Raw genomic sequence first — 56,025 nt, forward strand, 5'->3', positions numbered from 1 at the left:
ATTCTTCTCCACCTTCGCAAGTGCCGGCGGAACTGATTCGCTGGCGTGAACGTTGCGAAAGCACGTTCGTCTTGAGCGAGATCATCATGTCCGCAGCGAGAGACATGGAAGTGGAGAGCTTCAGCATCGGGCGTCTGGATCGCCCGGGCGTTACCGTGTCCGCCACCGATCCGGAGGTGCTGGCCCGCGCCGTGCGCGCGCACAAGATCGGCGATGCGCTGGCGCAGGCCGCCCTCACCTTCGCCCTCATGCTGGCCATCGGCGCCGTGGCCTTCGTGCTCAGCGCCGAGCATGCGGCCGCCGCCAGCCTCCTCATCGTCAACGGCGTCATCGACAATTCGGCCGTTCTCATCGGCCTCGCCGGTGCCGGCACGGCGCTCCTTCTCGCCCGCCGGGCGGCGCTGCGCCTTTCCCGGGCTCACGTCCGTGCCCCAGCCCGTGCCGACGCGCCGCGCCGGCCCCGCTGAGCCGGCGGCGCGGGCTCGCCCCCACCCCCTGAACCGGGTGCTGCCGCCCGAGGTCGCCAGCGACCGCTGGCGGCGCGTCCATCGCGGCGATGCCATGGCGCGTCCACGGCTTGCGGGCTTCCGCCCGGCGCTGCTGGCGGGGCTCTCCCTCGTCCTTCTGCTCCTCGGCATCGTCTTCGCCTTCGCGGCGGAGGAGGCGCGGCGCTTCGGCGGAGAGAGCGTGCGCGTCGTGCCGTTCGCCTCCGGCCTCGACCATCCCTGGGGCATGGCCTTCCTGCCCGATGGCCGGCTCCTGGTGACGGAACGCCCGGGGCGCCTGCGGGTGGTGGACGCCACCGGCCGCCTCGGCCCGCCCATCGAGGGCGTACCCCAGGTGGCGGCGCGGGGGCAGGGCGGCCTCCTCGACGTGGCGCTGGACCCGGCCTTCGCCACCAACCGCCTGATCTATCTCACCTATGCCGAGCCGCGGCCGGACGGCGCCGCAACCGCGGCGGCCCGGGCGCGCCTCTCGGACGATGCCACGCGGCTCACCGATCTTCAGGTGATCTTCCGCCAGCAGCCGGCCTATAGCGGTGGCAACCATTTCGGCTCGCGCCTCGTGTTCGCGCCCGACGGCACCCTGTTCGTCACGCTCGGCGAGCGGTTCGACCTCATGGACAAGGCGCAGGACCTCTCCACGACGCTGGGCAAGGTGGTGCGCATCCGCCCCGACGGCTCCATTCCGGACGACAATCCCTTCCGCAGCACGCCGGGCGCGCGGCCGGAGATCTACAGCTACGGCCACCGCAACGTGCAGGCTGGGGCCATCGAGCCGGGAACCGGGCGCCTGTGGACCGTGGAGCACGGCCCGCGCGGCGGCGACGAGGTGAACCGGCCGGAGGCGGGGAAGAACTACGGCTGGCCGGTCATCGGCTACGGCCGGCATTATTCCGGCGCGCAGATCGGGGTGGGCACCCACAAGGAGGGCATGGAACAGCCGCTCTTCTATTGGGATCCGTCCATCGCCCCCTCCGGGTCGGCCTTCTATACGGCGGACCTCCTGCCCGCCTTCAGGGGGCAGTTGTTCGTCGGCGCGCTCGCCGGGCAGGCGCTGGTGGAGGTGAAGGTGCGCGATGGCCGCGTCATCGGCGAGGAGCGGCTGCCGCTGGGCAAGCGCATCCGTGACGTGCGGCAGGGGCCGGACGGTGCGCTGTGGCTCGCCACTGACGACACGGGCGAGATCCTGCGCGTGGTGCCGGCGCCGGCGAAATAGGCCTCCGCCCGCGTTTCCCTCTGTCGTGCAGCACACGGATGCCGAAGGCCCGAGCGCGCGCCGCGCAGGCCAAGCCCGCGCGGGCTTGAGCGAAAATCCACCCGGCACCGGTCGAACACCGGAGCCGATGGTATAAGATCGCCGGTGAAGCCCCAGGCCGCACCGGAGACTCCATGCCCGCAACGCTGCTCGCGAAGAACGCCCTCGTGCTTGTCACCATGGACGGCGAGCGCCGGGAAATCCCCGGGGGCGGCCTTTATGCCGAGGACGGGCGCATCGTGGCGGTGGGCCGCGCGGGAGAGCTTCCCGCATCGGCGGACGAGGTGATCGACCTTGCCGGCCATGTGGTCATCCCCGGCATGGTCAACACCCACCACCACATGGTGCAGAGCCTGACCCGCGCCGTGCCGCGGGCGCAGGATGGCGAGCTGTTCACCTGGCTCACCTCGCTCTATCCCATCTGGGCGGGGCTGACGCCGCAGATGGTGGAGACGGCGACCCTTACCGCCATGGCCGAGCTGATCCTCTCCGGCTGCACCACCTCGTCCGACCATCTCTACATCTACCCCAACGGGGTGCGGCTCGATGATTCCATCCGCGCGGCACGGCGGATCGGCATGCGCTTCCACGCCGCCCGCGGCTCCATGAGCGTCGGCGAGAGCAAGGGCGGCCTGCCGCCGGACCGGGTGGTGGAGGACGAGGGCTTCATCATGGAGGATGCCGAGCGCCTCATCGCCGCCTATCACGACCCCGCCCGGTTCTCCATGCTGCGGATCGTGCTGGCGCCCTGCTCGCCCTTCACCGTGAGCCACGACCTGATGCGCGAGACGGCGCGCCTCGCCCGCGCGAACGGGCTGACGCTGCACACCCACCTGGCCGAGAACGATTCGGACATCGCCTTCTCGCACAAGACCTTCGGCATGAGCCCCACCGAATATGTGCGGGAGCTCGGCTGGGTGGGGCGAGACGTCTGGCATGCCCACTGCGTGAAGCTGGACGAGGCCGGCATCGTCCTGTTCGCCCGCACCGGCACCGGCATCGCCCACTGCCCCTGCTCCAACATGCGCCTCGCCTCGGGCATCGCGCCGGTGAAGCGGTTCCGCGCGGAGGGCATTCCTGTGGGACTCGGGGTGGACGGCTCCGCCTCCAACGACAGCGGCCACATGCTGGCGGAGGCGCGGCAGGCCATGCTGCTCCAGCGCGTCACCTACGGGCCGGACGCCATGAGCGCGCGCACCGCGCTGGAGATGGCGACGCTGGGCGGCGCCCGCGTGCTGGGGCGGGACGACATCGGCGCCCTCGCCCCGGACATGGCGGCGGACTTCGTGGCCTACGACATGTCGGCGCTGGCCTATGCGGGCGCGCTGCACGATCCGGTGGCGGCGCTGCTGTTCTGCCAGCCGCAGGATGTGGCGCTGAGCGTCATCAATGGCCGTGTGGTGGTGCGCGAGGGCAAGCTCGGCACCATCGACCTTGCCGCGACGGCAGCGCGGCACAACGCCATGGCGGCCGAACTGGCGCGCCTCGCCGCCGCTTGCTAAGACGACGCCGCACCGCGGGCGGCGGGAGTGTTCCGGCGCCTGCCGCAGGGGCCGTGGGGGCCGAACGGAGCATCAAATGGGCAAACGCATCGTCGCGGTGCGCTACAGTCCCGACTGGCTTGGCCTGACCGACGACGACACCCGGACGTTCCTGAGGCGCCACGGCATCGACGAGAACCTGCTGGTGGACTTCATGGCGCTGTGGGACGGCGCGCTGAAGGTGGACTATCGCAGCTTCCGGCACGAACTGGCCGGCGTCTCCCGCGCCAGCTTCGCCGCCGTGCGCGGCGCCGAGGTGATTCCCCACGAGGTGTTGCGCGAGACGAAGCGGGCGGCGGACGACCTCATCGTCTTCGTGGACGACGACGACTGGCTCTCCCCGGGCCTGTTCGAGGCGCTGGAGACGGCCTGCCCGCACCCGCTCAACGGCATCTGGTGGGGCTCCATTCTGGTGGGGCCGCAGTTCGAGAGCTACGAGGCGGCGCTGCGCGAGCCCATCGTCGCCCTGCGCCCGCTCAAGCGGATCATCTACACCAACAATTACGCGGTCACCGGCCGGGCGCTGAACTGGCACGGCTACGGCCGGCTGTTCGAGCACTACCACGCCGACCGGCGGTTCCGAAAATTCCTGCTGCCGCCCAAGAAGGTGCCGCTCTATCTCTCGGCGGCCTCCAAGCACCCGTGCTCCACGGTCGCCGTCCAGTTCCTGATGGCGCAGCCGCAGTTCCGCGCCGACATCCGCGCCTATGTGGCGCGCTTCGCCGACCAACTGGAGGAAGCCGACATCCCCGCCGAATACGCCTGGCTCAGGGAGCCGGTGCGGCAGGTGGAGGCGCTGGTGCGCCGCGCGCTGGGCTAGAGCCGGATCTGCCCCTGTCGAATGGCCGGGGCGATCCGATAGGGGCCGTTAATCCGCCTTTATGCAATGAGCTGGAGCACGCGGCGCCGGCGCGTCAGAACTTGTGGAAGATGAAGAAGGCGCCCGCCGAGATGAAGGCGAACCCCACCAGGTGGTTCCAGCCCAGGGGCTCCTTCAGGTACAGGACCGAGAAGCCGGCGAAGACGAGGAGGGTGATGACCTCCTGCATGGTCTTGAGCTGGGCCGTGGAATAGACTTCCGAGCCGAAGCGGTTGGCGGGCACGGCCAGACAATATTCAAAGAAGGCGATGCCCCAGCTCGCCACGATGGCGATGAGGAGCGGCGACGACTTGTGCTTCAGGTGGCCGTACCAGGCGAAGGTCATGAACACGTTCGAGGCCGTGAGCATGACGATGGGCAGCACCTGCGGCGGCAGAAGGGCGGTGAAGGAGGGCATGAGGCAGCAATTCCAAGGGTGCTGGGCCTCATACCATGCCATGTCACTTCAGCAGCAGCCGTCGTGTCGCCACGGGCGCATGACCGGGGAAGGCGAGATCGAAGACGATCTCCTCCGGCAAGTCGTTCATCCGCAGGGTAATCTCCTCATGGCCGCCCGCGCCGGCCGCGCCGGATGCGGCGGCGACGCGCCGGTGCGCCAGCGCGCTGACCGCGGGTGACGGCCGCACCGTCCAGCGATGCGGCGTCAGGCCCTCGTAGGGCAGGGCGACGACAAGCTCGTCACCCGGCTCGGGGCGCGGCTGCGCGCTTGCGCTTTCCGTGGCGAGCCAGAAGACCCGCGGTGGCAGGCTCGGCGGCGGTGAATGCTGCGGTGACATAAGGGTCCCAGAAGACGTATTCGCTGTCGATGCCACAATTATTGTAGGCGATGTAGCCGAAGCCGTCCTCACCCCACTCGCGGCCCCAGCTGTTCTTGATGATCCAGGCGCCTAGATCGTCGTCATAGCCCACGACCGCGACACAGTGCAGGCCCACGAACTCCCCTGCCGCATATTTGTAGATGCCGCTGCCGTAGCGCAGGAAGTCCTCATAGACCCTCAGCACCGCCACCACCGGACCGCGATAGGCGATGGCCTTGCGGCGGTGGGACGAGGTTGCCGCATTTTCCCATCCCGTGACCCACGCCAGCGGCTTCACGTCTTTTCCCGGGGCATCGTGGCCGGGATAGGGGAAGTCGCTTTCGCGGCCGATGCCCCTGGTGCGTGCGTAGCCCAGGGCCGCTTCCGGCCACCACCCCTGGGCGCAGGTGCGGCCCGCGCCGAAGAACAGCGCCGCCTCCGACAGGTCATGGTCGGGATCGGCTTCGTCCCGCTCTATGGCGAGACGGCTTTCCACCACCGCCACCGTGCCGAAGGCGACGCAGGCGCCGCACACGCCTTGGTTGCGGATGGGCGTGACGAAATTCACGCCGCTGCGTGCCTTGCGCCAGTCGATGCTGGTGGGCGCCGGCGGCAGCGCCACGAAGGCCGCGGACTCCACGCTCCGCGCGACGGTGAGCTGCGCGGATGCCAACTGCGGGTCCACCGAGATCCCGAGATAGGCCTGAGTGCCGCCACCGGGTTCGGTGACGGTGAAGATTGACTTCTCCGCGGGCTTCCAGCCGAGATTCCGGGCCGCGATTTCCGCTTTCAGTTCGGCGAGGTCGAGCATGTCTCAACCCCCCTTGCAGGTTTCAGCGAAAATCTGGTCCCCGATCTTGATGAGGCCCGTGAGGACGGGCCCCGCGATGGTTCCCGCGCCGGGAATGAAGACCAGCACGGTGGAGGCCACCTCCAGCAGCGGCTTGGCTTTGGGCCAGAGACTGCAGAAGTCCTTGCCCACCGTGGCGCCGGCGGCGGCTCCCGCGGCTTCTTCGCGTGCGACTGCGGCTGCAGCGACCGCATCGGTGATGATCCTGGCGCCTTCCTGCGCGGTAACGGCCATGGCCCCCTCCCCAGAGTTGAACGAATGCAACTTTAGAGAGTGTCTTAAGGTAATACAATCAAAAATACGCATTCCGGGGTCCGTGCATCCTTATGGTGTGCACTTCCGGATCGAGCCTGCGTGCCCCATATTCCCCCCATGGCCAAAGCATCCCGTCCCGGAAAGCTCGGTGAGCGCTCCCAGCGCCATTTCGAGCCGGCGCCCCAGCAGGCGCTCGACCCCCAGCTCGCGCAGTCCCTCGGGCTCAATCCCTCGGACCTTAGCGTCGGTTTTGAATCCGCCGGCGCTTCCGCAACGGTGCAGGCCCTGGCGCATCTGATCGAGAAAGGGCGGCCCGAGGTCACCGGACAGACCTGGGTGCCGCATCGTCCGCCGCGGCCGGAGAAGTCCGAGGGCGGCGTCGAATTCGTGATGAAGAGCGAGTTCAAGCCCTCCGGCGACCAGCCCCAGGCCATCAAGGAACTGTGCGCGCAGGCTGAGGCGGGGGAACGCGACCAGGTGCTGCTGGGCGTGACCGGCTCGGGCAAGACCTTCACCATGGCCAAGGTGATCGAGCAGTTGCAGCGCCCGGCCATCGTGCTCGCCCCCAACAAGACGCTGGCGGCGCAGCTCTACGGCGAGTTCAAGAGCTTCTTCCCCGACAATGCGGTGGAATACTTCGTCTCATACTACGATTACTACCAGCCGGAAGCCTATGTGCCCCGGACGGATACCTATATCGAGAAGGAATCCTCCATCAACGAGCAGATCGACCGCATGCGCCATGCGGCGACCCGCGCTTTGCTGGAGCGGGACGACGTGATCATCGTCGCCTCGGTGTCGTGCATCTACGGCATCGGCTCGGTCGAGACCTATTCGGCCATGACCTTCGACATCAAGGTGGGCGAGCGCGTCGACCAGCGCGGCCTCATCGCCGACCTCGTGGCCCTGCAGTACAAGCGCATCCAGTCGGATTTCGCCCGCGGCACCTTCCGCGTGCGCGGCGACAGCATCGAGATCTTCCCCGCCCACTATGAGGACCGCGCCTGGCGCGTCAGCCTGTTCGGCGACGAGGTGGAGAGCATCGCCGAGTTCGACCCGCTCACCGGCCACAAGAGCGGCGACATGAAGAGCGTGCGCGTCTACGCCGCCTCCCATTACGTCACCCCGCGCCCGACCCTCATCCAGGCGATCTCCGGCATCAAGGCCGAGCTGAAGATGCGGCTCGACGAGCTCTACAGGATGGGCCGCCTGCTGGAAGCCCAGCGGCTGGAGCAGCGCACCCGCTACGACCTGGAGATGATGGAGGCGACGGGCAGCTGCGCCGGCATCGAGAATTATTCGCGCTGGCTCACCGGCCGCAAGCCCGGCGAGCCGCCGCCGACCCTGTTCGAATATGTGCCGGACAATTCCCTCGTCTTCATCGACGAGAGCCATGTGACCGTGCCGCAGATCGGCGCCATGTATCGCGGCGACTTCCGCCGCAAGGCGACGCTGGCGGAATACGGCTTCCGCCTGCCGAGCTGCATGGACAATCGCCCGTTGCGGTTCGAGGAGTGGGAGGCCATGCGGCCGCAGACCGTCCACGTCTCCGCCACCCCCGGCTCGTGGGAGCTGGACCAGACCGGGGGCGTGTTCGTGGAGCAGGTGATCCGCCCCACCGGCCTCATCGACCCACCGGTGGAGGTGCGCCCCGCGCGCACCCAGGTGGACGACCTGCTCGGCGAGGTGCGCGCCGTGGCGGCGAAGGGCTACCGGACGCTTGTCACCGTGCTCACCAAGCGCATGGCCGAGGACCTCACCGAATATCTGCACGAGCACGGCATCCGCGTGCGCTACATGCATTCGGACATCGACACCATCGAGCGCATCGAGATCATCCGCGACCTGCGGCTCGGGGCGTTCGACGTGCTCATCGGCATCAACCTGCTGCGCGAGGGCCTCGACATTCCCGAATGCGGCCTCGTCGCCATCCTCGACGCGGACAAGGAAGGCTTCCTGCGCTCCGAGACCTCGCTGGTGCAGACCATCGGCCGCGCCGCGCGCAACGTGGACGGGCGGGTGATCCTCTATGCGGACCACATCACCGGCTCCATGGAGCGGGCCATGGCGGAGACCACCCGCCGCCGCGAGAAGCAGATGGCCTACAACACCGAGCACGGCATCACGCCGGAGAGCGTGAAGAAGGCCATCGGCGACATCCTCAATTCCGTCTACGAGCGTGACCACGTGCAGGTGGATGCCGGCCTCGCGGAGGAGGGGGCGGCCTTCGGGCACAATCTCAAGGTGGTCATCGCGGACCTCGAAAAGCGCATGCGCGCCGCCGCCGCCGACCTCGACTTCGAGACTGCCGCGCGCCTGCGTGACGAGATCCGCCGGCTGGAGGCCACCGAGCTCGCCGTCTCCGACGACCCGCTGGCGCGGCAGGAGGCGGTGGACGACCGCACTGGCGGCTTCAAGGGCGCGCGCAAATACGGCAATGCGGCCAATTTGCCGCCGAAGGCGGAGGCCCGGGAGGGAGCCAAGGCGCTGCTGCCGCGCGGCCGCGGGGCAAAGGCCGCTCCGGCGAAGGGCAAGCCCCGCGCTGGCGATGACGACGGCATGGGCGAGGAGCAGGCCTCCTACACCCCGCCCGGCGCAGCGACCCCGAAGGCCGCGCGCACCCCGGCCGAGACGCCATTGGCGCCGCCTCTGGCCACGCGCGCCCACAAGCCGTCCCTCGACGACATGGGCCCCGGCTCCGACCGCGCCGTGCCCATGGGCGAGGACACCTTCCGCCCCGGCCCGCGTCCGGACCCGGGCACGAAGGGATATCGCAAGGGCGGCCGGCGGAAGGGGTGAGCCGGCCCGCGGTCACGCCGCGCGGGTTGGCTTGTCGGTCCAGGCTGACGCCGGTCGCGGCGTTCGCGGAATGCCGGGCTACCGGCGCCGGCGGTGGATGATCTCGCCCACCACCAGCTCGTCGATCTCCAGCCGCTTGATGCGCGCCCGGCCCACCGCGAGGCGGCCGATGGCGACGGCGCCGATCGCCAGGGCCCCGACCGCAAGCGCGCCGATGGCCAGCGCCCCCACCGAGCCGAGGCCCATCGCCCCAAGCCCCGCCGCCGCCCGGGGCGTCGCCGCGCCGCGGGTTGAATTTGCCGGGCGCGAGGCGGCGCGGATTTCGTCCTGCGGCTGATGGTGTTCGGTCATGGCCTGTCCCCGGTTTCTCGGGTTGATCTGCGGCGGCATGGGGCTATGAAGCCGCCTGCCGTGTGGACCCGTCGTGCGCGAACATGATGTCCCCCGACAGGCGATGGTTCAAAACAGCCGGTGCAGGCCCTCGCCGGCGCCCACCGCCGGGACCGCCCGCGCGCCCTACTTCAGCAGAGCGGCGGCCCGGTCCAGCGCCGGGCCGAAGCCCTTCAGCGAGATGGTGAAGGGCTGCACCTGGCCGGTGTCGGTGGCGGCGTTCACGCGCAAGGCGTCGGCCTTCCTCAGCTGGGCGAGGGCCCGCGCGTCGAAGGAGAGGGGCACCACGCAGCCCTGCGGCAGGCAGGTGGAAAAACGCAGCGCGGCGAGGTCCGCCTCGCCCAGCTTCAGCGCCACGCCCTTTTCGAGGAACAGGCCGAAGGGCAGGAACAGCACGCCCTCCACCTTCTCGCCCCTGGGCTGAAGCTCCACGGCGAGCACGCGCTGGCGGCTGCGGCTGTCGAGCTGCTGCTGGGAAATGACGCAGCGCTTCGTGCCCTGGGGCAGGGTGCAGGCCACCTGCCAGTCCTGGAACGCCTCGCTCACCGATTGCGCGCCGCCGGGAAAGGACGGCGCCGGCTGCGCCACCGCAGCGCCCGTTGCCAGCGCGAGGGCGGCCAGGGCGCCCGCCGCGCGGCGCATTCCCGCCGGAGATCCCGGATTGCCCGGTCCCGAGCGCCGTCGGATCGTCCCCATGCCCCGTCCTCCTCGCCGCCCCTCTGAGCGCGATCCGATCAAATGGCGACGCAAGCCCATCGGCGCGCGCTCCGGCCGGGCGCTTCGGGCGCCGGCGCATCACCCCTCTCGTAGCGGACGTGGCCCCGCTTGGGAATTGCAGCGCAGCGCGGACTCCCCGCCACCCGGCGGCGAAGGTAACGCCTTGTTTGGGATAACGAAGAATTAAGCGCGCTTACCCATAGTTTTTGCAGTGCGACGAACGGCTTTCGAGCAGAGGACATCCCTTGCCCCCCATGGCGCCCCAGAGGCCTCCTGAATGGATGAAGGTGGCGCCGGCCGTCTGGCGGCCGCCTGCGAGGCGCTGAGATGACGCGCTGCATCCGGGCGGCAGCAGCGCACGCCATCTCCACCGGTTCCCGATCTCCTGTTTTCCTCTGGCCGGCGGTCCTCCCGCGCGGCGGCGGCCATGGCCTGCGCCGCGCGCTGATGGGCTCGACGGTGCTTGCCGCCGCCCTCGGCGCGGGCCTGCCGGCGCTGCGGTCCGGGCCGGCGCAGGCGGCGCTCCTCTACATCGACACGTCCCAGGCGAGCTACAGCCAGAACGACGCGGCCGCCCAGCAGGACCCCATGATCTTCGATGGCGGAACGCTGAAGCCCGTGGCGCCGCCGCCCGACGCGAATTTCGTCTACCCGGTGCTGGTGCTGGCCACCGGCGGCTATGTGGACACAAGCCTCACCGACACCACCTTCGCCGGGGCGATCACCGCGGACGGGCCCCTCACCAAGCAGGGCGGCAACACCCTCACCTTCGAGGGTGGCGGCAGCTTTCAGGCGCTGTCCGTCACCGGCGGCGCCGTCACGCTCTCGGGTGCGGCGGATTATTCGGCCTCTTCCCTCACCACCTCGGCGGGGACGACCTTCACTCTCGCGTCCGACGTGACCTTCACCGTCGATACCATCGCGAACTACGGCACGCTCCATGTGCAGCAGGGCACGGTGAGTGCCACGAGCCTCACCAACGGCCTCGGCGGCGCGGTGACGGTGGAGGCGGGCGCGGCGCTGTCGGGCACCCTCGACAACAATGGCACCTTCACCAACCTCGGCTCCACGAACGCCACCGTGAACACCAACGCCGGTACCCTCACCAACGAGGGGACGTGGTCCGGCGCGGTGGTCTCCAATGCGGGCACCCTCACGAACCAGCAAAGCGGCAGCTGGACCGGCGCGGTGCAGGGCAATGGCGGCACCATCCGGAACCTCTCCGGCGCCAGCTGGACCGGAGCGGTGGAAGCCAACGGCAACACCATCCTCAATGACGGCGCCGGCACCACGTGGACCGGCGCCGTTCTCGGCAATCTGGGGGGCGTCACCAATTCCGGCGGCGCCCTCTGGACCGGGGACGTGGCGGCGAACGTCGCCACCATCGAGAACACCAGTGGCGCGAGCTGGTCTGGCGCGGTGACCTCCAACCAGGGCACCATCACCAACGACGGGGCAGGCACCAGCTGGACCGGGACGGCCAGCAACGCCGGCGCTCTCGACAACCGGAACGGCGCCAGCTGGAGCGGGGCGCTCGCCAGCAACTCGGGCTTCGTGACCAACGAGACGGGCGCCAGCTGGACGGGCGCGGTCACGTCCAACACGGGCAGCCTCTCCAACCTGTCCGGTGCCACCTGGACCGGCGCGGTAGAGGCCAATTCCGGCACGATCACCAATGCGGGGACAGGCACCCGCTGGATCGGCGACGTCCACAACGCGCTTTCGGTGCAAAACCTGAACGGGGCGAGCTGGACCGGCGACGCCATCGACAATTCCGGCGTCATCCGCAACAGCGGGGCGGGCACCAGCTGGACCGGCGCGCTGAAGGGCAACACTTTCTACGTCTACAATGACGGGGCAAGCTGGAGCGGCACGGTCGCGGACAATTCCGGCGTGGTGAGCAGCACCAACTCCGCCAGCTGGAGCGGCGCCGTCACCGGCAACACCGGCTATGTCTACAACTCCGGCGGGTCCACCTGGACCGGCGCGGTCACCGGCAATGCCGCCACCATCCAGAACAGCGCCGGCGGCATCTGGACGGATGGCGACATCACCGGCAACGGCGGCACCATCACCAACACCGGCTCCGGCACCTCCTGGACCGGGAAGGTGGTGAGCAATTCCGGGGTCATCATCAATGATGCGGGGGCGACGTGGACCGGCGCCGTGGCCGCGAACGCCAGCGGGGCCGCCATCGTCAGTTCCAACGGGTCGGGCTGGTCGGGCGACGTGGGCAACAGCGGGACGATCCAGAACGTCTTCGGCTCGACCTGGACCGGCAAGGTCGTGTCCAACGCCGCCGGCGGCAGCATCACCAACGATGCCTCCACCTGGACCGGCGCCGTGGTCACCAATGCCGGCACCGTCTGGAACCAGGGCGGCGCCATCTGGACCGGCGCGGTCACCTCCAACGGGGGCACCATCACCAACACCGGCGGGGGCACTTGGTCCGGCGACATCCTCGACAACGCCGCCGGCGCGACCATCCTCAACACCGGCACGGGCACCGGCTGGGCGGGCACGGTCAGCGGCAATGCCGGCACCATCCAGAACCAGCTGTCGGCGACATGGTACGGTGTGGTGGCGGGTAATACGGGGGCCATCGTCAACACCGGCGCCGGCACGTCCTGGTCCGGCGACGTGGTGGCCAATGCCGGCACCATCTCCAATCTCTCCGGCGCCACCTGGACGGGCGATGTGCTGGGCAACGCCGGCACCATCGTCAACACCGGGACCTGGGTCGGCTCGGCCAGCAACACCGATGGCACGCTCGCCACCTACGGCGTCTGGGACGGGAGCATCGTCAACGGGAGGACGCTGGCCGCGGCAGGAGAGATCACCGGCGGCGTCAGCAATGCGGCGGGCGCCACCTTCTATGTGGACGGGGTGACGAGCCCGGCGCTGCCGAACCTGCTGGTGGGCGGCAGCGTGGCCAATGCCGGGACGGTGCAGGTCCTCGGCGCGGCCAGCCTGAAGGTGGGCGGGGACTTCGCCAATGCGGGCACGGTGAGCCTGTCGCAGGGCACCGCGACCTACAACACACTCACGGTGGCCGGCACCTATGCGGGCACGGCCGGCGCGGTGGTGGTGATGGACATCGACCTGTCCTCCACCCGGGCCGACACCACCCGCGCCGACCTTCTGGACGCGCAGGCGGTGAGCGGCGCCACCGCGCTGGAGCTGCGCAACGTGGGCGCGAACAGCGGCCTCTTCGCTAACGACATCGTGGTGGTGAAGGGGGAGGGGGCGGACGATGCGTTCACCGCCACCGGGCTCGGGTCCCGCGGCCTCATCGACTACAGCCTCGTGCACGCGGGCGACGAATGGGCGGTGCGCTCCACTCTCAATCCGTCCGCCGGCAGCCTGGCGGCGAGCGTGGCGGCGACCCTCACCGCCTTCACCACCGGCTTCCTCGAAAGCATGAGCATGGTGGTGTCGGGGCCGGCCGATCCGGTGCGGGATCAGGTGTCCTATGGCCTGTGGGCGCGGCTGAAGGGCGGCAGCTACGACATGGACAGCGTGAGCACCACCCGCGTGGCGGGCGCCACCGCGAGCGTGGCGGCGGCCTCCACCTTCACCTCCAGCTTCGGCGGCTTCCAGGTAGGTGCCGACATTTCCCGCTCCGACATCGCCGGCTCGGGCTTCACCGCGCACGTGGGCCTCACGGCGGGGGATGTCCAGCTGGACAACACCCTTGCGAACGGCGGCGGGGTGTCCACCAGCGTGGATGCGCCGTTCTATGGCGCCTATGCCGTGCTTCGGGGGCACGGGCTCTACGCGGACGTGCAGGTGCTGCGTACCACCTACGGCATGGACCTGACCAACGCCGCGGCGCGGCTCTCCGGTGCGGCGACGGGCGCGGACGGCTGGGCGGTGACGGCCCATGCCGGCGGCGTGGCGCCCCTCGGGGGCAGCTGGTTCGCGGAGCCCTCCGCCGGCTTCGACTATGCCACCGCCCGGGTGGACGAGGTGCTGCTGCCGGGCGGCCTCGGCATCCTGTCCACCGATCCGGTCGAGAGCCTGATCGGCAGCCTCAGGTTGAAGGTGGGCACGCGCATCGCCGCGGGGCAGGGCCTCGTGCTGCGGCCCTCGGTGGAGGTGAGCGTGTGGCACGAGTTCGCCGGCACCGGCGCCGGAACCTTTGCGGACGGCTTCGGCGGGGCGGCGCTGTTCGGCGTCACCGGCCTCGGCACCTTCGGGCAGGTGGGCGTGGGCCTTGCGGGCGAGGCGCCAGCGCTCGGCGTGCTCGGCTTCCTCCAGGCGGACTACCGCTTCGGCGACAACATCTCCGGGGGCGCCTTCTCCGGCGGCATGCGCCGCGTGTTCTGACCCGGGGCCAGCGGGGGGGCTGCTACGGCACGAGGCTGTGGGCGGCCCAGTCCTGGCGTGGCACCTCGCTGCCCAGCTCGAAGCCGAAGTCCACCACGTCCATGCCGTCGGGGCTGGTGCGGCAATGGTAGGAGAGGCGATACCAGTGCCCGCGGCTGCGCACCGCCGCGCCCGGCGCGGTGACGGAGGCGGGGCCGGGCTTCGGGTCGCCGAAGGCGTAGGCCACCACCTCCTCGGGACGCATGTCGGCGTGCTGCCGGCTCACCTCGCCCATGGCGCGGGCGTTGCAGCGCTGCTCGATGCGGGTGGGCAGGTCCACATGGAGCATCGTCCGGTCGCGCTTGGGCTCCTCGTGCTTCCCCCGGTCGTGCCGGGCGGCGCCGGCGAATGCCGCCGCGGGCACGAGGCAGAAGGCGAGGGCGGTCAAGGCGAGACGTTTCACGGGATGGCGCATCCAAGGCTGACAGGATCGAATCAGCACGCTTAATATGCGCTTGTGGCGGGGATGGGACGGCGCCGCCGCCATTGAGGCCATTGATCGGCCGCATGATGTGTTATGTTGACCCTGATACAGCTGCGCGGACGGGGCCCGCGGGGCGAAGCCGGGGCGGGGAGAAGGTGGACGCGTGATGGCGGATGATCGGCCGATGATCCTCGCCCTGCAGGGCGGTGACCGGGAGGTGATCCAGTCCCTGCTCGTGCGGGCGGCGGGACGGCTCCGGGAGCAGGGCGTGCGCGTGCTGGGGGTGGTGGAGCACCTGCCGCCGGGCTGCGCCCACGAGGACGTGCTGCTGCTCGACCTCGTTTCCGGGGAAACCAACCGCCTGCATCAGGACCTCGGGCCCGGCTCGGCCGGATGCAGCCTTGATCCGGCGGGCCTCGCGGCAGCCTCCGCCGGGGTGGAGCGGGCCATCGCCGAGCGTGTCGCGGCGGGCGGCGATCTTTCGGACACGGTGGTCATCCTCTCCAAGTTCGGCCGGCAGGAAGCCGAGGGGCGCGGGCTCACCAGCGCCTTCCACGCCGCCGTTGCCGCCGAGATGGCGGTTCTGACCTCCGTTTCCCCTACCGTGCGGTTGGAATGGGATGGCTTCGTCGGCGACCTCGCCGCCGTCGCGCCGGCGGATCTGTCCGCGGTGGAGGCGTGGTGGGGCCTCGCCGTGGCGGAACTTGCCGACTAGCCCATAACGGATCGGCCTGCGGCGCCTCCGCTCCCGGAACACGGGCATTCGTGGCTGCCGCTTGAGGTTGAGGATGGGCGCGCGCGGCTTCTCTCGCGACGGCGGGCATGCGGTGCCCGGCGCCGCGCCGCCGGATCGCGCGGGAAGCGGTTTCCCCTTCGCCACAAAAGGCTTTAAGAAGAACGGGCGCGGGGCGTGCGTGACCGGGGTAGGGCTCGGGCGCGGGGCTGTCGTGCGCCGGCATTCGCTCCCTCTCCCAAGAAGGCGGTCATGGTCCTGCGTCGTTCCCCTGCTGCTTCCGTCGCGGTGCTCGCCGCCGGCCTCGCCCTCGCCGCCTGCCAGGGCAATCCGGACAGCTGGGGTACGGGCGTGGTGAAGCAGACCGACGCGTTCGGCGACTATTCCGAGACGGTGGTCTCCATTCCCAAGCCCACCGCCGGGCCGCGCCAGTTCCAGTGCACCGGCCCGTTCGCGCCCAATACCACCGCCGTGAACATCGCCGCCGATTTCGGCCAGGCCAATGTGGTCTCCGGCAACGTCATCTCGCCGGACGGCTCCACCGCCCCGGGCATCGTGCTGCTGCCGAACGATCCGGCCCTGAGTCTCGAGATCGCCTGGAAGGACCCGGTGAACCTCGTCGCTCCCCGCCGAGTCGCCTTCACCGAATCCACCGCCTGGAGCGTGAACGGCATCGGCATCGGCGCCAGCCTTGCCGATCTCGAGCGCGCCAACGGCAAGCCCTTCCGCATCCAGGGCTTCGGCGGCAATGCCGGCGGCGTGGTGGCGGACTGGCGCGGCGGCAAGCTCGCCAATCTGGGCGGCGGCTGCGCGCTGGGCGCCCAGCTGGCGCTGTCCGCCACGGTGAGCGATGCAGCCCAGACCAGGATCTCCGGACCGAAGAGCTTCGGCTCCAACGACCCCGCAATCCGCGCCGCCAACCCGACGGTTGGCGTGTTCTGGGTCAACTACCGCTAGGGCAGGCCTGCGCCCTCACGCCCCGCGGGCGCCGGTCCGGTGGGCGAAAGCCCAGATGCGGTAACCGGAGAAGGTCCACAGCATGATGATGCCGGTGGTGATGGCCTGGGCGAGCAGGTAGAACAGCCCCAGCCGGTGCACCAGCACATCCATCAGCACCCCGTTCAGGACGAAGGCCACCAGCGCCACCACCAGGAAGCGCGGCACCGCCCCCGCATGGGAGCGGGACGATTCGAAGGTGAAGCGCCGGTTGAGGGTGTAGGACACCACCCCGCCCACCACGAATCCCACCGCCGAGCCGGCCACCGGCCCCAGCCAGCCCTTCTCCACCACCAGCGCCAGCGCGGCGAAATGCGCGGAGGTGGCGGCCAGCCCCACCCCGACGAAGGTGGAGAACTGGCGGATCAGGTCACGGTATTGGTGAATCAGGGCGGCAATGGGGGGTGGCACCGGGACAGGGCTCCGGACAGGAAGATCTGCTGGCGGCTTCCGTCGCCGCAAATTATGGTCTAAGGAAGCCCATCAGCGCGCAGGGTAAAGAGTTTTCTCGAGGTGTGACCTCCTCGCACTCGCTCGGTGCCCATGCGCGCACGCTTCGGACCGGTCCGGGGCGGAGCTCGATCCTTTCGGGGGGCGCGTGACCCGCGGCCCTTTTTTTGCGCCCGGAGCGTGATCGGAAGGGGGACGAGCCCCGCCCAGGCCGTGGTGCCGGGGTTTCGACGAAACCGGATCCTGACGTCGACAAGCTTCCTCCGGGAACCTTGCGGCGGCGGTCGAGAGCTCAAGACGGATATGCCGAAACGCACCGATATCGAAACCATCCTCATCATCGGCGCCGGTCCCATCGTGATCGGTCAGGCCTGCGAATTCGATTATTCCGGAACGCAGGCGGTGAAGGCGCTGAAGGAGGAGGGATACCGGGTCGTCCTCGTCAACTCGAACCCCGCGACCATCATGACCGACCCGGACATGGCGGACGCCACCTATATCGAGCCCATCACCGCCGAGATCGTCACCAAGATCATCGAGAAGGAGCGCGGCGACCGCTCCAGGGGCTTCGCCCTGCTGCCCACCATGGGCGGGCAGACGGCGCTGAACTGCGCTTTGTCCCTCAAGAAGATGGGCACGCTTGAAAAATACGACGTGGAGATGATCGGCGCCACGGCCGAGGCCATCGACAAGGCCGAGGACCGCGAGATGTTCCGCGAGGCCATGACCAAGATCGGCCTCTCCACGCCCAAGTCCCGCCAGATCAAGACCTTGTCCCAGGCGCTCGAGGCGCTGGAGGAGGTGGGCCTGCCCGCCATCATCCGCCCCTCCTTCACCATGGGCGGCACGGGCGGCGGCATCGCCTACAACAAGGCCGAGTTCATCGAGATCATCGAGCGCGGCATCGACGCCTCCCCCACCAACGAGGTGCTGGTGGAGGAGAGCGTGCTGGGCTGGAAGGAGTATGAGATGGAGGTGGTCCGCGACAAGGCGGACAACTGCATCATCATCTGCTCCATCGAGAACATCGACCCGATGGGCGTGCACACGGGTGATTCCATCACGGTGGCCCCGGCGCTGACGCTCACCGACAAGGAATACCAGGTCATGCGCGACGCCTCGCTGGCGGTGCTGCGCGAGATCGGGGTGGAGACCGGCGGCTCCAACGTGCAGTTCGCGGTGAATCCGGAGGACGGCCGGCTCATCGTCATCGAGATGAACCCGCGGGTGTCGCGCTCCTCGGCGCTGGCCTCCAAGGCCACCGGCTTTCCCATCGCCAAGGTCGCGGCGCGGCTGGCCGTGGGCTACACGCTGGACGAGATCGAGAACGACATCACCGGCGGCGCGACGCCCGCCTCCTTCGAGCCCACCATCGATTATGTGGTGACGAAGGTGCCGCGCTTCGCCTTCGAGAAGTTCCCCGGCGCCGATCCGGTGCTCACCACCGCCATGAAGTCGGTGGGCGAGGCCATGGCCATCGGCCGCACCTTCCAGGAATCCCTGCAGAAGGCCCTGCGCTCTCTGGAGACGGGCCTCACCGGCCTCGACGACATCGAGATCGAGGGCCTCGGCCAGGGCGACGACAAGAATGCGGTGCGCGCCGCGCTCGGCACGCCCACGCCGGATCGCCTGCTCTACGTGGCGCAGGCCATGCGTCTCGGCCTGACGGACGAGCAGATCCACGCCGCCTGCAAGATCGATCCCTGGTTCCTGGCCGAGATCCGCGGCATCGTCGAGATGGAGGCGAAGGTCCGCCGCCTCGGCCTGCCGGGCACCGAGGGGCAGTTCCGCCGCCTGAAGAGCATGGGCTTCTCGGACGCGCGCCTCGCCACCCTTGCACACCTGACCGAGGCCCAGGTGCGCGCGCGGCGCCAGGCGCTGGACGTGCGCCCGGCCTACAAGCGCATCGACACCTGCGCGGCCGAGTTCGCCTCGCCCACCGCCTACATGTACTCGACCTATGAGACGCCGTTCGCCGGCCAGCTCGCCGATGAGGCCTTCCCGTCCGACCGCGAGAAGGTGATCATCCTCGGGGGCGGTCCGAACCGGATCGGCCAGGGCATCGAGTTCGACTATTGCTGCTGCCATGCGGCCTTCGCCCTGAAGGACGCGGGCTATGAAGCGATCATGGTCAACTGCAATCCGGAGACCGTCTCCACCGATTACGACACCTCGGACCGGCTCTATTTCGAGCCGCTGACCGCCGAGGACGTGCTGGAGCTGATCGCCCGCGAGAAGACGAACGGCACCCTGAAGGGCGTCATCGTGCAGTTCGGCGGCCAGACGCCGCTGAAGCTCGCCAAGGCCTTGGAAGACGCGGAGGTGCCGATCCTCGGCACCTCTCCGGACGCCATCGACCTCGCCGAGGACCGCGACCGCTTCAAGACCCTGCTGGATCGCCTGAAGATCCGCCAGCCGGCCAACGGCATCGCCTATTCGGTTGAGCAGGCGCGCCTCGTCGCCGGCGAGCTCGGCTACCCCATGGTGGTCCGCCCGTCCTACGTGCTGGGCGGCCGGGCCATGCAGATCATCCGCGAGGAGAGCCAGCTCGGCGACTATCTGCTGGAGACGCTTCCCGGCCTCGTGCCGCAGGAGGTCAAGGCCCGGTATCCCAACGACAAGACCGGCCAGATCAACACCGTTCTCGGCAAGAATCCGCTGCTGTTCGACCGCTATCTGTCGGATGCCATCGAGGTGGACGTCGACGCTCTTTGTGATGGCAAGGACGTCTTCATCGCCGGCATCATGGAGCACATCGAGGAGGCGGGCATCCATTCGGGTGACAGCGCCTGCTCGCTGCCGTCGTGTTCGCTCTCGCCCGACACCCTCGCCGCGCTGGAGAAGCAGACGGCTGCCATGGCGCTGGCCCTCGGCGTCGGCGGCCTGATGAACGTGCAGTACGCCATCAAGGGCGACGAGATCTATGTTCTCGAGGTGAACCCGCGCGCCTCGCGCACGGTGCCGTTCGTGGCCAAGGTCATCGGCCTGTCCATCGCCAAGATCGCGGCGCGGGTGATGGCGGGCGAGAAGCTCGTGTCCTTCGACCTGGTGCAGCCCAAGCTCGGCCATATCGCGGTGAAGGAAGCGGTGTTCCCCTTCGCCCGCTTCCCCGGCGTCGACACGGTGCTGGGCCCGGAGATGCGCTCCACCGGCGAGGTCATGGGCCTCGACACCGACTTCGGCGTCGCCTTTGCCAAGAGCCAGCTGGGCGGCGGCACCAAGGTGCCCAAGTCCGGCACGGTGTTCGTCTCGCTCAAGGAGAGCGACAAGCAGCGCATCCTGCCGACCATGAGGATGCTGGTGGAGCTCGGCTTCAAGGTGATCGCCACCTCCGGCACCCAGCGCTTCCTGGAGGAGCACGGCGTGCCCGCCGCCAAGATCAACAAGGTGCTCGAAGGCCGCCCGCACATCGTCGACGCCATCAAGAACGGCGAGGTGCAGCTGGTCTTCAATACCACCGAGGGTGCGCAGGCTCTTGCGGACAGCCGGTCGCTCCGGCGGGCCGCCCTCTTGCAGAAAGTGCCGTATTACACCACGCTGTCCGGAGCCATCGCGGCTGCGCAGGGGATCAAGGCCTATGTGGGCGGAGACCTGACCGTGCGGCCGCTGCAGGGCTATTTCAGTGCCGGTGGGCAAGACTCGCACGCCGGGGCGCGGGGCAAAGCCTCCGTCGCCTGAACCTGCGTCCCCCGGCGGACGCGGCGCGCGTGGCCCTCGTTCAACCACGGGCGTGGGATGTCCCCTTCTCCAGCAGGAGGAGGGGCGGCGAAGCCTTCGCCCGCGGGATGTGTACCCCGCAGGACGCGTGAGGCAGTCGCTGCAACCGGGCCGCGCCGCGTGCCAGGATGCAGCTCGGTTTTCAGGCGCCGGATATGCCGTGTCCAGGCAGGTCCGGCGCCGACGATTTCAGGAGGTCTGAAGAAGGACCCATGGAGAAGATTCCCATGACCGCCGGGGGCTATGTGGCCCTTGAGCAAGAGTTGAAGCAGCGTCAGCAGGTGGAGCGTCCGCGCATCATCGCCGCCATCTCCGAGGCCCGCGCCCACGGCGACCTTTCCGAGAATGCGGAATATCACGCCGCCAAGGAGCAGCAGTCGCTGAACGAGGGGCGTATCGCCGAGCTCGAGGACAAGCTGTCCCGTGCCGAGGTGATCGACGTTTCAAAGCTCTCCGGTGATATCGTCAAATTCGGCGCCACCGTGACCCTCGTGGACGAGGACACGGAGGAGGAGAAGGTCTGGCAGATCGTTGGCGACAGCGAGGCCGACGCCAAGGCCGGCCGCATCTCCATCTCCTCGCCAGTTGCGCGGGCGCTGATCGGCAAGAAGAAGGGCGCTTCCGTCGAGGTGGTCACGCCCAAGGGCGCGCGCTCCTTCGAAATCGTGGCGGTGCGCTGGGGCTGAGCCAAGTCGCCCCAATCGCTTGCACGCCCCGGCTGGTCCGGGGCGTTCGCGCGTGTGCTCGCCTGCAACCAGGCGGGTGACGTCGCGAGGTGTTGTCTTGGGGGCGTCCCCTTGGAGGTCACGCCCCCCTGGGCAGTCCGGCTTCCAGCGGCACCACGGGCGCGTTCTTCGCCTGCTTCAGCGTGAGGGCGGTCTTCACGTTGCGCACGTTCGGCGCCGCGGTGATTTCAAGGACGAAGGTCTGGAAGGTCCTGAGATCAGGCGCCACGCACAGCATCAGGAAGTCCACGTCGCCGGACAGCATCCAGGCGCTGCGCACCAGCGGCCAGTGGGCGATGAGCTCCTGGAAGGCTTCGAGGTCGGCCTCGGCCTGGCTGATGAGATGCACCATGGCGAAGGCCATGAGATCGTAGCCGAGCCGCTTCTCCTCGAGCAGGGCGCGATAACCCTGGATGATCCCGTCCTCCTCCAACGCCCGCACACGGCGCAGGCAGGGTGGGGCCGAGATGCCGACACGCCGCGAAAGCTCGACATTGGTCATGCGCCCGTCCCGCTGCAGCTCGTCCAGGATCTTCCAGTCGACGGCATCGAGGCGAACGGTCAAGGCAGGGCTCCTGCGGCAGGGGACAGCGGCACCTTAGTGCGCGTTTGCGGCAACGCAACGAAATAATCTTTCGCAATGCAGCTTGATCCACGCCGCCTTGTGGCGCTGCGGGAGTGCCCCTACATTTGCGCATAGCTTACGCACGAGCGTGTTCAAACAGGCGGAACCGGCACCCGGCACCGGGGGCATGCGCGGCCGGTGATTTCGAGGACAACATGACGGCCCAGAACGTGAAGGTGGTGATCATCGGCTCCGGCCCGGCCGGCTACACGGCCGCCGTCTACGCGGCGCGCGCCATGCTGGAGCCGGTGCTGTTCGAGGGGATCCAGCCGGGCGGCCAGCTCACCATCACCACCGACGTTGAAAACTACCCCGGTTTCGCCGAGCCCATCCAGGGCCCCTGGCTGATGGAACAGATGCGGGCCCAGGCCGAGCACATGGGCACGAAGATCATCGCCGATCATGTGGCGACCCTCGACCTGTCGCAGCGGCCGTTCCGGCTGGAGACCGAATCGGGCACCATCTGGCGCGCCGACGTGGTCATCCTCGCCACCGGCGCGCAGGCGCGCTGGCTCGGCCTCGATTCGGAGGCGGCATTCCGGGGCTTCGGCGTTTCCGCCTGCGCCACATGCGATGGCTTCTTCTATCGCGGCAAGGAGGTGGTCGTGGTGGGCGGCGGCAACACCGCTGTGGAGGAGGCGCTGTTCCTCACCAATTTCGCGTCCAAGGTCACCGTGGTGCATCGGCGCGACAGCTTCCGCGCGGAGAAGATCCTGCAGGAGCGCCTGTTCGCCAATCCGAAGGTGAATGTGGTGTGGCATGCCGAGCTCGCCGAGGTGGTGGGCGCGGACGACCCCTTCACCAAGGTGACCGGAGCGAAGCTGCGGGACGTGCGTACCGGCGCGATCACCGAGCTGCCCGCTGACGGCATATTTGTCGCCATCGGCCATGCGCCTGCCACAGAGCTGGTGAAAGACCAGCTGAAGCTGAAGGAGAGCGGCTATGTCTGGACCGCCGCTGATTCGACGGCGACTTCGGTGCCGGGAGTGTTCGCCGCGGGCGACGTGGCGGATGAGATCTATCGCCAGGCCGTGACAGCGGCCGGGCGCGGGTGCATGGCGGCCCTTGAGGCGGAACGCTTCCTGGCGCACCAGCCGGTGGCGAAGGCGGCGGAGTAGCCGCCCGTCCGCCCGTCCGCCCGGCGGCTGGGCGGGCCTTTCTTGGGCAGCGCGGGGGTCGGTGTGGTGGGGGCCATGCCGGTGTCACAGGTCTAAACGATTGAACGGCATCGCATCCCTGTCCGGCGTGGAGGGGTTGCCGCTTGAGGGGCTCGGGCCTGATGGATTGGGACAAGCTGAAGGTTTTCCACGTTGCTGCCGAGGCCGGTTCCTTCACCCATGCAGGCGAGACGCTGGGGCTTTCCCAGTCGGCCGTGAGCCGGCAGGTGTCGGCGCTGGAGGCGGAGCTGAAGGTTCCGCTCTTTCACCGCCATGCCCGCGGCCTCATCCTCACCGAGCAGGGCGAGCTGCTCTATCGCACCGCCCACGAGGTGTTCCTGAAGCTGGAATCGGCCCGCGCCCAGCTCACCGACAGCCGGGAGAAGCCGAACGGCGACCTGCGCGTCACCACCACCATGGGCCTGGGCACCCACTGGCTCACCGCCCGGGTGGGGGAGTTCGTGGAGCTGTTCCCGGACATCCGCATTCAGCTCATCCTCACCGACGAGGAACTGGACCTCGCCATGCGCGAGGCGGACGTGGCCATCCGCATGCGCCAGCCGGTGCAGCCGGACCTGGTGCAGCGCAAGCTCTTCACCGTGCATTTCCATGCTTATGCCTCAGCGGACTATCTGAAGCGGCACGGCCATCCGCGCACCCTCGATGAGCTGGACAAGCACCGTATCCTGCTGCTCGGCGGGCCGATCCCGTCCTATTTCCAGGGGCTCAACTGGCTGGAGCACGCCGGGCGTGACGGCTCGACCCCCCGCATTCCGGCCTTCGAGGTCAACAACGTGCTCGGCCTGAAGCGCGCGGTGGAGCGCGGGGTGGGCATCGGCACGTTGCCCGACTACCTCTCGGACGATTCTTCATCGCTTGTGCAGCTGTTCACGGATCGGGAAACGCCCAAGCTCGAGGCTTACTTCACCTATGCCCAGGAAATGCGCTCGGTGGCGCGCATCCAGGTGTTCCGTGACTTTCTCATCTCCAAGGCACAGCGCTGGAATTACTGATTTATGACGCGCTGTGGTATTTGGATGATGCATCACGGTGTGCAGCCCAGCGCTGCGGACATGCCTGATATGCAGTCATTTCGCGTTGCAAATTGCCTACGGGAAGGGCATTTTGCTCAAGCGCTGATCGCATCGTGATTGATGTATCAGCTGTTCCCCTCTGGAAGGTTCGCCGCTCTGCGGCGATACTTGCCGGGTCCCGCAACGGACCCGGCATTTTTCTTTTTCGGATACCTTTTCCCTCCTGTCCCGTTGTCATCAGTCGTGTCTATATCTCAGGTGTAGGCCTCAACTTTCTGCAACGGGGACTGGAAATGTCGATTCTGAAGCGCGGGCTCGCCGGCGAGCCGGTGAAGATCCTGCAAGCCAAGCTGGGCGTTTCGGCGGATGGCCAGTTCGGCCCCGCCACGGAAGAAGCGCTGAAAGCCTACCAGAAGCAGCATGCCCTCTCCGTGGACGGCATCGCCGGCCCGGACACCTTCGCTGCGCTCGGGTTGCCCGAGCTGATCCTCCTGACCGAGGGCAGCAAGGGCGAGAGCGTGAAGAAGCTGCAGGCTGCCCTTGGTCTTGCGGCTGACGGCGCCTTTGGCCCTGCCACCGCCAAGGCGGTCAAGGAGTTCCAGGAAAAGAACGGCCTGGAGGCGGACGGCATGGCCGGCCCGGTCACGCTGTCGAAGATCCAGGCTTTCGCCGGCGTCTTCTCGGCGGACGCGGTGGCCAAATCGCAGGCCGCCCCCGGCACCGTCGCGGCCGATGCGAAGCCCACCGAGGCCGGCGCGGCCGCGGCTCCGAAGAAGAGCATCTGGCAGACCATCACCTCCTTCTTCTCCTGACCGGTGGGGCGGGCGGCAGCGCTGCCTTCCCTTGGAATAGCCGGCCCTGAGGCATGTTGCCCTTCTTCAGGTCCTGCCCGGATCCCTCGGATTCGGGTGAGGCCTGATGGAAGGAAGACTCCATGCCCCTGCTGGCCCGGCTTCACGCATCCGCCTTCTGCGGGGCAGGGAGCCGGTCGCGCCCTGCGCCGCCGTTTCGCCGGCCGGCCCGGGCGATCCGGACGCCGGACCCCCATTCTCCCGCCGTATCCGTGTGAGGATCCTCCGGTGCCGCCCGCGCCGGGCCGGATCTGCCCCCTTGCCGCAAGACGATCCCGCCCGCCGCCGAGGCGGGAGCCTTCCCCCGCGCCTTTCCCGGTCGAAGGGCCCCCGGCGCTGCCCGAAGACCCGGTGCGCAGCCGGCGGACACGCCGCGCGCGACGGGCTTTCCCTGTTCAGCGCCCTCGGCTTATGCTGACGAAAATCCTCCGCGCCGAATCCGATGCCCTCCTTCCTGATGGACCGACTGGTGAAGCCCGCTGCCCTCGCCCTCGGCATCGCCGGCCTGCCGCTGGCGGCTGACGCCCGCACCGACAGGCCCGTCATTTTCGTGGATGTGGCCACCCTTGTGCCCGACGCGGTGTTCGATGTGCGTTATTTCGGCACCGCGAATTTCGTCGGCGCGCGGGTGGATGGCTATGGCGCGGCGCGCTGCTTCCTCACCCGCCCGGCGGCGGACGCCCTGGCGGCCGTTTCGGCCGATGCGAAGGCGCGGGGGCTCGGGCTGCGCATCTTCGATTGCTACCGCCCGGCACGGGCCGTGGCCCATTTCGCCCGCTGGGCCAGCGATCTTTCCGATACCGGGACCAAGGCCGCCTATTATCCCGACGTGGAAAAGAAGGACCTGTTCGCGGAAGGCTACATCGCCGCCAGGTCTGGTCACTCCCGCGGATCCACCCTCGACCTGACGCTGTTCGACCGCGCGACCGGCGCCGATCTCGACATGGGCACGCCCTTCGACCTTTTCAGCCCGCGGTCCTGGCCGGGGTCCGATGCGGTGACGCGGGCACAGAAGGCCAATCGCGGGCTGCTCGCCGACCTCATGGCACGCCATGGCTTCAAGCCGTTCGAGAAGGAGTGGTGGCACTTCACCCTGAAGGATGAACCGTTCACCGACACCTATTTCGATTTCCCTATCGAATAAGGGCGGGGTCAGCCCTCAGTTCGCCGGAATCTCGTCCACCCGCAGGCGGCGGCCGCGGGCGTCGAAGAAGTCACCCGTGTTGATGACGAGGCGGTCGGCGCGGATGCGCTGCTCCAGCGCGCGCAGGCGGGCGCGGGCCTCGCCATTCTCCAGCGGCGCGCCGTCGTCCAGTTGGGCGAAGAAGACGGCGCCGTCCCAAGGCCGCCCGGCGCCCTTGAACAATTCGACGATCCCGGCCCAGTCCACCTCGTCCCCCACGATGGTCAGGAAGGTGGAGACCAGCGGCGTCACCTCGGGCTCGGCGATGCGCACCAGCACCACCAAGGCGGTGAAGCTGCCCTGGTCGCGGAAGGTCGCCGCAAGCCAGGCATCGAAGTCCGTCGCTGCGACGGGCGCGGTGGTGGGGCGGTCCCTGCGGGCCATTGTCGTATCCGTGCTGGAGCCGCGCCCGATCAGAAATCGACGAGGGGCGTATCGGGCATGTAATGATCGAACAAGTACCAGAAGGGGCTCTGCCGCGAGGACTGGTACCAGTCCTCGAACGCCGCGAGCTCTGCCTGCGGATCGTGGGCCTCCGCCTCGAAGAGGGCGACGGCCACGGCTGCGAAGCGGGTGAGCACCTCGGCGCGCGCGTCGCTGTCAGTGTCCCAGCCGAGCCGGGTGCGCAGCAGGGCCTGACCGGTTGCCGCCGCCATCTCCGCATCCGCGACGCCCGCGATGGAGGCGCAGAGCGCCGCCATGAGCTCCGCCCGGCGATGGGCATGCGCACGGGCCGCGGCGAGGGCTTCGGCGCGCTCCGCCGCCTCCCTGCGAAAGGCCGTCTCCGCGACGGCGGCCGCATGCTTCGCCGTTTCGAGCCCCGCCAGGAAGCCGGCCCGTGCAGCTTCCCCTCGGGGGTTAGCTTCGGGCCGCTCGGCGGAGGGGGCTGCGTCTGTGCTCACCGGCGGTCCTCAAGGGCATCGAGGGCTGGGGGAGGGGGAATCTGGCGGAAGAGAGTGGGAGTCGAACCCACCAAGGACCGGCTCGCGGCCCCTCCCGGATTTGAAGTCCGGACGCCCCACCAGGGACGCTTCTCTTCCCCGCGGCTCTTCCGCGGATCTGGCCTCGCGGGCATCTTCTCCCGCGCCGGCGAACAGATCCAGCCGGAAGGGGTTGATGCGCCGCAGATCGCCCCGGCGCAAGGTCACGCCGTGGCGGTCGAAGAACTCCAGGATCTGTATGGCGACTTTCCGCCCGCTCTGCACCTCGTCGCGGAAGCGGGCGGCGGTGAATTCGTCCTTCAGACGCTCGCCGCCGAGCATGCGGAGGACCTCCACCATTTCGGCGACGACCGGCCGCAGAAAGAAGTGGTCGTGCGCCACCTCGTCCACCCGGCCCATGCGGCCGAGCAGCTTGAACAGCCGCCGCACCTCGTTTTCCGGAACCGTAAGAATGCCGGCGATGTCGCGGACCCGTGGCGGGCGGAAGCGTTCGTCGCCGGAAATGAGAGGGGCGACGCGGGTCCAAAGGGCCTCGTCGGCGGCCGTCAGGCGGACTTCGAAGCCGGCGCGGCGTACCCACGCGCCTTCGAGCCGCACAATTCCCGTGGGCAGGCTCTGCAGCGCGAGGAGGAAATAGGGGGAGGGGAGCCGCGGCGTCACCGACAGGCGCAGGCGTTCCCGGCCCATGCCCGGGAGATCCGGATTCTCCAGATGGAAGGCGTCGAGGGTAGCCACCACCTGCCGGGTGAGTTCCTCGAACCGGCTTGCGTGGAGCGCGACCTCGGCCGCCCCGGTGGTCAGCCGCACCAGCTTCAGCCGCGCGGCAATGCCCGCCATCTCCGCCTCGGAGAGTGCGCGGTCGCGGGTAAAGGCGGTGATGTCCGCATAGAAAGGCGAGCAGTCGAGGTAGTGCGCCAAAGCCTCGGCGGCGTCGGGTGCGGCAAGGGCGTCTAGCTGGGCGAGGCGTTCGGGGGTGCGGCGCTTGCGCTTCGGTCCGCGCAGGTCGAGGAAGCGTCCGCCTCCCACCGTCCGCTGCGCGGAGGTGTCTCGGATCACGAACCGGTCGCCGGCGGCGGCGGCAATGGGGGTCTCCAGCACCAGCTGGACGCGTCCGCTGTCCCCTGGGGCGATGGGGGCACCGAGCAGGACGATGCGCGCGCCCACTTCCCGCGCCGCATGGTGCAGCCGCACCGGGAACCATTGGCCGATGGGGCGCGGCTCGCCGGGGAGCACCTTCAGCTCGGCGTCGATATGGTCGGCAGGGGCATGGAGAGCCGGGTCCAGCACCATGTCGCCGCGGGCGATGGCATCCTTGCTGATCCCTTCGCCGGCGAGGTTGATGCCACAGCGGTCGCCCGCGACGCCGGTCTCCGCGGGCCGGTCCTGGGCGCGGATGGAGCGGACGCGGGCGGCAAGGCCCGAGGGGCTCACGACCACCCTGTCGCCCACCGTGACTTGCCCCGACAGGATCGTCCCCGTGACCACCGTTCCCGTGCCGGGCAGGGTGAAGCTGCGATCCACGGCGAGGCGGAAGCGCCCCGCCGCGACCCGGCGGGCGAGATGCCGCGCTGCCTCCGCGAGAGCCGCGCGCAGTTCCGGCACACCCGCGCCGGACGGAGCCGAGACGCGGTACACGGGCGCGCCTGCAAGGGCTGTGGGAGCGAGCAGAGCGGCGATCTCGGCTTCGACCGCCATCAGGCGGTCTTCATCCGCCATATCGGTCTTGGTCAGCGCCACCATGCCGTGGGAGATGCCCAGGAGGTCGAGGATGGCGAGGTGTTCCCGCGTCTGCGGCATCACCCCGTCGTCCGCGGCCACCACCAGCAGCGCGAAATCAATGCCGCCAGCCCCGGACAGCATGGTGTGCACGAACTTCTCATGCCCCGGCACGTCCACGAAGCCGAGCACCTCCTCGCCCATCGGCAGATAGGCGAAGCCGAGGTCGATGGAGATGCCGCGGGCCTTTTCCTCCTTCAGCCGGTCGGTATCGACACCGGTGAGGGCACGCACCAGCGTGGTCTTGCCGTGGTCGATATGTCCGGCGGTGCCGATGATCACCTAGGGCACCTCTCCCAGCGGGATGGAGGCGCGGCGCTGGGCGGCGGATTCCTCCTCCGGGCTCAGCGTGGCGCGCACGGCGTCGAAAAAGCGATCCGCCAGCGCGCTGTGGCCGGCATGGGCGCGCAGAAGCCAGGCAAAGGCGGCCACCCGGTCGCGCGGGATGCCGGCGCCGAGATGATAGGCGGCACCGAGCATGGCCTGCCCGTCGGCATCGCCCGCCTCCGCGCCCTTGCGCCACCAGCGGACCGCCTCGACCGGGTCGCGGTCCATGCCGAGGGCGTTGTGGGCGATCATGCCGAGGCGAGTCATGGAGGAGGCGATGCCCTGTTCCGCCGCCGCCAGCGCCCAGCGGCGCGCCTCGGCGGGATCGGCGGGCATCACCTCGCCTTCCAGCAGCATCCAGCTGAGCATGTCCTGGGCCGGGCCGTCTCCGTCCCCCGCGGCAGCGCGATAGAGCTCGGCGGAGCGGGCGTAGTCCTGCCCCACGCCCTGGCCCTTGAAATAAAGGGTCGCGAGGTTGCGCCGGCCCACCGGGTCTCCGCCCTCGGCGGAGAGTTCAAGCCAGCGGCGGGCGAGGTCGAGGTCGGGCTCCACGCCGAGCCCATCCACGAAGCAGGCGCCGATGTTGTTCTGTGCCCGCGCATTGCCCTTGCGGGCGAGGGGCTCCCAAAGGGAAAGGGCGGCTTCATAGTCGCCGGACGTGGCGTGGGTGAGGGCGGCGGCCATCAGCTCGTCGGCGGAGCGGGTCTCTTCCGGCTCCTCCTCCGCGGTGTTCTCCTCCGGCTCGGGCGCGGAGGGTGCCGCGACGGGTGGGGCCTCCTCCGTTTCACGCTGGCGGAAGGTCTGTGTCCAACGCTCGGCGATGGCCTCGTCCGTATGGACGGGCGGAACTGCGGGCGCCTCCGATGCGCCCACGCGCGGACGCCATTGGGCGGCCGGCGCGGGCTCCGGCGCGTCCGCCGGCGGGTTGCCGGCCGCAAGCCCCGACACGATGTCGTTGAGCAAGGCGTCGAGGTCGTCCTCCGCCTTGGACGCGGCCGGCGCGGGGGCGGCCTCGCGGGAGCCGGCGCGCTGAACACCGGGGCGCGACGGGCGGGGATGCTCCTGTGCCGCCGCCTCTTCCTCGGATGTTCCGCCGCCTTTTCCCTTCAACCGATCAAGCCAGCTCATGGGCCCCCTCCAGCGTGGTGACGGAAGCCAGGAACGCGGCCTCGTCGTCGAGGCACCTCAAATCGAGCACAAGCGCCTGATCGTCAATGCGTCCGATCACGGGGACCGGAAGGCGGCGCAGGGCGTCGGCGAGCCGGGCCACGGCGCCGCCGCTCCCGTCCCGCGCGCGGATGGCAAGCCCGATCCCCGACAGCGTCTCCAGGGGGAGCGCGCCCGAGCCGATCTGGCTGCGGCAGGGCGTCGGACCCACGACGAAGGCCGGGCCGAAGACACGCTGCAGAACCGGGGCGAGACGCGCGGCCTGCGCCGCCATGTCGTCCGGGCGGCGGGTGAGGAAGCGCAGCGTCGGCAGGCGGTCCGCAAGCCGATCCGGGTCCCGGTAGAGGCGCAACGTCGCCTCGATGGCGGCAAGGCGCACCTTGTCCACCCGAAGCGCCCGCTTCATGGGGTTCTTGTTCACCTTCGCCACGAGATCGCGCCGGCCGACGATGAAGCCCGCCTGTGGCCCGCCCAGCAGCTTGTCGCCGGAGAAGGTCACGAGGTCTGCCCCCTCGGCCACCGCCTCGCGCACGGTCGGTTCGTGGACCAGGCCATAGCGCGAAAGGTCCGCCAGCGTGCCGGAGCCGAGGTCGTTCACCAAAGGAACATGCGCTGCGTGGGCGATCTCCGCCAGCTCGCGCGGCGGGACCTCCTTGGTGAAGCCCTCGATGCGGTAATTGGAGGTGTGGACCTTGAGGATTACCCCGGTCTCGGGGCGAATGGCCTCGCGATAGTCGCGGGCATGGGTACGGTTGGTGGTCCCCACCTCGTCGAGCTCGGCCCCGGCCCGGCGCATGATCTCCGGCATGCGGAAGGCGCCGCCGATCTCGATCAGCTCGCCGCGCGAGACCACCGCTGGCTTGCCCTGGGACAGGGTGTTGAGCACCAGCAGGACGGCGGCGGCGTTGTTGTTGACGAGGGTGGCGTCCTCGGCGCCCGTCAGCTCGCAGATGAGGTCGCGGACGTGGTCGTCGCGCTCGCCACGCTTGCCGCCGTCGAGGTCATACTCCAGCGCGACGGCGCTGCGCATGGCGCGAGTGGCGGCGGCCACCGCGTCCTCGGCGAAGATGGCGCGGCCAAGATTGGTGTGCAGGACAGTGCCGGTCAGGTTGAAGACGGGCTTCAGGCTCGGGGTGGCTGCGGCATCGAGCCGGGCGAGGGCGGCGGCGGCGATCTCCAATGGCGTGGCCGGCCCTCCGGCGCCCGCCCGCAGGGCGGCACGACGTTCATCAAGGGCGTAACGCACGGCCGCGGTGGTCGCCTGCCGGCCGTGCCGGTCGAGGGCGGCGCGGCCGGCTTCCTCCTTCAGCACGGTGTCGACGGAAGGCAGGTGGCGCAAGGGAAGAGCGCTGGCGGAGAGGGGGGAGCTGGCAGGGCTGGACATGGCGGCCCCCTCAATAGCCGAGGAGGAATGGATTGAAGGTGGAGCGGCGGTAGGGACCGTCCTTCTGCAGGAGGTCGAGGCCCAGGCTCGCCACGTCGTCGGCCACCGGATCGATGCCCCCATCCTGCGCCAGATAGAAGACCTTGGCGTAGGAATGGCAAGTGTCGCAGGTCTCCGCCTTGATGGAGCCGTCGCCGCCCTCCACCTCCTGATAGGCGATGCCGGCGGTGGAACCGCAGGCGGTGCAGCGGATGCGCACGAAATTCCACAGGGTCGAGCAGAGCGAGCAGGCGCAGTAGCGCGCGCCATGGGCGGAAGGCCAGTTCACCACGAGGCTGGCCACCGGAGGGCCGCCGCAGGCCGGGCAGACGCCGTCGCCGACCGGAACGAGGCGTGACGCATCGAGGCGGGAGGCGAGGCGGGCGAAGTGCACCTGCAGCGCCGCCGCCACGAAAAGGTGCTCGGCCAGGGCTTCCACCGGGATGGAATCGGCGAGCACGTTGCGGATCATCTCGCCGCAGGTCACCTCGGAGGCGGCACGCACGCGCTCCAGCGCGGCTTCTGCCTGCGCGGGCTTCTCAATGGCGCTGGCTTCCGAAAGCAGGCGCTCGAATACCGCGTCGAATGCGGCGTCAGGCGTGAAATGCGACCGGTCCAGCGGCGGCATCTCATGCGCCCGGGCGCGCGCGAGGGTGTCCGCATCCGGCATTTCCGGCGCGGGCGCATCAAGGGCTGCGAGATGCTGGGCTTCGACCACGTAGCCGAGGAAGGACAGATAGGGCCCGAGCTGGCTCCTCCCGGCGAGGTGATGGAACCGGCGCGCCCGCCGTTCGAAAAGAACGCCCGGGTCGGGCAAACGGGCGTAGGCTGGAGCCACGACCCCTTCAAGCACCGACGGATCCGGGATGATGGCCCCCGGCGGGCCGGATACGCTCGACATCACCACCTCACGAACCTCACGGGTCACGTGGAACCGGAGCCGGCCCTGCGACCGGCTCCTGTTTTATTGTGTCACTTACTCCGCCGGCGTGCCACGGGTTCCCGACTTGCGGGAGGACACCAGCTCGCGGAACCACTTCCTGTGGTGCCGCCAGGCCCAGCCGCCCGTCACCTGGCCGCGGGTCATGGCGCTGATGGTGCCCTTGACCCAGATGGCGGCGTAGACGTGCACGATCCACACGCAGATGATCGCCACCGCCGCCACCGAATGGACGAGCAGGGCGATGCGCTGCTGTTCGATGCTCGTGTAGGACGCGAAATAAGCGTTCCAGATCACGACCCCCGAGCCGATCAGCACGATGATGAGCGTGGACATGCCCCAGAAGACGAGCTTCTGGCCGGCATTGTACTTGCCGAGCTCGGGCAGCTTCTCCTCGTGTCCGGCGATCACGTCGCGGATGCGGCGCATCCAGGTGCCGTCCTCGCTCTTCCACAGGTTCGCCTTCCAGAAGCGGAAGAACATGCCGAAGAAGGAGAAGAACAGCACCACCCCGATCCACGGATGGATCGTCCGTGTCATCTGCCCCCCGCCGAACAGGCCGGTGAGGAAGTAGAGGCTGGGATGGAACAGGGCGAGGCCCGAGAGCGCCAGCAGGATCAGGCTGATGGCCGTGATCCAGTGATTGATCCGGGCGCCTACGGTATAGCGGTCCACCTGCACCGGATGGCCGGGGTGGACCGCATCGCCGGATTCGACATCATAAGGGGTGCTCATGAGCGGCCTCCCTTCGCGAGTTTCTCGGCGTTCTCCTCATCCTCGGGCGTGACCTTGTTGGAGCCGTTGACGAGGTAGTGCAGCGCCCCGGCGATGGCGGCAAAGCCCATGACGCCGAGACCTACGTATTTGGTCACGCCCTTCCAGGCCTCCACGATGGGGCTGATGCGCGGATTGTCCGGCAGCCCCGCATAGATGGACGGCTTGTCGGCGTGCGGAAGCACGTACATCACGTGCGTGCCGCCGACGCCGGGCGGATCATAGAGCCCCGCATTCTTGAAGCCGCGGGACGTCAGGTCCTTGATGCGCCCCTCGGCCCACGCCTTCATCTGCGTCTTGGTGCCGAACACGATGGCCTGCGTGGGGCACGCCTTCTGGCAGGCAGGACCCTGGCCCACGGCCACGCGGTCGGAGCACAAGGTGCACTTGTAGGCCTTGTTGTCGACCTTCGAGATGCGGGGAATGTTGAAGGGGCAGCCCTTCACGCAATAGCCGCAGCCGATGCACCTGTCGTGATCGAAATCCACGATGCCGTTGGAATACTGCACGATGGCACCGGGCGCCGGGCAGGCCTTCAGGCAGCCCGGATCGGCGCAGTGCATGCAGCCATCCTTGCGGATGAGCCATTCGAGATTGTCGGTCTCCGGGTTCACCCACTCGGTGAAGCGCATCAGGGTGAGCGACGCCGGGGTGAGGTCCGGCGGGTTGGTGTAGGTGCCGTTGAAGGTGCCGATCTCCTCATGGAGCTCGTTCCATTCAAGGCACGCCGCCTGGCACGCCTTGCAGCCGATGCACTTCGACACGTCGATGAGCTTGGCCACGGGCTCCTTGAACTCGACCGGCTTGCCGAGCGAGGAGGCCGAACGCCGCACCAGGTCGGCGTCGCCGAACTTGGGCGGGGTCGGGGTGACCGGAGGGTTCGGGATCGGAGGAAACATGACTTGGCTCCTCTCCGTTACGCCACCGGCCCGGTGGAGGGCTCGATGTTGACAAGGAACGCCTTGAACTCCGGCGTCTCGATGTTCGCGTCACCCACGAACGGGGTAAGCACGTTCGCTGGAAAACCCTTCCTGGCTGCGCCGACAAAGCCCCAATGGATGGGGATGCCAACGATGTGCATGGGCTTGCCGTCCACCATCAGCGGCCGGATGCGCTTCGTCACATAGGCCTTGGCGAAGACCGAGCCGCGCTTCGACCACACCCGCACCCAGCCGGCGTTGGTGATGGACTTCTCCTTGGCGAGCTCCTCGGAGATCTCCACGAAGAATTCGGGCTGGAGCACCGCATTCACGTGGTTGTTCTTCGTCCAGTAGTGGAAGTGCTCGGTCAGGCGGTAGGAGGTCGCCGCATAGGGGAACTCCTTGGACGCCGTGTCCGCGAACTGGGCGAAGTCGTCCTTGAACACGCGGGCCACCGGATTGCCCCGCACCTTGGGGGCGATGAGGTTGGCGACCGGGCTCTCGAACGGCTCGTAATGCACCGGGAACGGCCCGTCGCGCATCATGCCCCGGACGAACAGGCGGGAGACGCCTTCCGGGTTCATGATGAACGGCCCCACATCCTGCGGCTTGGCGGTGGGGGCGATGTCGGGCACGTCGTAGCCCGTCCACTTGGCCCCGTCCCACCAGATCAGCTTGCGGGTGTCGTCCCACGGCTGGCCATCGATGTTGCACGATGCCCGGTTGTAGATGATGCGGCGGTTCGCCGGCCAGGCGAACGACCACTTGAGGAAGGCCCCGGTGTCGTCGGGATCGGAATTGTCCCGGCGTGCCATCATGTTGCCCGCCTCGGTGTAGCTGCCGGAATAGATCCAGCAGCCGCACGCGGTGGACCCGTCGTCGCGCAGCACGCCGAAGGTGGGCACCTGCTTGCCGGCTTCCAGCACCTTCTTCGTGGGGTCGTTCGGATCGAGCACGTCGGAGACGACGTAGCCGTTCATCTCCTTGGCGAGCTCGTCCGGCGATGGCTCGTGGGGGTCCTTGTAGTTCCATGTGAGGTTGAGGATGGGATCGGGGAAGGCGCCGCCTTCCTTGCGATACAGTTCCTTCAGCCGCAGGTGGATCTGCGCCAGGATGAAGGTGTCCGGCTTGGCTTCGCCGGGAGGCGTGCCGCCCGCCCAGTGCCACTGCAGCCACCGGCCGGAGTTCACCAGCGAGCCGGTGTCCTCCGCGAAGCAGGTGGTGGGCAGCTGGATCACCTCGGTCTTGATCTTTGAAGGATCCGCCGGGTTGTAGATCCCGTGGTTCTCCCAGAAGCGCGCGGTCTCGGTCTCCAGCGGATCCATGATCACGAGCAGCTTGAGCTTGGACAGCGCATCCGCGAGCTTGGCCTTGTTGGGGACGGCCTGCAGCGGATTGAACCCCTGGCAGAAGTAGAGGTTCATCTTCCCCTGGTTCATGAGCTCGAAGGCGCGCAGGATGTCGTAGGAGGGCAGGTCCAGCTTGGGCAAATAGTCGTAGGCCCAGTTGTTCTCTGCCGTCGCGGCTGCACCCCACATGGCTTTCTGGAAGCTCACAAAGAACTTCTTGTAGTTCTGCCAGTAGCTCATCTGGTTGGGACGCAGAGGCTTGAAGCCGCGCGTCGACATGTAGGCGTTGAAGTCCGGCTCCTTTTCCGTGGGCATCGTCAGATACCCCGGGATCAGATTGGACATGAGGCCGATGTCGGTGAGCCCCTGGATGTTGGAGTGCCCGCGGAGCGCGTTCATGCCGCCGCCGCGGACGCCGATGTTGCCCAGGATGAGCTGGAGCATCGCCATGCCGCGGATGTTCTGCGACCCCTTGGAGTGCTGGGTCCAGCCAAGCGCGTACATGGAGGTCATCGTCTTGGTGGGAGACGAACACTCCGCGATCATCGACGCCACCTTCAGGAACTTGTCCTTCGGCGTGCCGGTGATGCGCTCGACCATTTCCGGCGTGTAGATGGCCACGTGCTGCTTCAGCAGGTTCCACACGCTGCGCGGATGCTGAAGCGTCTCATCCACCACCGCGTATCCGTCGGGGCCGATCTCATAGTCCCAGGTGGAGCGGTTGTAGTCGCGTTTCTGCTCGTCATAGCCGGTGAAGAGGCCATCCTGGTAGCCGAAGCCCTCCTTCACGATGTAGGCGGCGTTGGTGAAGGCCTTCACATAGTCCCACTGCACCTTGTCGTTCTGCATGCAGTAGTTGATGACGCCCAGCAGGAAGGCGATGTCCGTGCCCTGGCGAATGGGGGCGTAATAATCCGCCACCGCGGCCGAGCGCGTGAAGCGCGGGTCCACGACGATGAGCTTCGCGCCACGGTTAGCCTTCGCCTCCGTGACCCATTTGAACCCGCACGGATGCGCTTCGGCGGCATTGCCGCCCATGATGACGACGAGGTCGGTGTTCTTGATGTCCGTCCAGGAATTCGTCATGGCGCCACGGCCAAAAGTTGGGGCGAGACTCGCCACCGTCGGGCCGTGTCAGACGCGTGCCTGGTTGTCGAACGTCAGAATTCCGGTCGAGCGCACCACCTTGTAGGTGGCGAACGCTGTTTCGTTGGTGGTGGCCGAGGCGGCGAGGAAGCCGGTCGTCAGCCATCGGTTCACGGTCACGCCGTCGCTGTTCTTCTCGATGAAGTTTGCGTCACGGTCGGTCTTCATCGCCTGGGCGATCTTGTCGAGCGCCTCGTCCCAGGAAATCTTCTCGAACCTGTCGGATCCCGCGCGCCGGATCATCGGATATTTGAGGCGCGTCTCGGACTTGACGATGTCGAGCAGGGCCGCGCCCTTCGGGCAGAGCGTGCCGCGATTGGTCGGGTGGTCGGTATCGCCCTCGATGTGGGTGATCTCCGCCTTCTCGCCCTTGGCGAGATTGCCCTTGGAAAAGATGAGGAGGCCGCAGGCCACCGAGCAATAGGTGCAGGTGTTGCGCACTTCCGTCGTGTTGACGAGGCGGAACGGCCGGATGGTGGAGGCATGGGCCTCCTCGATGGCGCCGAAGCCCATCGCTCCAAGGGTTGTTCCCGCCACGCCCGCGCCCGCCGTTCGCAAGAACTGGCGCCGCGTGAGCTCCATATTCATCGAAGGAAACCTCCGACCTGTCGCCCCGGACCGGGGACCATTGCGGGCATCCGTCCATTCCTGCCCGATGCCGGATTTCCGGCCTTCGCGGACGGTATTTTGGAACTGGAACGATGTCAATTTACGTTGGAGCAAGTCCTCGTGTTTGAACAGGAATTCGGGCTCCGGCAATGCTGCGCCGCAGTATTCGGCGCCCCTCGGGAATCACGACAGCGCATAATGGCATGGACAAAAATCGTAAGCAGAGGGTGTGCGCTGCAAGAGACGATGGCTTCTCACGGATTTGAGCGTTGACCGGTCTCAGGCGTTGCCGCAGATTGCCCCGGTGCAGACCAGCAAGGCTCCCGAGTTTCGGGGCGATCAGCTTCCCTTATCTTCAAGCGCGCAGGATTGCGTCTTGACCTGCCATGGTGGGTCTGCCGCCGCGCGCGGCCGGTTCCGGCGCGCCGAGGCAGGCGCGCGGGCCCGATGCTTCGGCATGGTTGCGCTACCGCTCCTCCTGTCCCTTGCACCTGCGTCCGCCGGATCGTCGCGCGATGCGGCCGCGGCGGAGGGCGCAGGGGCGCCGCTGGTGGTCGTGCGCGACACGCCGGTGGCGCCGCCGCTGCAGCTGGCAACCCTATCGGGCGGCACCTTCGCTCTTTCCGTGGAAGGGGGCGCCACCATCGTCCATTTCTTCGCCACCTGGTGCGAGCCGTGCCGGGTGGAGCTTCCAGCCCTCGGGCGTTTCGCCGCGCGACACCCGAGGGTACGCGTTGTGCTGGTGGACGTGGCGGAGGTCGAGGCCAGCATCCAACGCTTCTTCGCCACACTTCCCGGGGGAGCGGCGCCGTTCTCCCATGTGCTGCTGGACCGGGATCGGTCTGCGGCGCGGACCTGGGGCGTGAGCCTCCTGCCCGCGACCTTCGTCGTCGCCGGGGGGCGCCTGCGCTTCTCTGCCGAAGGCGAGGTGGATTGGGACGGCGTGCCGGTGAGCCGGCTGATCGGCCCCCTTGCGGAGGCGAGCCCGGCGCGGGGGATGAAAGCAAGCCAGATAACAAGCCAGGAGGAACGGTGACATGACCACGAGACGGGATCTGCTCAAGGCCGGCGCGCTGGCCTCCGCCGCGGCCATTCTTCCACGCGGCGTCTTCGCCGATGAGGTGTTCGCCCCGAAGGTGGGCAAGTGGCGCAGCTTCGAGATCGTGACCACGGTGGAGATCCTGAAGCCGCAGGGCAAGGTGCAGGCGTGGCTGCCTGTGGCGTCCTTCTCCAATCCGGACTGGTTCAAGCCGGGCGAGAACACCTGGACCACCAATGCCGGATCGGCGCGGATCGTGCGCGATCCCCGTTCGGGGGCGGACATGCTGCACCTCGCCTGGGGCGAGGGCGAGGTTGCGCCCAAGGTGGTGCTCACCTCGCGTGCCACCACCCGGGACTGGTCCGTGGACCTGTCGAAGCCCGGCAAGCCCGCACCCCTCTCCGCTGACGAGCGCGCGCGCAACACCGCCGCCACGGACCTGATTCCCACCGACGGGATCGTGAAAGCGACCTCGGACAAGATCGTCGCCGGCAAGGCGGGCGAGCTCGAGAAGGTCGGCGCCATCTTCCAGTGGATCGTCGAGAACACCTATCGCAACCCGGCCACCCGGGGCTGCGGCATCGGTGATATCGGGGCGCTGCTGAAGAGCGGGGACCTCGGCGGCAAGTGCGCCGACCTCAACGCCTTGTTCGTCGGCCTAGTGCGGGCGCAAGGCATTCCGGCACGCGATGTCTACGGCCTGCGCGTGGTGCCTTCGCGGTTCGGCTACAAGAGCCTCGGCGCCAATTCGGAGATCGTCACCAAGGCGCAGCATTGCCGGGCCGAGGTGTTCCTCTCCGATTTCGGCTGGGTGCCCATGGATCCGGCCGACGTGCGCAAGGTGGTTCTTGAGGAGCCGCCGGGCAAGCTCGCCATCGACGATCCCAAGGTGGTGGCGGCGCGCGCGGCGCTGTTCGGATCCTGGGAGGGCAACTGGTTCGCCTACAACACGGCCCATGACGTGGCCTTGCCGGGCCATGACGGATCGCGGCTGGGCTTTCTCATGTATCCGCAAGCGGTGAGCGCAGGCAGCCTGCTGGACTGCCTCGATCCGGACACCTTCAAATACGTCATCCGCGCCTCCGAAATCGCGGTGTGATCCCCTCGCCGGTCGGGGCGACCCGCCCCCGTCGCCATGTCAGGGAGGGGCGTGGCAGGTCGACGGGGGCGTTCCCCGGCGGGAACAGGAATGGAAAACCCATGCTCGATGTTCCAACCGTCCGCCTCACCAGCCTTGCCCACGGGGGCGGATGCGGGTGCAAGCTCGCGCCGTCCGTGCTGCAGGACCTGCTTGCGGGGCAGGCCCAGAGCGGGCCCTTTGCGCGTCTCCTCGTGGGCACGGAGACGGGGGACGATGCGGCGGTATGGGATCTCGATGGCGAGACCACCATCATCGCCACCACGGACTTCTTCATGCCCATGGTGGACGATCCCGACCATTTCGGGCGCATCGCCGCCACCAATGCCATCTCCGACGTCTATGCCATGGGCGGCACGCCGCTCATGGCCTTGGCCATTCTCGGCATGCCTTTGGGCAAGATCGATGCGGCCACCGTCCGCGCCATCCTCGCCGGTGGACAGGCCATCTGTGCCGAGGCGGGGATCCCGGTGGCTGGCGGCCATTCCATCGATTGCCCGGAGCCGGTCTACGGCCTTGCGGTGATCGGCTCGGCGCCGCGCTCGCGCATCCGCCGCAACTCCACGGCCCGCGTGGGCGATGCCCTGATCCTCACCAAGGCGTTGGGGGTCGGCGCCTATTCCGCCGCCTTCAAGAAGGAGGCGCTGCCGCCCGCGGCCTATGACGAGATGATCGCTTCCGTGACCAAGCTCAACCGCATCGGGACGGAGCTGGCGAAGGATGAGGCCGTCCATGCGGTGACGGACGTCACCGGCTTCGGCATCCTGGGGCATGGCCTGGAGATGGCGCGCGGCTCCGGCGCGACGCTGCGCCTGTCATTGGCCGCGCTGCCCCGGCTGAAGGAGGCGGAGGCGCTGGTGCGGCAGGGCTTCGTTACCGGCGCCTCGCATCGCAACTGGGCAAGCTATGGCGCCGAGGTGGAACTGCCGACCGGGACGCCGGACTGGCAGCGTCATCTGCTCACCGATCCCCAGACCTCCGGCGGCCTTCTTGTCGCCTGCGCGGCGGAGGCGGCGGACCGGCTGGTGGACGAGATCCGCGCCGCCGGCTATCCGGCGGCGGCCCGCATTGGCCGTGTGGAGCAGGGGGCGGGCCGCGTGGTGGTCGAGGCCTGACGGGGCCGGTGCGGGAGGAACCGTGGGCATTTTCGGGGCGTTCTCTCCGCTGAAAGGAGAACGGCCATGCCTTCGGATGCTTCCGCAACGGCGCTGCGGCGCGCGTCTCCCCTCATCATCAGGCCAGCCCTTGCGTCCGGCATGCGGATCGCCGGGACCGGTGTCGTCGCCGCTCTGATGCTCCTTCTGGCTTCGGTTGCGCCATCGCCGGCCTCGGCCGTGGCCCAGAAGACGGACGGGGTGTGCGAGCAGATGCTGCACGCTTCGGCCGCGCCACCGGGGCAGGGCGAGCATTCCGACGCCGCGCCGGGGAGCGAAGGTTCCACCGGATGGACCGGCGGGACGGGCGGGCCCGACACGGGCCTCATGCCGCAGGCCTCCACCCCGGCCTCCCCCGATCGCCAGCCCGAGGAGGTGACGGGCGTCAATCCGACGGCGGAGCCGCGGAAGGAGCCCTGCTGACGGGCCGGCCCTGGCGCGCCCAGCCGATCTCGCCGAGGTCGTATGCAAGTTGCTGCCGCACCACGTCCGCGTTCGCGTCCGATGCGTCGCCGGTGCGGGTCTCCACCCGGCGGATGAGCGTTTCTTCCGGCGCCTCCAGCCAGAAGCCCCGGAAGGGAGCGCCAGCCTTCCGCGCCACTGCCTCGATGGCATCACGTTCGCCCGGCCGGGCATGCACCGCGTCGACGATGACGCTCTGGCCGGTGGCCAGCACGCGCCGGGCAAGATCGCGCAGGCGACCGTAGACTTTTTCGCTCACGTTCGGCGCATAGGCCTCGGGCGGCAGCCTTTCGACTTCCCCGATGCCGAACAGCCGCTTGCGCTCGATGTCGCTGCGCAGGATCACGGCGCCGGGTGCACGGCCCGCAGCGGGCGCCATGGCGGTTGCCCAGGTGCTCTTGCCGCTGCCGGAGAGCCCGCCCACCGCCCACAATTCCGCACGTCCGCTGGTGTGGAGGAAGGCCTGCGCCAGCTGGAAGGCCTCGCGGATGCGCGTTTCGGCCTCCAGCCTCTGCGCTCCGCTCAGGTGCGCGAGCCCCGCGGCCTCAACCTTCGCCCGGATGCCGGCGCGAAGGCTGAGGAAGAAGGGCAGGGCGCTGAGCCCCTCGACCTGCGCATCGTTGGTCGCCCAGAGATAGCGGTTGAGGATGGCATTGGCTTCCGCCCACAGGCCTTGTCGCCACAGGTCCATGAGCAGGAAGGCGAGGTCGTAGAGCACGTCGCAGGTGGCGATGTCGTCGTTGAACTCGATGGCGTCGAATAATACGGGGCAGCCGTCGAGCAGCACGATGTTGCGCAGGTGCATGTCGCCATGGCATCGGCGCACGAAGCCCGTGGCGCTTCGCGCCTTCAGCAGGGGGGCGATGGTGGCGAGCGCCTTTTCCGCGGCTGCAGCCAAGGCATTAGCCTCCCGCGGCGGGAAAAGCTCGGGCCGTGCGGCGAACTCCTTCGTGTTGTCGGCGAGATAGGACGCGAGCCGAACCACCGTGTCGACGCCGCGCCGTTCCGGCGCGGCGCGATGGGAGGTGACAATCGTGGCCGCCATCGCCTTCAGGAGATCCGGCGCCAGACCGCCCCGCGCCGCCACCTTGTCCAAGGTCAGGTTGGTGTCGAAGCGGCGCATCTTCACCGCATAATCCACCGTTTCTCCCTCCCCGCCGAGCGCGAGGCCGGAGGCGGTGCGCACCACGGGAGCGACACCGAGGTAGAGACCCGGCGCGCCCGCTCCCGAAATCTCCACCTCCGCCGCACACGCGGCACGGCGTTTCTCCAGCGTCGAGAAGTCCATGAAGGGAAAGAGCACGGCGCGCTTCACCTTGTAGGCGAACGGGCCGGCGAGGAACACCACGGCGCCGTGGGTATCGATGCGCTCGACCGCCTCGGCGATGCCGTGGCTCCTGGGGTCCGCCAGAAAATCGAAGATGGCGCTCTGGTCGGCGACCACATGGTCGTCAGCGGGCTGCGGGCTCGGTCGGGAGGACACCGTCATGGAGAGATCCGCAGCCGGAGAAAGACCTGCCCCGGCCTGAGCCGGGGCAGGCGCAGCTTACGGCGTGATCGCCACCTTGAGAACGCCGTCGCGCTGGTTGGCGAAGAGGTCGTAGGCGTCCTCGATGTCGTCCAGCCTGAAGCGGTGGGTGACGAGGGCGCGGGCATCGACGCGCCCCGATCCGACCACGCCCAAGAGGCGCCGCATGCGTTCCTTGCCGCCGGGGCACAGCGAGGTGACGATGGTGTTGTCGCCGAGCCCCGCCGCAAAGGCGTCGAGCGGGATTTTCAGGTCGCTTGAATAGACACCGAGCGAGGAGAGCGTGCCGCCGGGCCGTAGCACACGCAGGGCGGCCTCGAATGTCTCCTGGCGGCCCAGCGCCTCGATGGCCACATCGACGCCGCGGCCGTCGGTAAGGCGCAGGATCTCGTCCACGGGATCGACCTTGGAGAAATCCACCACCTCGTCGGCGCCCATGGCGCGCGCCACCTCCAGGCGGGCCGGCACGCGGTCCACGGCGATGATGCGCGTCGCCCCCATGAGGCGTGCGCCCGCCGTGGCGCACAGGCCGATGGGCCCTTGCGCGAACACGGCCACCGTGTCGCCGATCTTCACCTTGCCGCTCTCCGCACCTGCAAAGCCCGTGGACATGATGTCCGGGCACATGAGCACCTGCTCATCCGAAAGGCCGTCCGGCACCGGGGCAAGGTTCGTCATGGCGTCGGGGACGACGAGATACTCCGCCTGCGCGCCATCGATGGTGTTGCCGAAGCGCCAGCCGCCCATGGGCTTGAAGCCGTGCTTCATGCGGGGCCCGTCTTGGGAGCAGAAGCCGCACAGGCAGGCGTTGGAATAGCCCGACGGCGTGATGGCGCCGGCGATGACACGCTGGCCCTCGGCGAAGCCCTCCACCGCCGAGCCCAGCTTCTCGATGATGCCCACCGGCTCGTGGCCGATGGTGAGACCCTTCGCGACCGGGTACTCACCTTTCAGGATGTGCACGTCCGTGCCGCAGATGGTGGTGGTGGTGACGCGGATGAGCGCGTCGAGCGGCCCCACGTCCGGAATGGGCTTTTCATCGAGAACGATGCGCCCTTTCTCCACGAAGATGGCCGCTTTCATCCTGGCCTTGCCGGGACGGCTGCGCTCGACGATGGCGGGGCTGGGGGTGGTCAGGGTATCCGTCATGGCGCTCCTTCCTTTCCCGTCCCCAGGATGCGAGCCGGGAGACGCAATGGATGCCGCGGTACTTGGTTAGGCTTGCCCGGCGTCGGCAGCATTGATGCCGGTCAACCGGTGCATTGCCCTTGTTATTTCTGCGCCCCGGCGGAGGCGGCTTTGCGGCTTGGCCGCAGGCGCCGTGGAGAAAAAAAGCGCCCCGCCGTCGGGCCGGGGCCATCGCCGGCGTCCTCGGGAAACAGACCCGCGCGGAGCCGATCATGACCCCTCTCTCATCCCGGAAGATCTCGCCCTGCCTTTGGTTCGATGGAGATGCGGAAGACGCCGCGCGCTTCTATGTGGCGCTGTTTCCCGACAGCCGGATCGAGGGCATTCACCACAATCCGGCTGATGGTCCCGCCGGGCCGGCGGGATCCGTGCTCATGGTGGCGTTCACCCTTGCGGGACAACGTTTCCTTGCGCTGAATGGCGGGCAGAAGATGGAGCACACTCACGCCATCTCCTTCCAGGTCGATTGCGAAGACCAGGCGGAGGTGGACCGGCTGTGGGCCGCCTTCACGGCGGAAGGGCGGGCAGAACAGTGCGGCTGGCTGAGGGACCGCTGGGGTGTCGCCTGGCAGATCGTGCCCAGCGCCCTGCCGCAATTGCTGGCCGATCCGGCGCGGGCGCCACGGGTCATGGAGGCGTTGTTCAAGATGGTGAAGCTTGATGTCGCCGCCCTCGAGGCGGCAGCCCGTGGCGGCGGAGGGGACGGACACGGGTAGAGGCCCTTCGCGCCCATCCCTTTGCGCATGTATTCTTGGAGCCGGCTCCTGGAGCCGGCTTTTCCTTTTCAGGGCGCGGATGGCGCCGTTTCTTTTTCACGGGAGGATTTCATGACCGACGATACGGAAGGGCCGCAGATTTCAGCGGCTGCGATGGAGCGCTGGCAAGGCCTCGCCGAGGAAACCCCGCTGCGGCTCACCCTGACCCGCGGCGATCTCGACAATCTGATGCTGGCGCTGCGCAACATGGCCATCGGCCAGAGCGAGCTCGTGGCGGCCCTCTCCGCCCACACCAACCAGGATCTCAACGGCTGCGTGGATGCCATGATGCGCGCTGGCGCGCTGAACCGGGCAGCATATGACCGGGTGACAGCACTCATCGCGGCGGTGATGGCCTCGGCTGAGCCCGAGGCCGCCCCATAAGCTGCTCAGGCGTGGGCCGGCTGGGCGGGGGCGAGGGCGCCTGCCTTCGCCTTCTCGGCCAGGTGACCGGCAAGGCGATGCGCCATAGCCATGATGGTCAGCGTCAGATGCTTGTCCGGCAGCACCGGGATCACGCCGCCATCGCAGACATAGACATTGTCGAGGTCGTGGCAGCGCAGGTTCTCGTCCACCACGCCCCGGGCTGGATTGTCCGAGATGGCGGTGGTGCCGGCGTAATGGATGCCGGTGCCGGAATTGTCCCGCGAGGGATAGATGGAGGTCGCCCCCGCATGGCGCAGCACATGGCGGCCCCAGGCCTCCATGGCGTCCATCATGGCATCGGCCTTCGTGGAGGAGGTGAAGTCGATCGCCACATGGCGCACGCCGTAGCGGTCGAAGGTGTTGCCCGGCCGCACCCGGTTCGCCGGGTTCGGATCGCCCGCGCAGAACAGGCCCAGGGTGACGTAGGAGTGGAACATGAAGCGGGCGAGCCGCTCCTTCATGAAGGGCGGGAAGCGCCGCATGCCGGCAAGATAGTGCGGCACGTCCGGCACGCCGTGGATGGCGTGGCCGATGAAGGGGAACTCCTCCCCGCCCGGCAGGGTGCCGCGCGACATGAGGATCAGAAGGTCGCCATAGCCGATATCGAAGTCACGTCCCTTGCCCCACAGGCGCCAGAGGGAGGTGGACAGCACCGATTTCGGATTGTCCTGCAGGCGCAGGCCGAGTTGCCCAGTGGGATTGCCCATGCCCTCGGGGGCGAGGTCGTCCGCCGAGTTGAAGAGGATGCGGGGGCTTTCCACGGCGCCGGCTGCGAGCACGACAGCATCGGCGGTGAGAAGGCGGGCCTCGCCGGAGGCCATGTCGCGATATTCCACGCCCATCACCCGCCGCGTGCCCGGCTCGCGCAGGAGGCGCACCACCTTGGCCCCGGACCGCAGCTCGTAGTTCGGCAGGCTCTCGATTTCCGGCAGCAGGCGGGAGGTGAACTTGTAGACCGCGCCGGTGGGGCAGCCGGAGGTGCAGATGCCGGTGGAGGCGCAGGCCTGGGGGCTGTCGGGCCGGGTATCGATGGCCTTGCGGTTGGGAATGGCGCGGGAATAGGTCTCGCCGAGGCCATTCACCGCGTCCACGATCATGTGGTCGGCGGGTCGCAGGGGCTTCGGCGGCACAAAGATGCCGTCGGGCAGCTCGGGGATGTTCTCCACGGTGCCGCAGACCGTGATGCGCCGTTCCACCGCGTCATAATGCGGCGCAAGGGCGGCGTAGCGGAAGGGCCAGTCGGCGAAGTCCTTCTCCGAGAAGCGCACGCTCACGCCGTTCCAGAGGTTCTGCAGGCCGTTGACCTTGAGGATCTGGTAATGCCGGAAGCCGTCTTCCGGCCAGCCGGTGGAGCCGTCCTCGCCCTTCTCGAAGAGCGGGTGGACGAACAGGCTGTCGTGCGGCTCCGCCGGCCAGACGGTGTTGGAGCGGATGCCGAAGTCGAGCGCCGTGCCGGGCGGATCCACCCGCTTGAAGTGGTCGTCCGCCAGTTGCCCGCCCTGCTCCAGCGACACCACCTTGAGCCCCGCCTTGGCGAGCTCATAGGCGAGGATGCCGCCGCCCGCCCCGGTGCCGACGACGATCACGTCACAATGGGCCGCCTCAGCCACGGACACCTCCCAGGGGCCATTCACCCACCGTGCCCAGGAAGGCCGGCGAAGCGAAGTACACATATTCGAAAAAGGCATGGACGGCTTCGGCCTCGGCGCCGAGGTGCTCGCGGCGCACGGTGCCCGTCTCGGCGAAGCCGGAGCGCTCGGCGATGCGCCGGAATGCGGCGTTGAGCTGGTCATTCAGCCTGGCGATGCGGGCGAGGTCGTCCACCATCGGCGCCAGCTTCTCGTGGTAGGGGTCGAGCGGCAGCAGGGCCGCCACCAGCGCCGCGAAATCCGGCGCGGCGCCGCCATCGGACGGGGAGTTGGACATGGGTGCTGCTCCTCAGACGGTGCCGGGGGCGAGCCGGCCCAGATCGCGCAGGGGACGTCCGCTTGCGAGGTGGCGTTCGATCTCTTCCAGGCTCACCCCATTGGTCTCCGGGACGAGCCATTGGGTGAAGGCGAGCCCCAGCACGCACACCACCGCATAGAGGCCGAACACCCCGGCCAAGCCGAACTCCGCCACCAGCACAGGGAAGCTGAAGACCACCAGGAAGTTGAAGCCCCAGTTCACCAGCGAGGCGACGCTCATGCCGAGCGCCCGCACGTCGAGGGGGAAGATCTCGGACATCATCACCCACGGCAGCGGGCCGATGGCGATGGCGAAGGCCGAGATGTAGAGCACCAGCCCGCCGAGGGCGAGCTTGCCCAAGGCGGCACTGCCGGTCGCGGCGCCGATGGCGATGACGCCGAGCGCCACCGCCGTGCCGGCAAAGCCGATGAGCAGGAGGAGGCGGCGGCCCAGGCGGTCGACCAACGCCATGCCGACGACGGTCATCAGCACGTTCACCACGCCGATTCCCGCGGTGGCGAGGATCTGGGTGGTGGTGGAATTGAAGCCCGAGAGCTCGAACACGGTCGGTGCGTAGTAGATCACCGCGTTGATGCCGGAGAGCTGCTGCAGCAGGAACAGGCCCATGGCGACGATGAGGGCCGGGCGCACCCGGGGGCTCCAGAGATCGGCGAAGCGTGCCTTGCGCCCTTCGTCCGCCGCGGCGCCGGCACGGATCTCCTTGAACTCGGCCATCACGGCCTTGTCGGATTCCGGCTTGCTGCGCATGCGGGAGAGCGCCGCCAGGGCTTCCGCCGAGCGCCCGCGCATGGCGAGCCAGCGCGGCGTGTCGCTCAGCGTGAAGATGCCGACGAACAGGAGGACCGCGGGCACCGCGCCCATGGCGAACATCCAGCGCCAGCTGTCGTCGAAGGCGTAGCCCACCACGTAGGCGCCGAGGATGCCGAGGGTGATCGCCAGCTGGTAGATGGAGACGAGCATGCCGCGCGTCGCGGCCGGTGCGCTCTCGGAGATGTAGAGCGGCGCCATCATGGCGGCGACGCCGACACCGAGGCCGATGATGAGGCGGGCGAGGGTGAGCGTCCACAGCCCCCACGCCGCGGCGCTCAGCAGAGCGCCTGCCACGAACAGCACCGCGGCAGCCAGCAGCAGCTTGCGTCGCCCGGCCGCGGCGGCGAGGCGCCCGCCGACGATGGCGCCGGCGAAGGCCCCGAACGGCACCGCCGCCGTCATCATGCCCTCGGCCAGCGGGTCGATGCCAAGATCCCGGCGCAGCGGCGCCAGGGCCCCGGCGATGACGCCTTCGTCGAACCCGAACAGAGCACCGGCAATGCCGGCGATGGCTGCGATGAGGTAGATCACGGTCGGCCCCTCGGAATGCGGTTCAGTTCCTGTGCCCCGGCAACCGCCGGGGCAGGCCGGGGTCACGCCAGCACGATACGGGCGACCTTGCGGATCGCGGCGGTGATGTCCTCGACATCCTCGTCGCTGAGCGTCGATGCGATGGTCAGGAGCGCGCCGCGGGCGTGCAGGTCGTCGCAATGGGGCAGGGCGCCCGCCGCATAGCTGTAGTCGGCGGCGAAGGCGTTGGACGGCAGGGTCCAGGGCGCGCCGTCGCGGCTGTTGGAGCGCTTGTGCACCAGGCTGGGGATGTTGGAATACCAGTGCATCCCCCATTCGCGCATGGTGAGGCAGGCGAGGGAGCCGGGCGGGCCGGCGATGCCCTCGGCCCGCAGCGCATCCACGAAGCGCCGTGCCGTCGCCTCGTCTTTCAGGGTCATGAGCAGGAAGGGGCCGGTGTCGCCCGCGGGATCGGGCACGGTGCGGAAGGTGAGGCCGGCGATGTCGGCGAGCGCCGAGCGGATGCGCCACTTGGCGCTGCGCATGGCGCCGGTGATCTGCGGCAGCTTGCGCATCTGGGCGAGGCACATGGCGCCGGTGAGCTCCGACATGCGGGCGCCCACGCCCCAGAGCTGGCATGCCTCGTCCGAAGTGTCGAGCCGCCCCTGGGCATTGCGCGGATAGCCGAGGTCGTGCAGGGCGACGATGCGGCGAAAGAGGTCGTCCCGCTCGGTGACCACCATGCCGCCGTCGCCAGAGGTCATGTTCTTGTTCAGTTGGAAGGAGAAGATGCCGATGTCGCCGAATGTGCCGACGGCCTTGCCGTTCTGGCTCGCGCCGGCGGTCTGGGCGCAATCCTCGATGAGGCCGATGCCGCGCGCTTTGCAGATGCGGGCCACGTCCGCGACGCGTCCGGGCGCGCCGCTCATGTGCACCATCAGCGCGGCGCGGGTGTTGGGGCCGATCTTGCGCTCCACGTCCGCCGGATCAAGGGTGAAGCAGTCGTCGATGTCCACGAGGCGCGGGATCGCGCCCGCCCGCACCACTGCGCTCACGCAGCTCACCCACAGATAGCCGGGCACCAGCACCTCGTCGCCCGGGCCGATCTCCAGCGCCGCCATGGCGATGGAGAGGGCGGCCGTGCCGGAGGAGACGCCAAGGGCGTGCGTGTGCCCGAAGGCGGCGCACCACTCCTTCTCCAGCGTGTCCACCATGCGCTGGAGGTCCGGCCCGTAGAAGCGGAAGGGGCTGCGCGCCCGCACCACGCGAGAAACGAGCTCCAGCTCCTCCTCGCCGATCCAGTGGGCTCCGGGAAGCTCCCAGGGGAGGGGCTTGGTGCGCACCGGCTGCCCGCCCTCAATGGCGAGGCGATTCGCGTGCTCATGCGTGGCCGCGGAGACAGTCACCTGGCGTTCTCCCCCTTAGTCGCGCCCGCGCACGGCAAGTTCCTTACGCGGATGCCTATCGTCCTGAAATTTTTGTACTTATGCTCCAGCCGCGATGCAGCTTACAAGTTCTTTTCCTGCGATGGCTAAGGGCTACCTCACCTGGCCTGCGGGGCGCTCGCGGGCATTTTCCAGGAAGGCGCGCGGTTCATGAAGACCATCCTCCTCACCGCGTGCCTCGTGCTCCTGTTCGGTGTTCTGTTCGGCTTCAGCACCGCGTCCATCGCCGGCGTGGTGGACGCCATCGCCGCGGACTTCTCCCTGTCCACCCGCGCCACCGAAATGGTGGTCACGGCTCTGCTGCTCGGCTGCTTCGCGGGAGCGGCGGCCGCCGCTCCGGTTTCCCAGCGAATCGGCCGCCGGCCGTCCTGCCTGGTGGCGGCGTGCCTTGCCGCGCTCGGATATGCGCTGGTGCCCGGCGGGCAGATGCTGGCGCCGGGAGCGGGCACGCTGGCGGCGGCGCGCATCCTCATCGGGCTCGGCGTCGGCCTGTCGTCCATGGTCGTGCCCATGTATGCGGCGGAGGTGACACCGGCCCGCCACCGGGGGGCGGTGGTGTCCCTGTTCCAGCTGGCGATCACCATCGGCATCCTCGTCGGTTACGCCGTGCCCCTGGCCCTCACCGGCCTTGTCTCCTGGCAGGGGATGCTGGCATCGGGCCTGCTCATGGCCGCGGCGTGCGCGGCATCCGTGCTGCTGCTGCCAGAGAGCCCGCGCTGGCTGAAGGCGCGCGGTCAGGCGGCGCAGGCACAGGCGGCGGCCGAAGTGCTCGGCATTACCAGCGAAATGTCGGAGGAGCCGGTGGCGGAGGGCGACTGGCGGGCGGCGCTCCGGCAGGGCAGCACGGTGGCGGTGCTGGCCCTGTGCAGCGCGCTCTTCATCCTCCAGAACTTCTCCGGCATCGACGGCATCCTCTATTACGCCCCGCGCATATTCACCGAGCTGGGATTCCCCCAGGGCACCGCTGCCCTTGCCGCCACCTTCGGGCTCGGGCTCGTGAACGTGCTCGCCACGGTTGCGGCCTTGCTGCTCGTGGACCGACTCGGCCGCCGGCCCCTGCTCATCGCAGGTTCCGCGGCCATGGCGGCAAGCCTTGCGGCGGTCATCGCCGCCTCCCTGGCGGACTGGCCCTTCGTCGCCCTCGGCGGGTTCTGCTTCTACATCGTCGCCTTCGCCCTGAGCCTCGGGCCCTTGCCCTATGTGCTCATGTCGGAGCTGTTCCCGACCGCCGTCCGCGAGCGCGGCATTGCCGTTGCGTCCGCCACCAGCTGGCTGTTCAACGGCATTGTGGCGGGGACCTTCCTGTCGGTGGTGCAGGGGATCGGCCTCGCGGCCACCATCGGCATCTTCTTTGCGGTGTGCGTGATCTCGCTGGCGGTCGCTGTCCTGTTCGTGCCGGAGACACGCCGGGTGGAACTCGAGGCCATCGAGGCCGACGTGCTCGCCGGCCGCCCGCTCCGAGAGCTGGGCATGGAGGCCTGACGGGGTATTCCGATCTGCAACGAAAGTTTAGGCTCGTCTTGGCCGTAGCCGCTCGCTTCCGCTTTCGCGGACGGGCTATGATCGAGCCGGATTGCCTTCGGGCGTGGTCACTCGGGAGTTGAAATGGGTGCACTCCTCCGCGCGCAGGGCTTGCGCCGCTGGCTTGTGTTCCTCTTGGCCTGGGTCGTGCTCGCAGGCGCGGGCGTCGTGGACCTGCTCGCGGGCGTCGTGGCGTCAGGGCTTGCGGCGTGCCTCAGTCTCCATCTCCTTCCGCCTTCCCACAGCCGGCTGAACCTCGCGGCGCTGCCGGAATTCTGCGGTCGCTTCGCCGCCCGTGCGCTGCTCGCCGGCGTGGATGCGGCGCGCAGGGCCCTTTCCTCCCCGCTGCGCCTGCAGCCCGGTATTCTCCCTGTCTCCTGCGCCGTCCCCGAAGGCGCGGGGCGCGATTTGTTCCGCACCCTGTCGAGCCTTCAGCCCGGCACGCTGCCGCTGCCGGGCGGCGTGGGCCACATGAGGGTGCATTGCCTCGACACGAGGGAGCCGGTGGCGGCGAGCCTCGATGCGGATGCCCGGGCCTTCCTCACCGTGACCGACCGCCATGGCTGACGGGATCTTCGCTGCCGCCGGCCTCCTGCTGCTGATGACGGCAGCCGGCCTTGCCGCCTTGTGGCGCCGAGGAAATCTCCATCGCATGCTGGCGGTGCAACTCGTGGGCTCGGCCGGCTGCGCGGTGCTGCTGCTCCTGTCCGTGGCGATGGGGGATGACGCTATCCTTGACGTGGCGCTGCTCCTCGCCTTGCTCGCGGCCTTCGCCGTGTCGGCCTTTGCCGCCTCCGCATCTGGCGCGCATGGGCGGGGGGAGGGTGGCGCAAGCGCCACGTCAGAGCCGTGAGGGCGGAGCCATGAGCCTGGTGGCGGATATCTTCACCGGCCTCGCCGTGGGCGCCGGGCTCTGTCTCTTTGCCGCCGGCACGCTCGGCCTGCTGCGCTTTCCGGATGCTCTGTCGCGCATCCACGCTCTGGCCAAGGCGGACAATGTAGGGCTGGCGCTGATCGCCATCGGCCTCCTGCCCCAGGCGATGAGCGTCCTCGGCGGACTGAAGATGATCGCCGTGTGGCTGCTCGCCCAGCTTGCCTCCGGCGCGGTGGCCCAGGTGCTGGGCGCTGCGGCCGAAGAGAAGGGCCCGGCCGCCGGCGAGAGGGAGGCGTCGTGAGCCTCGTCTTTGACGCGCTGCTCGGCGGGCTCGTGCTCGCGGCGGCCTGGCGGGTGGTGGCGACCCCGGCGCCGCAGGCGTCCGTCATCGCCTTCATCGGCTATGGCCTTCTGCTCGGCCTCGCCTGGGTGCGCCTCGCGGCGGTGGACGTGGCGCTGACGGAAGTCGCGGTGGGCAGTGGCATTTCCGGCCTCGTTCTGCTGCGGGCGGCGGCCGGGGAGGTGCGCGCGGCGCCGGCGGGGCCGGGCATGCGCCTTGTGGCGGCCCTGCTGTCGCTGGCGGTGACCGGCGGGATCGCGGCCGTGGTCCTCGCCTTGCCGGATCCGGCACCGACCCTTGCGCCCGATGTGGCGGCGCGCCTGCCCGAAACGGACCTCGGCAATCCGGTGACAGGGGTGCTCATCGTCTTCCGCGCGCTCGACACGCTGCTCGAGACGGTGGTGCTGCTCCTCGCCCTTATCGGCGTCTGGGCGCTCTCGAAGGATCGGGACTGGCAGGCGCCGCCCGCCGCGCTCTGGCCGGGGGCGGCGGTGCCGGTGGTCTTCCTTGCCCGTGTCCTGGCGCCCATCGGCCTGCTGGTCGGGCTCTACATGTTCTGGGCGGGCGCGGACAAGCCGGGCGGCGCCTTCCAGGGTGGCGCCGTGCTTGCCGCCATGTGGCTGCTGCTGGTGATGGCGCAGCGCGCGACGCTGCCCCCGGCCAGAAGCCGGCGCCTGCGGGCTCTGGTGCTGGCGGGGCCGTTCGCCTTCCTCGCCACAGGCTTCCTCGGCTGGGCCACGGCCGGCGTTTTCCTGGGCTATCCGCCCGGCCTCGAAAAGCCGGTGATCATCGCGGTGGAAGTCGCCATCACCCTGTCCATTGCGGTCACCCTGGGGCTCGTCGTGCTCGGCCCTCCGGCGGAGGGCGGGAGATCATGACGGAGGCGACGATTTTCGCGCTGGCAGGCGCGGGGCTGGTGGGGCTTGGCCTCTACGGACTGATCACCGCCGGAGGCGCGCTGGGACGGGTGCTGGGCTTCAACATCCTCGGCAGCGGCGTCTTCCTCATCTTCGGCGCGGTGGCGCGGCGGGGGGCGGGGGCGGGCTTTCCAGGGGATCCGGTGCCGCAGGCCCTCGTGATCACCGGCATCGTCGTCGCCTTCTGCGCGACGGCGCTGGCGGTGGCGCTGCTCCTGCGCCTCGCCGATGCCGATGACGCCCAAGCCACGGACCGCCGGACGGAGGACGAGGCATGAGCACCCTCGCCCTGGCCGGAGGCGGCCTTTCCGGCGCGCTGCTCGTGCTGGCGGTGACGTTGCCGCTCGTGGGGCTGGTGCCTCTGTTCCTGTGCGAACGCAGGATCGGCGAGCGCTCGGCGCTCGCGTTGCTTGGGATCAATGTCGCGATCGCGGTCGCCATCGTCATCCGGGTGGCGGAGGGAGGGCGCGCGCTCGCCTCCTTCATCGGCGGATGGGCGCCTCCCCTCGGAGTGGGGCTGCGGGCCGATGGCTTTTCCGCCGCCATGATCGGCATGGCGGCGCTGGTGCTGTTCCTCACCGGCATCTTCGCCATGACGGCGCGCGACGATGTCCAGCCCATGCCGCGCGCGCTGCTGCTGCTCCTGTGCCTCGCGGCGGCGCTGAACCTCGCCTTCCTGGCGCAGGATCTTTTCACGCTCTACGTGGCGTTGGAGCTTTTGACCTTCGCGGCGGTGCCCCTTGTCTGCCTCGACGGAAAGAAGGGGCAGGTCTCCGCCGCCCTCACCTATTTGCTCTATGCCCTGTTCGGCTCGGTGCTTTATCTGCTTGGCGCGGTGCTGATCTACGGCCTGTTCGGCACGCTCGACATGGCCCTGGTGGCGGCGCGCGCGGCGAAGGCGCCGGGCGGGGCGGCCTTTCCCGCCGCATTGGCGCTGATGAGCGCGGGGCTGATGGCCAAGGCCGCGCTCTTTCCGCTCCACCTGTGGCTTCCGCCCGCCCATTCCGGCGCGCCGCCGGCGGCGAGCGCGGTGCTCTCCGCCGTGGTGATCAAGGCGCCTCTGTTCCTCCTGGTGCGCCTGTGGGCGGATGTGGCGCCGCCTCCTCTGGTGGACGCGGCGGCGCCGGTGCTGGCCGCGTGCGGGGCAGGGGCGATCCTCTTCTGCGGTGTCCTTGCCCTCGCGCAGGAGCGGCTGAAGCTGCTGATCGCCTATTCCACCGCGGCGCAGATCGGTTATCTCGCGCTCATGTTTCCCCTGGCGGCGGCGGGCGCCGACAGCCAGTGGGGCGCGCTTGCCTGGACCGGCGGCACGCTGCATCTCGTCTCCCACGCCTTCTCCAAGGCTGCCATGTTTCTGGCGGCAGGGCTGATGGCCGAGACGATGGGCCATGACAGGATCTCCGGGCTGGGCGGTGCCGCGCGCCTTGCGCCGGTGAGCCTTGCGGCCTTCGGGCTCGGCGGCCTGTCGCTGATGGGGCTGCCGCCGTCCGGAGGCTTCATCGCCAAGGTGATGCTGTTGACCTCGGCCGTGCAGCAGGGGGCGTGGTGGATCGGCCTCGTCATCCTCCTCGGCGGTCTCCTCGCCGGAGGCTACGTGCTCAAGGTGGTGGTGATCGCCCTGCGGCGGCCGGATGAGGCGCTGCCGGAGCGGCGGGAATGCCGCTGGCGCGCGGGCGTTGCGCTGGCCTTGGCGCTCGGCGCGGTGCTGCTGGGCCTTCTGCCCCTGTCTCCCCTCGGCTTTCTGGCCGTTGGCCGGCCCCTCTCGTGGGAGGGGCTATCCCTCGCGGGGGTGGCGCCATGAACTGGCAGGAACAGGCGCTCACGCCTTTCCGCATCCTGCGGTTTGCCGGGGAGCTGGTGGGGTATCCCGATGTCCTGCTCCTGGCGAGCGTGGCCGTGCCGCTGGTGCTCGGCCTCCTCGCGGTGCTGCCCGGCGTGCGCCGGCATTCGCCAGACCTCGCCATCCTCGCGCCGCTGCCGGCGCTGATAGCGGCGCTGCTTGTGCCGCGCGGCACGGCGGTGCTCGCGGCCCCGGACCCGCTGCGCTTCACCCTCTCCCTCGACACATCGGGGGCCCTGCTGCTGGGGGGAGCGGCGGTGCTGTGGCTGACTGCCAGCCTCTATGCCGCAGCCTATTTGCGCAAGGATCCGGCCCGTGGCGCCTTCGGCGCGTGGTGGCTGCTCACCATGGCCGGCTCCTTCGCGGTGTTCCTGGTGGCGGACGTGGCGAGCTTCTACCTCGCTTATGCGCTGGTGAGCTTCTCTGCCTTCGGCCTCGCCGCCCATGACGACACCCCGGAGGCGCGGCGCGCCGGCAATATCTATCTT

At 68.9% G+C, this 56,025-nt stretch carries 51 protein-coding genes, 1 tRNA gene and 1 pseudogene (1 of these 53 running past the window's edge); 28 read left to right on the forward strand and 25 right to left on the reverse strand.

All coding sequences use genetic code 11. The features are described 5' to 3' along the window. The first annotated feature begins 86 nt into the window (after positions 1 to 86). The 4 genes from V5F59_RS03985 to V5F59_RS04000 all read left to right on the forward strand — a co-directional run bounded on the left by V5F59_RS03985 (position 87) and on the right by V5F59_RS04000 (position 4,119). Positions 87 to 467, forward strand: coding sequence for a hypothetical protein (locus V5F59_RS03985; RefSeq protein WP_393980322.1), 381 nt, complete (start codon positions 87 to 89; stop codon positions 465 to 467). Positions 468 to 561: 94 nt separating this feature from the next. Next, entirely contained in the window at positions 562 to 1,719 is a 1,158-nt protein-coding gene (locus V5F59_RS03990) for a PQQ-dependent sugar dehydrogenase (RefSeq protein ID WP_393980445.1), read from the forward strand. A 173-nt stretch (positions 1,720 to 1,892) separates the two neighbouring features. Further along, complete coding sequence (locus tag V5F59_RS03995; RefSeq protein WP_393980320.1) at positions 1,893 to 3,260, forward strand: 8-oxoguanine deaminase; 1,368 nt, start codon at positions 1,893 to 1,895, stop codon at positions 3,258 to 3,260. A gap of 76 nt (positions 3,261 to 3,336) precedes the next feature. Further along, positions 3,337 to 4,119, forward strand: coding sequence for a hypothetical protein (locus V5F59_RS04000; RefSeq protein ID WP_393980318.1), 783 nt, complete (start codon positions 3,337 to 3,339; stop codon positions 4,117 to 4,119). A 94-nt stretch (positions 4,120 to 4,213) separates the two neighbouring features. On the opposite strand, the gene V5F59_RS04005 is transcribed toward V5F59_RS04000, so the two are convergent. Genes V5F59_RS04005 through V5F59_RS04020 form a run of 4 tightly spaced genes read right to left on the reverse strand, consistent with a single transcriptional unit; the run spans position 4,214 to position 6,060 of the window. After that, positions 4,214 to 4,576 carry a DMT family protein gene (locus tag V5F59_RS04005; protein ID WP_393980316.1) on the reverse strand — a complete coding sequence of 121 codons (363 nt, stop codon included), beginning with the start codon at positions 4,574 to 4,576 and terminating at the stop codon, positions 4,214 to 4,216. 43 nt (positions 4,577 to 4,619) lie between these two features. Beyond that, positions 4,620 to 4,805, reverse strand: a complete 186-nt coding sequence (locus tag V5F59_RS04010; protein ID WP_393980314.1) for a hypothetical protein — start codon at positions 4,803 to 4,805, stop codon at positions 4,620 to 4,622. A 52-nt stretch (positions 4,806 to 4,857) separates the two neighbouring features. Then, positions 4,858 to 5,787: a C1 family peptidase gene (locus V5F59_RS04015; protein WP_393980312.1), complete on the reverse strand. Its 930-nt coding sequence runs from the start codon at positions 5,785 to 5,787 to the stop codon at positions 4,858 to 4,860. Positions 5,788 to 5,790: 3 nt separating this feature from the next. Then, the gene (locus V5F59_RS04020) at positions 5,791 to 6,060 is read right to left on the reverse strand and encodes a hypothetical protein (RefSeq protein ID WP_393980310.1); all 270 of its coding nucleotides are present in this window, start codon (positions 6,058 to 6,060) and stop codon (positions 5,791 to 5,793) included. A 138-nt stretch (positions 6,061 to 6,198) separates the two neighbouring features. Here V5F59_RS04020 and uvrB point away from each other — a divergent pair, with 138 nt between their 5' ends. Beyond that, positions 6,199 to 8,880 (forward strand): excinuclease ABC subunit UvrB, encoded by a 2,682-nt coding sequence (gene uvrB / locus V5F59_RS04025; RefSeq protein ID WP_393980308.1) that lies wholly within the window; start codon positions 6,199 to 6,201, stop codon positions 8,878 to 8,880. Between the two features lie 78 nt (positions 8,881 to 8,958). Here uvrB and V5F59_RS04030 read toward each other — a convergent pair whose 3' ends face one another. Together V5F59_RS04030 and V5F59_RS04035 are read right to left on the reverse strand one after the other, a co-directional pair. Beyond that, entirely contained in the window at positions 8,959 to 9,231 is a 273-nt protein-coding gene (locus tag V5F59_RS04030; RefSeq protein ID WP_393980306.1) for a hypothetical protein, read from the reverse strand. 165 nt (positions 9,232 to 9,396) lie between these two features. Beyond that, positions 9,397 to 9,966, reverse strand: a complete 570-nt coding sequence (locus V5F59_RS04035) for an invasion associated locus B family protein (RefSeq protein WP_393980304.1) — start codon at positions 9,964 to 9,966, stop codon at positions 9,397 to 9,399. Between the two features lie 348 nt (positions 9,967 to 10,314). Here V5F59_RS04035 and V5F59_RS04040 point away from each other — a divergent pair, with 348 nt between their 5' ends. Continuing rightward, positions 10,315 to 14,316: a beta strand repeat-containing protein gene (locus tag V5F59_RS04040; RefSeq protein ID WP_393980302.1), complete on the forward strand. Its 4,002-nt coding sequence runs from the start codon at positions 10,315 to 10,317 to the stop codon at positions 14,314 to 14,316. 22 nt (positions 14,317 to 14,338) lie between these two features. Here the strand turns inward: V5F59_RS04040 and V5F59_RS04045 are convergent, their stop codons facing one another. After that, the gene (locus tag V5F59_RS04045; RefSeq protein ID WP_393980300.1) at positions 14,339 to 14,758 is read right to left on the reverse strand and encodes a DUF930 domain-containing protein; all 420 of its coding nucleotides are present in this window, start codon (positions 14,756 to 14,758) and stop codon (positions 14,339 to 14,341) included. A gap of 187 nt (positions 14,759 to 14,945) precedes the next feature. Between V5F59_RS04045 and V5F59_RS04050 the strand changes: the two genes are divergently transcribed. Together V5F59_RS04050 and V5F59_RS04055 are read left to right on the forward strand one after the other, a co-directional pair. After that, positions 14,946 to 15,494, forward strand: a complete 549-nt coding sequence (locus V5F59_RS04050) for a DUF2478 domain-containing protein (protein ID WP_393980298.1) — start codon at positions 14,946 to 14,948, stop codon at positions 15,492 to 15,494. 270 nt (positions 15,495 to 15,764) lie between these two features. Beyond that, the gene (locus V5F59_RS04055; RefSeq protein ID WP_393980296.1) at positions 15,765 to 16,469 is read left to right on the forward strand and encodes a hypothetical protein; all 705 of its coding nucleotides are present in this window, start codon (positions 15,765 to 15,767) and stop codon (positions 16,467 to 16,469) included. 15 nt (positions 16,470 to 16,484) lie between these two features. Here V5F59_RS04055 and V5F59_RS04060 read toward each other — a convergent pair whose 3' ends face one another. Further along, complete coding sequence (locus V5F59_RS04060; protein ID WP_393980294.1) at positions 16,485 to 16,919, reverse strand: GtrA family protein; 435 nt, start codon at positions 16,917 to 16,919, stop codon at positions 16,485 to 16,487. A 342-nt stretch (positions 16,920 to 17,261) separates the two neighbouring features. Between V5F59_RS04060 and carB the strand changes: the two genes are divergently transcribed. Further along, on the forward strand, positions 17,262 to 20,636 hold the full coding sequence (gene carB, locus V5F59_RS04065; protein WP_393980292.1) for a carbamoyl-phosphate synthase large subunit: 3,375 nt from the start codon (positions 17,262 to 17,264) through the stop codon (positions 20,634 to 20,636). Between the two features lie 251 nt (positions 20,637 to 20,887). After that, a complete protein-coding gene (greA, locus tag V5F59_RS04070; protein ID WP_393980290.1) occupies positions 20,888 to 21,361 on the forward strand; it encodes a transcription elongation factor GreA in 474 nt (157 codons plus the stop codon). Positions 21,362 to 21,479: 118 nt separating this feature from the next. Here the strand turns inward: greA and V5F59_RS04075 are convergent, their stop codons facing one another. After that, entirely contained in the window at positions 21,480 to 21,965 is a 486-nt protein-coding gene (locus V5F59_RS04075) for an Lrp/AsnC family transcriptional regulator (RefSeq protein ID WP_393980288.1), read from the reverse strand. Positions 21,966 to 22,180: 215 nt separating this feature from the next. Here V5F59_RS04075 and trxB point away from each other — a divergent pair, with 215 nt between their 5' ends. The 4 genes from trxB (at position 22,181) to V5F59_RS04095 (ending at position 26,211) form a co-directional block, all read left to right on the forward strand. Continuing rightward, on the forward strand, positions 22,181 to 23,143 hold the full coding sequence (gene trxB, locus V5F59_RS04080; RefSeq protein ID WP_393980286.1) for a thioredoxin-disulfide reductase: 963 nt from the start codon (positions 22,181 to 22,183) through the stop codon (positions 23,141 to 23,143). Positions 23,144 to 23,304: 161 nt separating this feature from the next. Beyond that, positions 23,305 to 24,195, forward strand: a complete 891-nt coding sequence (locus V5F59_RS04085; protein ID WP_393980443.1) for a LysR family transcriptional regulator — start codon at positions 23,305 to 23,307, stop codon at positions 24,193 to 24,195. A 314-nt stretch (positions 24,196 to 24,509) separates the two neighbouring features. Next, positions 24,510 to 25,028: a peptidoglycan-binding domain-containing protein gene (locus V5F59_RS04090; RefSeq protein ID WP_393980284.1), complete on the forward strand. Its 519-nt coding sequence runs from the start codon at positions 24,510 to 24,512 to the stop codon at positions 25,026 to 25,028. 508 nt (positions 25,029 to 25,536) lie between these two features. Continuing rightward, entirely contained in the window at positions 25,537 to 26,211 is a 675-nt protein-coding gene (locus tag V5F59_RS04095; RefSeq protein WP_393980282.1) for a M15 family metallopeptidase, read from the forward strand. A gap of 15 nt (positions 26,212 to 26,226) precedes the next feature. On the opposite strand, the gene V5F59_RS04100 is transcribed toward V5F59_RS04095, so the two are convergent. The 10 genes and pseudogenes from V5F59_RS04100 to fdnG form a co-directional block, all read right to left on the reverse strand. Beyond that, positions 26,227 to 26,634: a hypothetical protein gene (locus tag V5F59_RS04100; protein WP_393980280.1), complete on the reverse strand. Its 408-nt coding sequence runs from the start codon at positions 26,632 to 26,634 to the stop codon at positions 26,227 to 26,229. 29 nt (positions 26,635 to 26,663) lie between these two features. Continuing rightward, on the reverse strand, positions 26,664 to 27,152 hold the full coding sequence (locus tag V5F59_RS04105; protein ID WP_393980278.1) for a hypothetical protein: 489 nt from the start codon (positions 27,150 to 27,152) through the stop codon (positions 26,664 to 26,666). A gap of 42 nt (positions 27,153 to 27,194) precedes the next feature. Further along, positions 27,195 to 27,290 (reverse strand) — tRNA-Sec (locus tag V5F59_RS04110). 135 nt (positions 27,291 to 27,425) lie between these two features. Then, positions 27,426 to 29,249, reverse strand: a pseudogene (selB, locus tag V5F59_RS04115) (selenocysteine-specific translation elongation factor); the annotation flags it as partial. Continuing rightward, complete coding sequence (locus V5F59_RS04120; RefSeq protein WP_393980441.1) at positions 29,250 to 29,978, reverse strand: tetratricopeptide repeat protein; 729 nt, start codon at positions 29,976 to 29,978, stop codon at positions 29,250 to 29,252. Positions 29,979 to 30,408: 430 nt separating this feature from the next. Next, positions 30,409 to 31,845, reverse strand: a complete 1,437-nt coding sequence (gene selA, locus V5F59_RS04125) for an L-seryl-tRNA(Sec) selenium transferase (protein WP_393980276.1) — start codon at positions 31,843 to 31,845, stop codon at positions 30,409 to 30,411. 10 nt (positions 31,846 to 31,855) lie between these two features. Beyond that, the gene (gene fdhE / locus V5F59_RS04130; protein ID WP_393980274.1) at positions 31,856 to 32,785 is read right to left on the reverse strand and encodes a formate dehydrogenase accessory protein FdhE; all 930 of its coding nucleotides are present in this window, start codon (positions 32,783 to 32,785) and stop codon (positions 31,856 to 31,858) included. Between the two features lie 75 nt (positions 32,786 to 32,860). After that, complete coding sequence (locus tag V5F59_RS04135; RefSeq protein ID WP_393980272.1) at positions 32,861 to 33,559, reverse strand: formate dehydrogenase subunit gamma; 699 nt, start codon at positions 33,557 to 33,559, stop codon at positions 32,861 to 32,863. Next, entirely contained in the window at positions 33,556 to 34,497 is a 942-nt protein-coding gene (fdxH, locus tag V5F59_RS04140) for a formate dehydrogenase subunit beta (protein ID WP_393980270.1), read from the reverse strand. Before fdxH ends, V5F59_RS04135 begins: the two co-directional genes overlap by 4 nt. Positions 34,498 to 34,514: 17 nt before the next feature. After that, complete coding sequence (fdnG, locus tag V5F59_RS04145; RefSeq protein ID WP_393980268.1) at positions 34,515 to 37,601, reverse strand: formate dehydrogenase-N subunit alpha; 3,087 nt, start codon at positions 37,599 to 37,601, stop codon at positions 34,515 to 34,517. 478 nt (positions 37,602 to 38,079) lie between these two features. Here fdnG and V5F59_RS04150 point away from each other — a divergent pair, with 478 nt between their 5' ends. The 4 genes from V5F59_RS04150 to V5F59_RS04165 all read left to right on the forward strand — a co-directional run bounded on the left by V5F59_RS04150 (position 38,080) and on the right by V5F59_RS04165 (position 41,376). Next, positions 38,080 to 38,658 (forward strand): TlpA family protein disulfide reductase, encoded by a 579-nt coding sequence (locus V5F59_RS04150; protein WP_393980266.1) that lies wholly within the window; start codon positions 38,080 to 38,082, stop codon positions 38,656 to 38,658. 1 nt (position 38,659) lies between these two features. Further along, positions 38,660 to 39,760: a transglutaminase-like domain-containing protein gene (locus V5F59_RS04155; protein ID WP_393980264.1), complete on the forward strand. Its 1,101-nt coding sequence runs from the start codon at positions 38,660 to 38,662 to the stop codon at positions 39,758 to 39,760. Positions 39,761 to 39,861: 101 nt separating this feature from the next. Next, positions 39,862 to 40,914: a selenide, water dikinase SelD gene (selD, locus tag V5F59_RS04160; protein ID WP_393980262.1), complete on the forward strand. Its 1,053-nt coding sequence runs from the start codon at positions 39,862 to 39,864 to the stop codon at positions 40,912 to 40,914. A 66-nt stretch (positions 40,915 to 40,980) separates the two neighbouring features. Continuing rightward, positions 40,981 to 41,376, forward strand: a complete 396-nt coding sequence (locus V5F59_RS04165) for a hypothetical protein (protein ID WP_393980260.1) — start codon at positions 40,981 to 40,983, stop codon at positions 41,374 to 41,376. Here V5F59_RS04165 and V5F59_RS04170 read toward each other — a convergent pair. After that, positions 41,339 to 42,904, reverse strand: a complete 1,566-nt coding sequence (locus V5F59_RS04170; protein ID WP_393980258.1) for a bifunctional aminoglycoside phosphotransferase/ATP-binding protein — start codon at positions 42,902 to 42,904, stop codon at positions 41,339 to 41,341. The genes V5F59_RS04165 and V5F59_RS04170 overlap by 38 nt on opposite strands. 57 nt (positions 42,905 to 42,961) lie before the next feature. Next, entirely contained in the window at positions 42,962 to 44,026 is a 1,065-nt protein-coding gene (locus V5F59_RS04175) for an NAD(P)-dependent alcohol dehydrogenase (RefSeq protein ID WP_393980440.1), read from the reverse strand. 317 nt (positions 44,027 to 44,343) lie between these two features. On the opposite strand from V5F59_RS04175, the gene V5F59_RS04180 reads away from it, so the two are divergent. Both V5F59_RS04180 and V5F59_RS04185 read left to right on the forward strand, forming a co-directional pair. Next, positions 44,344 to 44,847, forward strand: coding sequence for a VOC family protein (locus V5F59_RS04180; protein ID WP_393980256.1), 504 nt, complete (start codon positions 44,344 to 44,346; stop codon positions 44,845 to 44,847). Between the two features lie 111 nt (positions 44,848 to 44,958). Continuing rightward, complete coding sequence (locus tag V5F59_RS04185) at positions 44,959 to 45,270, forward strand: hypothetical protein (protein ID WP_393980255.1); 312 nt, start codon at positions 44,959 to 44,961, stop codon at positions 45,268 to 45,270. Positions 45,271 to 45,275: 5 nt separating this feature from the next. On the opposite strand, the gene V5F59_RS04190 is transcribed toward V5F59_RS04185, so the two are convergent. The 4 genes from V5F59_RS04190 to V5F59_RS04205 all read right to left on the reverse strand — a co-directional run bounded on the left by V5F59_RS04190 (position 45,276) and on the right by V5F59_RS04205 (position 50,006). Next, positions 45,276 to 46,922 (reverse strand): GMC oxidoreductase, encoded by a 1,647-nt coding sequence (locus V5F59_RS04190; protein ID WP_393980253.1) that lies wholly within the window; start codon positions 46,920 to 46,922, stop codon positions 45,276 to 45,278. After that, positions 46,915 to 47,238 (reverse strand): hypothetical protein, encoded by a 324-nt coding sequence (locus V5F59_RS04195; protein WP_393980251.1) that lies wholly within the window; start codon positions 47,236 to 47,238, stop codon positions 46,915 to 46,917. Before V5F59_RS04195 ends, V5F59_RS04190 begins: the two co-directional genes overlap by 8 nt. A 12-nt stretch (positions 47,239 to 47,250) precedes the next feature. After that, positions 47,251 to 48,621, reverse strand: coding sequence for a sugar porter family MFS transporter (locus V5F59_RS04200; protein ID WP_393980249.1), 1,371 nt, complete (start codon positions 48,619 to 48,621; stop codon positions 47,251 to 47,253). A 62-nt stretch (positions 48,622 to 48,683) separates the two neighbouring features. After that, complete coding sequence (locus V5F59_RS04205) at positions 48,684 to 50,006, reverse strand: DegT/DnrJ/EryC1/StrS family aminotransferase (RefSeq protein WP_393980247.1); 1,323 nt, start codon at positions 50,004 to 50,006, stop codon at positions 48,684 to 48,686. A 189-nt stretch (positions 50,007 to 50,195) separates the two neighbouring features. Here V5F59_RS04205 and V5F59_RS04210 point away from each other — a divergent pair, with 189 nt between their 5' ends. The 8 genes from V5F59_RS04210 to V5F59_RS04245 all read left to right on the forward strand — a co-directional run. Beyond that, positions 50,196 to 51,527 (forward strand): sugar porter family MFS transporter, encoded by a 1,332-nt coding sequence (locus V5F59_RS04210; RefSeq protein WP_393980245.1) that lies wholly within the window; start codon positions 50,196 to 50,198, stop codon positions 51,525 to 51,527. A gap of 123 nt (positions 51,528 to 51,650) precedes the next feature. Then, complete coding sequence (locus V5F59_RS04215; RefSeq protein ID WP_393980243.1) at positions 51,651 to 52,133, forward strand: Na+/H+ antiporter subunit E; 483 nt, start codon at positions 51,651 to 51,653, stop codon at positions 52,131 to 52,133. Further along, positions 52,126 to 52,419, forward strand: a complete 294-nt coding sequence (locus tag V5F59_RS04220) for a monovalent cation/H+ antiporter complex subunit F (RefSeq protein WP_393980241.1) — start codon at positions 52,126 to 52,128, stop codon at positions 52,417 to 52,419. The genes V5F59_RS04215 and V5F59_RS04220 overlap by 8 nt, the downstream gene beginning before the upstream one ends. Positions 52,420 to 52,429: 10 nt before the next feature. Beyond that, on the forward strand, positions 52,430 to 52,741 hold the full coding sequence (locus V5F59_RS04225) for a monovalent cation/H(+) antiporter subunit G (RefSeq protein ID WP_393980239.1): 312 nt from the start codon (positions 52,430 to 52,432) through the stop codon (positions 52,739 to 52,741). Then, on the forward strand, positions 52,738 to 53,658 hold the full coding sequence (locus tag V5F59_RS04230) for an MnhB domain-containing protein (RefSeq protein ID WP_393980237.1): 921 nt from the start codon (positions 52,738 to 52,740) through the stop codon (positions 53,656 to 53,658). Before V5F59_RS04225 ends, V5F59_RS04230 begins: the two co-directional genes overlap by 4 nt. Then, positions 53,655 to 53,975, forward strand: coding sequence for an NADH-quinone oxidoreductase subunit K (locus V5F59_RS04235; RefSeq protein ID WP_393980235.1), 321 nt, complete (start codon positions 53,655 to 53,657; stop codon positions 53,973 to 53,975). Before V5F59_RS04230 ends, V5F59_RS04235 begins: the two co-directional genes overlap by 4 nt. Then, on the forward strand, positions 53,972 to 55,498 hold the full coding sequence (locus V5F59_RS04240) for a complex I subunit 5 family protein (protein ID WP_393980233.1): 1,527 nt from the start codon (positions 53,972 to 53,974) through the stop codon (positions 55,496 to 55,498). Before V5F59_RS04235 ends, V5F59_RS04240 begins: the two co-directional genes overlap by 4 nt. After that, positions 55,495 to 56,025, forward strand: the 5' end (the start) of a protein-coding gene (locus V5F59_RS04245) for a complex I subunit 5 family protein (protein ID WP_393980231.1). Its footprint extends 1,170 nt past the window's final position; 531 of the gene's 1,701 nt are visible here — the first part of the coding sequence; the start codon lies at positions 55,495 to 55,497; its stop codon lies beyond the right edge, outside the window. The genes V5F59_RS04240 and V5F59_RS04245 overlap by 4 nt, the downstream gene beginning before the upstream one ends.

It is taken from the genome of Xanthobacter nonsaccharivorans (assembly GCF_043194755.2).
GTDB lineage: Bacteria > Pseudomonadota > Alphaproteobacteria > Rhizobiales > Xanthobacteraceae > Xanthobacter > Xanthobacter autotrophicus_G.

Excerpts from the sequence above, each read along its gene's own strand:
- V5F59_RS03985 (WP_393980322.1), top strand. The coding sequence starts at position 87 with ATGTCCGCAGCGAGAGACATGGAAGTGGAGAGCTTCAGCATCGGGCGT.
- V5F59_RS03990 (WP_393980445.1), top strand. The coding sequence starts at position 562 with ATGGCGCGTCCACGGCTTGCGGGCTTCCGCCCGGCGCTGCTGGCGGGG.
- V5F59_RS03995 (WP_393980320.1), top strand. The coding sequence starts at position 1,893 with ATGCCCGCAACGCTGCTCGCGAAGAACGCCCTCGTGCTTGTCACCATG.
- V5F59_RS04000 (WP_393980318.1), top strand. The coding sequence starts at position 3,337 with ATGGGCAAACGCATCGTCGCGGTGCGCTACAGTCCCGACTGGCTTGGC.
- V5F59_RS04005 (WP_393980316.1), bottom strand. The coding sequence starts at position 4,576 with ATGCCCTCCTTCACCGCCCTTCTGCCGCCGCAGGTGCTGCCCATCGTC.
- V5F59_RS04015 (WP_393980312.1), bottom strand. The coding sequence starts at position 5,787 with ATGCTCGACCTCGCCGAACTGAAAGCGGAAATCGCGGCCCGGAATCTC.
- V5F59_RS04020 (WP_393980310.1), bottom strand. The coding sequence starts at position 6,060 with ATGGCCGTTACCGCGCAGGAAGGCGCCAGGATCATCACCGATGCGGTC.
- uvrB (WP_393980308.1), top strand. The coding sequence starts at position 6,199 with ATGGCCAAAGCATCCCGTCCCGGAAAGCTCGGTGAGCGCTCCCAGCGC.
- V5F59_RS04030 (WP_393980306.1), bottom strand. The coding sequence starts at position 9,231 with ATGACCGAACACCATCAGCCGCAGGACGAAATCCGCGCCGCCTCGCGC.
- V5F59_RS04035 (WP_393980304.1), bottom strand. The coding sequence starts at position 9,966 with ATGGGGACGATCCGACGGCGCTCGGGACCGGGCAATCCGGGATCTCCG.
- V5F59_RS04040 (WP_393980302.1), top strand. The coding sequence starts at position 10,315 with ATGACGCGCTGCATCCGGGCGGCAGCAGCGCACGCCATCTCCACCGGT.
- V5F59_RS04050 (WP_393980298.1), top strand. The coding sequence starts at position 14,946 with ATGGCGGATGATCGGCCGATGATCCTCGCCCTGCAGGGCGGTGACCGG.
- V5F59_RS04055 (WP_393980296.1), top strand. The coding sequence starts at position 15,765 with ATGGTCCTGCGTCGTTCCCCTGCTGCTTCCGTCGCGGTGCTCGCCGCC.
- carB (WP_393980292.1), top strand. The coding sequence starts at position 17,262 with ATGCCGAAACGCACCGATATCGAAACCATCCTCATCATCGGCGCCGGT.
- greA (WP_393980290.1), top strand. The coding sequence starts at position 20,888 with ATGGAGAAGATTCCCATGACCGCCGGGGGCTATGTGGCCCTTGAGCAA.
- trxB (WP_393980286.1), top strand. The coding sequence starts at position 22,181 with ATGACGGCCCAGAACGTGAAGGTGGTGATCATCGGCTCCGGCCCGGCC.
- V5F59_RS04085 (WP_393980443.1), top strand. The coding sequence starts at position 23,305 with ATGGATTGGGACAAGCTGAAGGTTTTCCACGTTGCTGCCGAGGCCGGT.
- V5F59_RS04090 (WP_393980284.1), top strand. The coding sequence starts at position 24,510 with ATGTCGATTCTGAAGCGCGGGCTCGCCGGCGAGCCGGTGAAGATCCTG.
- V5F59_RS04100 (WP_393980280.1), bottom strand. The coding sequence starts at position 26,634 with ATGGCCCGCAGGGACCGCCCCACCACCGCGCCCGTCGCAGCGACGGAC.
- V5F59_RS04120 (WP_393980441.1), bottom strand. The coding sequence starts at position 29,978 with ATGGCCGCCGCCCTCACCCACGCCACGTCCGGCGACTATGAAGCCGCC.
- selA (WP_393980276.1), bottom strand. The coding sequence starts at position 31,845 with ATGTCCAGCCCTGCCAGCTCCCCCCTCTCCGCCAGCGCTCTTCCCTTG.
- fdhE (WP_393980274.1), bottom strand. The coding sequence starts at position 32,785 with ATGTCGAGCGTATCCGGCCCGCCGGGGGCCATCATCCCGGATCCGTCG.
- V5F59_RS04135 (WP_393980272.1), bottom strand. The coding sequence starts at position 33,559 with ATGAGCACCCCTTATGATGTCGAATCCGGCGATGCGGTCCACCCCGGC.
- fdxH (WP_393980270.1), bottom strand. The coding sequence starts at position 34,497 with ATGTTTCCTCCGATCCCGAACCCTCCGGTCACCCCGACCCCGCCCAAG.
- V5F59_RS04150 (WP_393980266.1), top strand. The coding sequence starts at position 38,080 with ATGGTTGCGCTACCGCTCCTCCTGTCCCTTGCACCTGCGTCCGCCGGA.
- V5F59_RS04155 (WP_393980264.1), top strand. The coding sequence starts at position 38,660 with ATGACCACGAGACGGGATCTGCTCAAGGCCGGCGCGCTGGCCTCCGCC.
- selD (WP_393980262.1), top strand. The coding sequence starts at position 39,862 with ATGCTCGATGTTCCAACCGTCCGCCTCACCAGCCTTGCCCACGGGGGC.
- V5F59_RS04165 (WP_393980260.1), top strand. The coding sequence starts at position 40,981 with ATGCCTTCGGATGCTTCCGCAACGGCGCTGCGGCGCGCGTCTCCCCTC.
- V5F59_RS04170 (WP_393980258.1), bottom strand. The coding sequence starts at position 42,904 with ATGACGGTGTCCTCCCGACCGAGCCCGCAGCCCGCTGACGACCATGTG.
- V5F59_RS04175 (WP_393980440.1), bottom strand. The coding sequence starts at position 44,026 with ATGAAAGCGGCCATCTTCGTGGAGAAAGGGCGCATCGTTCTCGATGAA.
- V5F59_RS04180 (WP_393980256.1), top strand. The coding sequence starts at position 44,344 with ATGACCCCTCTCTCATCCCGGAAGATCTCGCCCTGCCTTTGGTTCGAT.
- V5F59_RS04185 (WP_393980255.1), top strand. The coding sequence starts at position 44,959 with ATGACCGACGATACGGAAGGGCCGCAGATTTCAGCGGCTGCGATGGAG.
- V5F59_RS04195 (WP_393980251.1), bottom strand. The coding sequence starts at position 47,238 with ATGTCCAACTCCCCGTCCGATGGCGGCGCCGCGCCGGATTTCGCGGCG.
- V5F59_RS04210 (WP_393980245.1), top strand. The coding sequence starts at position 50,196 with ATGAAGACCATCCTCCTCACCGCGTGCCTCGTGCTCCTGTTCGGTGTT.
- V5F59_RS04215 (WP_393980243.1), top strand. The coding sequence starts at position 51,651 with ATGGGTGCACTCCTCCGCGCGCAGGGCTTGCGCCGCTGGCTTGTGTTC.
- V5F59_RS04220 (WP_393980241.1), top strand. The coding sequence starts at position 52,126 with ATGGCTGACGGGATCTTCGCTGCCGCCGGCCTCCTGCTGCTGATGACG.
- V5F59_RS04225 (WP_393980239.1), top strand. The coding sequence starts at position 52,430 with ATGAGCCTGGTGGCGGATATCTTCACCGGCCTCGCCGTGGGCGCCGGG.
- V5F59_RS04235 (WP_393980235.1), top strand. The coding sequence starts at position 53,655 with ATGACGGAGGCGACGATTTTCGCGCTGGCAGGCGCGGGGCTGGTGGGG.
- V5F59_RS04240 (WP_393980233.1), top strand. The coding sequence starts at position 53,972 with ATGAGCACCCTCGCCCTGGCCGGAGGCGGCCTTTCCGGCGCGCTGCTC.